The following is a 56,015-nucleotide window of genomic DNA, read 5'->3' as shown; positions in this document are numbered from 1 at the left end:
AAGTGGCTGCTGTCCGGCAAGAGCGGGCTGGACGCCGCAGACCTGCGTCTGACCGTGGTGGAGCTGGATCCCGGCATGAGCGCCGTGGCCCGGCGTTGGTTCTTCCTGCCCGGGGACGACCCGCGTCTGCGTCTGATCCATGCCGATGCCCGGACTTTCCTCAACCGGCAGCGGGAACAGTATGACATCCTGCTGGTGGACGTGTTCAACTCCTGCTATTCCATCCCCTTCCATCTGGGCACGCAGGAGGCCTTTGCCGCCATGCGCCGTGCCCTGCGCCCCGGCGGCGTGCTGGCCATGAACGTCATCGCTGCTGTGGAAGGCGAAGATGGCCGCCTGCTGCGGGCCATCCATGCCGGGCTGCAACGGCATTTCGCCCGGGTGGAGGTCTTTTGCGTCACCGATCCCGGGCATCCCGGCCAGTTGCAGAACCTGATGGTGCTGGCGTTCAGCGACGCCGCCACGGCCGCGGCCCTGCGTGACGGCCCGGGGCATTCGCCGGAGATGGCGGCCATGCTGGCCTGCCGTTATCGTCCTTCCCTGCCGGTTACGGAGCCCCTGCGTGACGACTTCGCCCCGGTGGAACGTTTCGCCCTGTCGCTGCTGCGGCGTCCCTGAGCCGGAAGGCTCGTCCTTCTCCTGTGATTTTCTTGATGTGGTGCAGGCCCGTTGCGGCAGGTCGTGCCCTTTGCCATCTTCTGCGGCGAGAGGGCGGCACGGCCATCCGTTTTGGGGAAAACGGCAGGGGGCAGGGTCCCATACTGCGCGGAGCCGGGAAAGCCGCATGCGTCTGTGCGGGCCGCAGCTATGCCCGCCCAAGGGGGCAGGCTTGCCGTTTGGCCCCGAAATGCGTAGATTGTGCGCCATGAGAGGGATGGCACGGCCCTGACGGCCCGTGCAGACTCTTTACTTCAACCGTGCACGTCCCGGGTGCGCGTTCGCAAGGAAGGCAGTTTTGAGCGAATCCATCGATGATCTCACAGTGGAATATGAGGAGAACGGACAGATCATCCTCAAGGAACTGGACAAGATCGTCCTGAGCAAGGGCGCCTGGACCACTATCCTCTTCCGCTATCAGGAGTGGAAGCCGCAGACCTCGTCCTACGGCCCCGACAAGTATGTGATCCGCCGCTACAAGAAGGTGGGCGGCGAATACCGGCAGCAGAGCAAGTTCACCATTTCCAGCGCCGATCAGGCCCGCAAGATCGTGGACGCCCTGCAGACCTGGATCGGGGAGGCCGAGCAGGAAAAGTAGCCGGGACAGTCTGTGCCTTCCCAGAGGTGCTGTTTGAGGAAAAAAGGGCGCTGCCTATGCAGCGCCCTTTTCGTATGCATGAGGGATGAAAAAAGGACCGTCGGAAAAGGGCGGTCCTTGATGGGACGGGATGCGGGGGAGCAGTCCCGCCCTCGCGGGGGCAGAAAGGAAATCCGGCAGTATGCTGCCGGTCAGAAAAACATGGAAGAAGTATAGCCCTTTGGCCGGGCAAGGCAATGCCCCGGGCCCGGAGTGTACAGTTTGATACACAGTTATGGCAGGCAAGGCGGTATACAGGCATCGCGTCCATCCCGGGATGGAGCGGGGCCGTGCTTTGCCCTGTGCCGGCGTTTGGGAGGGCAGGTGCCGGTCGCGCCCCTCTCCGGGCATTTTGTCCGCTTTTGCGTTCCGGCCCTATCCGCCTTGTCGGGACCGTCGGCTGCGGCTATACAGAGGGGGTATCAGGCTGAGGTGCCGTCGCAGGGCCCCGGTACGGGCACGGCAGGCGGCGGTGACGTTGGGCAATCTTCAACTTCTGGAAAATCCTGTGGAAAAATGTTCCTTGCGCGAACTGCTGGCCAAAGCCTCTCCCTTGCGTTCGGGGGACGTGCTGGCCGGCATCGCGGCCGAGAATGAGGAAGAGCGCATCCGGGCCCAGATGGCCCTGGCCGATGTGCCCCTGAAGCGTTTCCTGTCGGAGTGCGTGGTGCCGTACGAGACGGACGAGGTCACCCGGCTCATCATGGACAGCCACGATGCGCAGGCCTTTGCGCCGGTCAGTTCCTTCACGGTAGGCCAGCTGCGCGACTGGCTGCTGACCCCTGCCGCGGACACGGCGACCCTGACGGCCTTGGCGCCGGGCCTGACCCCGGAGATGGTGGCCGCGGCCAGCAAGCTCATGCGCATCCAGGATCTGGTGCTGGTGGCCTCCAAGTGCAGCGTGGTGACGCGCTTTCGCGATACCATCGGCCTGCCGGGGCGTTTTTCCTCGCGTCTGCAGCCCAACCATCCCACCGATGACGCGCGCGGCGTGCTGGCTTCCGTCATCGACGGCCTGCAATACGGCTCCGGGGACGCGGTCATCGGCATCAACCCGGCTTCGGACAGCCTGCCCGCCATCGGGCGCCTGCTCCGCCTGCTGGATGATGTCATCGCCCGTTACGACATCCCCACCCAAAGCTGCGTGCTGACCCACGTCACCAACACCCTGGAGATGATCCGGCGCGGCGTGCCCGTGGACCTCTGTTTCCAGTCCATCGCCGGTACGGAAAAGGCCAATGCCAGTTTCGTCATCTCCCTGTCCCTGCTGGACGAGGCCTGGGACGCCACCCTCTCCCTGAAGCGCGGCACGGTGGGGGACAACGTCATGTATTTCGAGACCGGGCAGGGCAGCGCGCTTTCCGCCGGGGCCCACTTCGGCGTGGACCAGCAGACCCTGGAATGCCGTGCCTATGCCGTGGCCCGGCGCTACCGGCCCCTGCTGGTCAATACGGTGGTGGGCTTCATCGGGCCGGAATATCTGTTCAACGGCAAGCAGATCATCCGCGCCGGTCTGGAGGACCATTGCTGCGGCAAGCTGCTGGGCCTGCCCATGGGTGAGGACGTCTGCTACACCAACCATGCCGAGGCCGACCAGGACGACATGGACATGCTCCTGACCCTGCTGGGCGTGGCGGGCTGCAATTTCGTCATGGGCATCCCCGGTGCCGATGACATCATGCTGGGCTATCAGTCCACGTCCTTCCACGATGTGGCCTGGCTGCGGCGGGTGCTGGGCAAGCGGCCCGCACCGGAATTCGAAGCATGGCTGGAGCGCATGGGCATCCTGTCCGCCACGGGCGAGCTGCTGCCGCCCGGTGAGCGCCGGGGCATGGCCGCTCTGGGCCGGGAACTGGAGGAGGGCGGCCATGGAAACTAGGCAGGATGAGCTCGCGGGCGCCGCGCCCGCCATCGTGACGCCGGATCCCTGGGAAGAATTGCGCCGCTTCACCGATGCGCGCATCGGTCTGGGCCATTGCGGGGTGAGCCTGCCCGTGAAACGCTGGCTGGAATTCCGTCTGGCCCATGCCCGCGCCCGGGATGCCGTCATGACGCCGTTGGATGAAGAGCAGGTGCGCGCCGGTCTGGCCGCCCACGGTCTGGAATGCCTTTCCCTGAGCAGCGCGGTGACGGACAGGAACGAATATCTGACCCGGCCGGACAAGGGGCGCCGTCTTTCCGTGGCTTCGCGGCAGCTGCTGGATGCCTGGATGGACGCACATCCCGGCAGTGCGCCGGACGTGAGCGTGGTCATCTGTGACGGCCTGTCCGCACGGGCCGTACACGAGAACGCCGTGCCCTTTGCGTCCCGTTTTCTGGAAGAAGCGGCCGCTGCCGGGCTCAGTGCCGCGCCGGTGGCTCTGGTGAAGTTCGGCCGCGTGGCTGTGGGCGACGATGTGGCGGCCCTGCTCAACGCGCGGCTGGTGGTCATGCTGGTGGGCGAACGCCCCGGCCTCAGCTCGCCCGATTCCCTGGGCGTCTATATGACCCACGCGCCCACGCCCGGCCTGACCGACGAGGCCCGCAACTGTATCTCCAACGTGCGCGCCGCGGGCCTGCCCGTGGAGGAGGCCGTGCGCAAGCTCTGCTATCTGGTGGAGAATGCCCTTGTCCGGCGCCTGTCCGGTGTGGATCTCAAGGACGACGTGCCGCCCGGCTATCTGCCGTTCGCGGAGACGCGGGCGTTACGGGCCTAGATCAGTATATATGGAGAAGGGGCTCCCGCATTATGCGGCGGCCCCTTTATTGTTCTCCGCTAAAGTTTCTCGGAGCGCTCATGTCTTTGTTCTCCAAAAAATTCACTAGGGTACAGAACCCATGCTTCAGGTCTGTCCTTTATGAAGTAGAGGATTTCCTTAATGAACATTATCTCTACCGTGACAAGCAGAAATATGGCGGTCTTTGGGGAAAGGTACGGGCTTTTTTCGACAGGCGCGCGGAAGAAGAACGCGAAAAGAAGGAATCCGCTGAACGCAATATCTTCATCCCGGATACAGTTTTTTATTCTGATCCGCATGCTGAAGAATGTTTCAAGGAAGATATCTTCAGATCTTCCCTTGAGAATCCTTTTTCCACAGCCCTGATGCAAATAATCGCGGAAAGAAAGGCCGATCCCGTAACCGTGTACAAAAAAGCTAGGATTGACAGGAAGCTGTTTTCAAAGATAAAGAATACACTTGACTATATTCCTGCTAAGAAAACCGTCATCGCCTTCGCCCTGGCACTTGAACTTTCACTGGACGAGACCAATGGCCTTCTGAAAAAAGCTGGATTCGTTCTTTCCGACAGTATCCTTTTCGATGTGATCATCCAATATTTTATCCTTAAAAAATCTTATGATATAAATGAGATAAATGCTGTTCTCCATATGTACGATTTGCCCGTATTCTAGGATGTCGCCTTACAGGCGACCACGGACGAGGGAAGATGTGCTACCACAGGCTATCTACGGGAGGGGTGATATGATGGACTCCGAAAAAGACAGCCGATTTACGCTTGAGGACGCCAAAGCAGCTAAAGCAGGAGAGGAGAGCCTCTGGAAGAGCCTCCTGTGCGTTCTCTTTCTCGGGCCTCCGCTCCTTGCCCTGAATATCTTATGGTTGCTGGGCAAGCTGGCGGTATGCATCATAGCCGCTGTCATACAGACGGTCGCCATTTTCTGGCACTGTTTCCTACTGGGGAGAGAAAAATGATTCTGCAACCGCTGGCACAGCTTGTACTTCTGGTCATCTGTCTGGGCTGTTTGGGGGTTGTCAACGGGCTCCTTGCGTTCTTCTTGGTCTATTTCGTCTTGTGTCTCCTTCCTTTGCTCATCGTCCATTTGGGCGGCGTCTTCAAAAAAGATTGAACACATCATGGAGGATCGTATGAAAGCCAAAATACTTTATTGTTTCCTTGTCCTTTTTACCATAAGCGTAGCACAAGGATACGCCTATGATTATGAGCGGCTCGGTACGGAGAGTGATCCGTTGCGGTATTTTAGGGAGAACAGCCCTAATTACAACGACGATTATGCGGAAGACCAGCTGGGGAAATATCAGGATAGGGACGATACAGGTTGTGAACGGCCTGAAGGAAGCGATATCCGTGACTATAACCCCTACTACGACAGGGACGGGAACAGACGGTCTCTTGAGTGGGAATGAGGGAGGCCCGGCAGGACGCCGGGATACCTTTGAAAAATGAAAAGGCAGGTTTCCGCGAAGGGAACCTGCCTTTCAAATATTGGTGGGCCCACCAGGACTCGAACCTGGGACCTGCCGGTTATGAGCCGGAGGCTCTACCAACTGAGCTATAGGCCCACGAAGGAAGCGAACTATAGCCGGAAGGACGCTAGGCGGTCAAGCCCTTCCGGGGGCCTGGCCCCTGTCCGTTCGGAGAGAGTGCTTCCGACAGGAAAAGGAGCATTGGGGAGAAAAGGGAGAAGTTTGCTTTTGTCAAAGCAACCGGAGGGGAACAGTGGTGTCGGGTGGCGCAGGATGCGGTCGTTGCGGGATAAGCTGCGGGGCCGTCTTCAGCATGCAGTCCGCAAAAACGAACGGGGCTGCCCGCATGTACGGACAGCCCCGCAACAGGCAGGTATCGCAGCGGGGGCGCTACATGGCGCCGCCGGCGTTGAGCTTGCTGATCTGTTCGTCCATGGCCTTCTTCAGGGGCGCGGGCAGGCCCATGATGTCCACGTTGAGGAAGCCGCGCACGATGGTGGAGGTGGCTTCGTCCTCGTCCAGGCCGCGGGCCATGAGGTATTCGATCTCTTCCTGGGCGATCTTGCCCACGGCGGCTTCGTGGGAGAGTTCCACGCCGTCGCGGCAGCTGTCCAGTTCGGGGATGGCATGCACGCGGCCGCCGCCCACGATGAGGCCCTTGCACTCCAGATGGCCCTTGACCGGAGTGGCCGAAGCGCCGATGAAACCGCGGTTGATGATGGTGCCGCCGGTGGTCAGGGTGCGGGAGATGATCTCGCCGCGGGTGTGGGGCGCGTTGAGGTGGATGGCGCTGCCGCTGTCCACGTAGGAGCCCGTGGGCGTCACGATGACCGAGTTGAAGGTGGCCACGGCGCCCTCACCGTTGAGGTCGATGCGGGGATAGGATTGCAGGCTGCCCACGCTCTTGAGCAGGATGTAATTGTTCTGGAACACGCCCCCGGCTTCCACCACGCCCGCCGAGCGCGGCCGCACGGTGGTGGAGTCGCCCCAGTTGTGGATCATGGTGAAGGTCAGCTTGCCGCCCTTTTCCACATAGTATTCGGTGATGCCCAGATGCGCGGCATCATTGCTGTGCTGGGAGGTGGCGCAGCCGCCCAGGATGTTGAGCTCGGCGCCTTCTTCCACCACCACGATGTTGTGCACGGCCTGTCCGGCGGCATTGCCCTTGATGAACATGCAGGACTGCACGGGCTGGCTGATCTTCACGCCCTTGCGGGCACGCACGAAGTAGCCGCCGTTGAGGTGCTCGTAGGCCATGCGGGTGATCTCGTCCTTGTTGGGATCGAGCAGCTTCCAGTAGTACTGCGGCAGGCCGTCGAACTTTTTGAGGGCCGCGCGGATGTCCATGAGGTCCAGGCCTTCCTGCCGGGTGGTGCAGTGCACGTCGGCATGGTTGAGCTGCATGAAGGCGCCGCTGACCTTGGTGTCGTGCACGTCGATGCCGGCCAGGACCAGGCGCTGCTGGTCTTCCTGGGGCAGACGGGTCAGATCTTCGATGGGGGCGGAGTTCTCACCGCCGCTGAAGTTGAAACGGGAAAGGTCGATGCTGCTCATACCAGGGGAGCCTCCGCGATTTTGCCGAACATGTCGCCGGCCAGGCAGCGCAGGCATTCCTGGTAGCCGTGCTGGGCGATATGGTCGAGGATGACGCGCGGGCGCGCTTCACAGCAGAGCTTGCCGTGATACATGACCTGTCCGCGGTCGGCGTTGACGTATTCAAGGATGTGGCCGGTGTGGGTGATGATGAGCCCGCTGGTGGAACGCTGGCGACCCTGCTCGCGCAGGGTGGCGCTACAGCAGTCGGGCACGCCGTCCAGCAGCTTGCGCACGGTCTTGCCCACCAGGGCCATGTTTTCCAGGTCCACGCCGGATTCCGGCTCGTCGAAAAGCAGCAGGTTGGGCTGCTGGGCCATGAGCTGCAGCAGCTCGGAGCGCTTGATCTCGCCGCCGGAGAAACCGGCGTTGACGTCGCGGTCCAGGAAGGTATCGAAATGCACGCGCTTGGCCATGGCGGGGATGTCCATCTTGCGGCCGCGGCCGCACAGTTCCACCATCTTGCCCGTGGGCAGGCCGTGGATGGTGGGCGGGCGCTGGAAGGACATGCCGATGCCCAGACGGGCACGCTCGTACATGGGGGCGTAGGTGATGTCGTGGCCCTTGAAGATGATCTTGCCCCGGGTCACCTCGTAGCCGGAAAAGCCCATCAGCGTCATGAGCAGGGTGGTCTTGCCGGAGCCGTTGGGGCCGAACAGGATAAAGGTTTCGCCCGCTTCCACCTTCAGGTCGATGCCCTTGAGCACCGGCGTGCCGTGGACGGAAACGTGCAGGTCTTGGATCTCAAGCATTGTTTCCCTCAATTATGCCGGAAGTCCTCCCCCTTGCGGGAGCCCGGCAGGCTTTCTAGTCCTGGGGGTCGGTTTCACCCAGATATTCCATGACGTCGTAGTGCACGTGGTCCAGCACATGCGTCAGGTAGGAGACGCATTCGTCGCCCACGGCATGGCCCAGCAGGTCCACGATGAACGCGGCGCGCTTGGCGTTGACAAGGGCGACATTGCCGGGATCGCCGTCGTCGGGGATGGCGCTCACGGCTTCGTGGAAGGCCACGAGGTCATCTTCGGTCAGGTGCTTGATGGGCTGGGGTTCGTCATTGATGTAAGGGACGCCTTCCCGCAGTTCCAGCATGACGGGATTGCCGTGCATGATCGCGATGCAGACTTGCATGATATTGATACCTCGCTGTGAAGTTGGGGGCATAGTGGCAAACTTGGACAGGCATGTCCAGTAGGGCCCCTGTTTCGGAACGCGTGCTCGCTGCGGGCCGGCGGACCTTTCCCCCGCTATAAAGATGGGGTCGCGGCGGCAAAAGGCAAGGCCGCTTCCGGCCGGGCTCCGGGATTTTCGGGCAAAAAAAAGGCCGGGGCAGGGCCCCGGCCTGGAAAGGCGTGCTCAGGCTAGCTCAGCTGGGAGATCAGGGTCTCCTTGATGGAGTCGATGGTGCCTTCGCCGTTCAGTTCGATGTACTTGGTCTTGCCTTCGGCGGCCAGGTTCTTGAAGAAGTAGGCCGCGGCCAGGGTGCCGTTCTCGGTGTTGTAGTAGATGTCGTGACGCTTGTTGATGGCGGCTTCGTCCTGGTCGTCGGAACGGGTGGAGAGCTCACCGCCACAGACGCGGCACTTGTCACCGTTGGGCTTGATGGCGTCGATGAAGATGTTGTTGGGATGGTTGTTGTTTTCCTTGCACAGGCGACGGCCCATGATGCGGTTCTTGGCGATCTCGCGGGGCAGCAGGATCTCGATGACGTAGTCCAGTTTCAGACCTTCGGCCTGCAGGGCTTCCCACAGTTTCTGGGCCTGCACCATGTTGCGGGGGAAGCCGTCCAGCAGCCAGCCGTCCTTGCCCTTGGTCTTCAGGGTCTCCAGCACCATGGGGATGGTGATGTCGTCGGGCACCAGGTCGCCGCGATCGATGTATTCCTTGGCCTTCTTGCCCAGCTCGGTGCCGCCGCCGATGTGCTCACGGAAGATGGCGCCGGATTCGATGTGAGCAAGATTGTACTTAGCCTTGACCAGGTTGCCCTGGGTGCCCTTGCCGCTGCCGTTGGGACCAAAGATGAGGATATTCATGGCGCTTCTCCTTATTGAGACGGACCGTTGTTGGGTTTGTGCAAAAAAGAACAGATAGAGCCTGTCTACCCTTTGCAGGCGGTTCTGTCAACGGGGGCGGGGAAAGTGCAAGGCCTTTTCCGGCAGGGGAAGGCCGGTGGGGCCGGGGCGAAAGAGCCCGGGGCGCGGGATCAGCGGAACAGGTTCCAGGTGCCTTCCATGACCCCGCCCAGCAGCTCGAAGATGCCGTGGGTCAGGCTGGTGACGGCGTAGAGGATGGCCGTCCCTGCGCTGACCGAGGTCTTGGGATCATGGAGCTTGCCGGTCACGCGCACGGGGAATTCCTGCATGCGGTCGGTCTTGACGAAAAGGTTGCAGTCCAGGTCTTCGTTGTTGAAGTCGATGCGGCCGCCGCCGCGCACGCGCATCTCGGCATCCTGATAAAAGATGTTGCTGCTGCGTGCCACACCGCCCTGCATGTTGCCCGAGGCGCTGAGGCGCTGGAAGCGGGTGGGCTTGCCGCCGGGCCGCCCGGCCTTGTCGCGGTTCTGGTAGCTGCCGTTGATGATGGCCACGCCCCAGGTGCCGGAAAGGGCCGCGGGCATCTGACCGCTGCCGGTCAGGTGGGCGCTCATCTCCGATTCCACCGAGGCCAGCCCCCGCACGGCGCGTTTGTCGTTGCGGTCGTTGCTGGCGGCGTCGAGGTTGATGTTCAGGGCCCTGACCTTGGTGGTGTAGCTCAGGCCCCGGTCGAAGCGGAAGTCGCCCGAGGCACGCAGGCGCGAATTGTAAAAGTTGCCTTCCAGGGCAGGCACGGAAAGGTGGCCGTCCTTGAGACTGAAGCGGGTGGTCATCTGCTGCATGCGCAGGCGCATGAAGCGCACCCTGTCCACGCTCAGGCTCCCCTGGGCATCGAAGGCCTTCATGAAGCGCAGGTCCCAGGGAGCGCCCGGGGCCTTGCTCCGTCCCTTGCTGCGGGCCTGGTCGGGGAACATCTCCGCCAGCAGGCGGTCCAGATCGAAGTCCGCGGCATGCAGGCGCAGGTCCAGTTGCGGGGTGCCGCTCCAGTTCACGGCAGCTTCGCCGTCCACCTGCTGCCAGCCCAGGCTGCAGCGCAGATCCTTGAGGCGCAGGCTGTCCGGGGTACCGGAGGCCGTGCCCTTGAGGCGCAGGCTGTTGAGGGAGGCGGGCAGGGAGGCGGGCGCACTGCCCCGGATCTGCCGGAGGCTGTGCTTCAGGTCGCGGGCGGCAAGGTCCACGTTCCCGCCCCAGGTCAGGCCGCTGCGGCTGTTGCTGACGTCCAGATCGCCCTTGAGCTGCAGGCCCAGCGCCGAGAGCGTGGCCTTTTTCAGCTTCAGCCCGGCAGGGCCCGCACAGCTGAACACGCCGTCGGCATCCAGATCCATGCCCTGGGGCAGCAGATCCTTTTCAAGGGACGGCAGGTGCAGGCGCAGGGAACCGGGCAGATCCTGCCAGGCCACGAACTCCTTGCCGCCGAACCAGACGAGGCCGTCCAGCTTCTGGGTCAGGGAAAGATCCTCGCCCTCCAGCGAGGCCGTCCAGCGGCCTTCGAAACCGGCCCGGGCGGGAGTGGGACGCAGATCGCGGCGGGCGCTTTGCAGGTCGAGGCGCAGCGAGAGTTTTTCGAAGGGCAGGCTCTTTTTGCCTCCGGCGGGCAGCAGGCCCTTGCTGCCGTCGGCCGTGACCGTGCCGCGCATGCTCTTCAGGAACACGTCCAGGTCGCTGCCCCGGCTGGTGATGGCCGCCTGGGCGGACAGCATGCCGCGCCGTACGGGGATGAGGTCGAAATCCCTGACCAGCTTGCTGCCGTGGACCTTGTCCAGGCGCAGGTCGATGTCGAAGGTGGGCATGTCCGAAGGCCCGCCGATGGCGCAGCGGCCCTTGAGGCGGCCTTCGTAAAAGTCGCCCGTGGCCCGGATCACGGCCGTACCGTTGCCGGCCTTGTCGGGGGTGCCGGGTTCGATGACCACGGCCGCGCCGGTGATGGTCACAGGGCCGTAATGCACGGTGCGGGCATTGAGGCGGATGTCATAACCGATATCCAGGTCCGTGGCGGGATCGGGCGGCGGCAGCGGCGTGGAGCGCGAGGCCCGCAGGCTGGTCAGGGGCCCGTGCGGGAAATAGACCTGCAGGGGCAGGGTGCCCACGGCTTCCGGGATGGCCCGGCCCAGCTTTACTTCCGGGGCGGTCAGGTCAAGGGCCACCACCGGCTCGGCCCAGCGGGCCACGCCGCCGGAACCGGTAAAGCGCGAGCCCGAGGCATGGGCCACGATATAGGGCACGCGCAGGCCTTCGGCATCCAGTTCGAATTCCAGAAGACTGTCCGTGATGTTGTCCAGGGCCATCTGCAGGCCCGGGGCCAGATCACGGGCAAAGCCCAGCCAGCGTGTCAGGCTCAGGCGGTGGGCCTGCAGGCTGCCGTTGAGGACGGGGCCCCTCTGTTTGTCGAGGATCAGGTTGCCGTCGAGGGTGGCGCTGTCTTCGCCCAGTTCCAGCCGGATGCGTTCCAGGCGCACGGGCGGGCGCGTCCCTCCCGCAGCGGGCAGGTCGGGCTGGGGGGCCACCTGGGGTGCGGGAACTGTCTTTGCAGCGGCGGCATCAGCGGCCGGTGAACGGGGGGCGGACGGGGCAGGAGCCGTTGCGGGACCTTCCTTTCCGGCTGCGGCCAGCTCCTGCGGATCGGGCAGGAAGACCTCGCGCAGCATGCGCCGTACCGAGGCCTGCGGCGCGTTCCTGTCCTGCAGCAGGCGGCCGGCCACGGCAAAGGGGATGGGCTCGTCGTCCTGCATCAGGTCGCCCTGGATATCATGATCCAGCTGCCAGCCCGCGGCCGTGGCCGTGAAATCGAGGTTCATGCGTACGCGGGGCAGGTGGGGCGGCAGATGCAGCAGGGTACGCAGGCGCAGGCGGGGCGTATCGCTCAAAAAACGGAGCGGACGGCTGCGGCCTTCCACGAGCAGGTTCTCCAGGTCGAGCACGGGGATCTCTTCCCCGGCGGCCAGGTTGCGGATCAGACCTGCCTGCAGCTTGCCGCGCACGTCCTGAAGACCGCGCAGATGCAGCACGCAGGAAAGGTTGCCCGCGCGCAGGGAAGAAGCGTCCTGGGCCTGGAAGGAGAAATTGCCCTGGTCTATCTCTATCTGGAGGGTACCGGGCAGCAGGCTGTCCAGCCGGGCCAGCCCCCCCGTATCGCCGCTGCCGCCCCCGGCGGCGGAGCCCAGCTTGCGCAGGTCCAGCGTGGGTAGCGGCAGGCTGCCGGAGAGCACGGGATTCTGCAGGGCCACGTATTCCAGTTCCAGCCGTCCCTGCAGCAGGGCGGTCAGGCGGGGGCGCAGGCGGGCCGTGCGGACGGAGATGTCCAGCTCCTTGATGCGGATGCGCACGTCATCGGCCTGGACGGCCGGAGGCAGCCAGGAAAGGCCGATGGACCTGACATGCAGGTGGAGGCCCGTACGCTGGGTGAAGTCTTCCAGCAGGGCATGGGTGATGGCGACGGAATTGTGCTGCACATAGACCATGGCCGCGCCGGCCAGCAACAGGATGCCCAGCAGCAGGGCTGCCAGACAGCGGAGGAAAAGACGCAGGCGGCGGGATGGTTCGGGCATGGCAGGAAGGCTGCTTGACGATAAAAAGGGGCAAGGCTAGGTTGACGAAGCGCTGTCGCGGCGTGCGCGGAAGGCACGACAAAAGCCCCGCCGGAGGGAAAAGCCCGCTTCCGGGCAAAAAACGGAACAGCCCTAGCGGCTGCTGTCCATGTGCAGGTCCAGACCCGGGTCCACCACCGGCGTGCGGGGCGCGGCCTTCTTGGCCGCAGGCGCATCAAAGCTCAGATGCAGCAGGGGATCCTGTGCGGCAGGCGTGGCCTGCACGGCCGTTTCGGCCAGTTTGGGGGCAGGGCAGCCCAGGGCATCCAGGCGGGCTTCCATGGCGCGCAGCAGCACGCGCATCTGGGCGTGTTCGTCACGCAGGGCGCGGTTCAGGCGTTCCTGGCTGCGCAGCATGTAGAATTGTACGGCAAGCATGCCGAGAAAACAAAGAAAAATAAAGAGCATCAGGGAAAACATGGGGCGGCCTCGCGGATATTCTGGCGGCCGTCGTGCCCATGTTTCCGGGGCTGGCCGCAGCTCCGCTTATATACATTCGGACGCGGCAGGGCAAGATGCCGCAAGGAAGGAAAATGGCAACAGCAAAGATCGAACCGCATATGGTCATGGCCGATGCCCAGGGCAACATCTATGATGATCCCGACCTGCTCATGGTCTGCCGCCGCGGCGAGGAATGGGGCACGCCCCGTCCTGACGAACTCATGCCCCTGCCCGAGGAGAGCGAGCTCTTCCTCCTGCCCGGACGCCGGGCCGTGGGCCTGAACCCCGAGACCGGCGAGATAGAGTGCACCGAGGATCTGGCCGTGGCCGCCTTTGCCGCACCGGCCCATACGCTCTCCGCCCATCCGGCCTACACCAGCGATGCCGACGCCCCCCTGCTGCCCCTGTTCGCCTATGGCGCCGTGGGCTTCGCCAAGGGGCGCTTCTACATCTGTGCCCGCAAGGTGGATGCAGACCAGCGTCAGGAGTTCCGCCACATCCCGCGTTCCCGCATCGAAAAGAACGTGCGGGCCCTGCTGCGCCAGTTCCCCAAGAACCGTCTGGTGGGCCACATCCTCGAAGACTGCGTCATGAAGTACGACTGCCCGGCGGCCCGCAACTTTGCCCTGGGCCGCTTCGAGGCGCCCCTGCCCAGCTCGCGCACCTGCAATGCCCGCTGTGTGGGCTGTATCTCCGAGCAGGACAAGGATTCGCCCATCAACGTGACGCCCCAGTGCCGCCTGACCTTCACCCCTACCCCCGAAGAACTGGTGGAAGTCATGAGCTTCCATGCCGGCCGCGAGACGAAGACGCCCATCTATTCCTTCGGGCAGGGCTGTGAGGGCGATCCCCTCATGAATCCCGACCTGCTGGTGGAAAGCGTGCGCCTGTTCCGCAGCCGGGGCGGCGTGGGCACGGTCAACTGCAATACCAACGCCTCCCGCACCGAGGCCGTGGAACGTCTGGCCCAAGCGGGCCTCTCCAGCATCCGCGTCAGCCTCAACAGCGCCCGGCCCGAAGTCTACGAGCGCTACTACCGCCCCCACGGCTACAGCTTCGACGACGTGCGCCGCTCCATCGCCGTGGCCCGGAAGAACGGTCTCTGGGTCTCGCTGAACCTGCTCTTCTTCCCCGGTGTCACCGACAGCGAAGGAGAACTGGAAGCCCTGGCCCGTCTGGTGGGCGAGAACGGCGTGAGCATGATCCAGTGGCGTAACCTCAACATCGACCCCGAATGGTATCTGGGCCTCATGCGCGGCATCGACCACGGCCCCATCATGGGCCTCAGCCTGTTCATGAAGCGTCTGAAAAAACTCTGCCCCTGGCTGCGCTTCGGCTACTTCAACCCCTATGTGGGCGAGAAGGCCGAGCTCACGGCTCCCCTGCCCGGGCAGTGGCAGATGCCTGATCTTTCCGTGGCCGACGCGCCCCTGGCCGGGCCCGCTTCGGAAGATGCCGCCGGGGAGGCGGACGCGGAAGCTGGAGCATAGTTTTTGGCGGAGGAGGCCGGGTATTTTCCGGGGGAGGAGGGCGCTCTTGAAAAAGCGTCCCCCCCGGGCCCCCTCTCCACGTAAAACTTTTGCTCCGGTGCGGATGGCAGGTCCCCGTCTTCGGCTTGCGGGGAGCGATTTCGTTTCGTCATCGGGAAAGGAGAGAGCGCGAGCGTCTCCCGTGCCTAAAAGAGGGGACGCTGCCCGGAGTAACGGCAAGACGGCTTCCGGAGCATGGCATCGTCAGGAACGGCGCAGGGGCGGACGGTGCAGCACGCGGACGGGAGGCTCATCCGTGAGGCGACGGAGGCGCGGATCCCGGGTGAACGGACAGGCTTAGGGCAGGTACGGATAACGGGCGGATATTCCAGCCTGTTTCCCGGGCGGGATGTTTTTGATGGGAAAAAGGATGTTTTTAGCCGGAGATAAATATTTTTCGTCGGGAGACGGTCTTTTGCTTGACGCACGTCCTGTTCTTCTATAGCTTCTTTTTGAAATTGAATTTCTTTTTTAAACATCCAACGGCGGCCATGCCGCCAGGGAGTTGTCATGAGCAAAGTCCTGATCGTTTTTGGTTCCAGCACCGGCAATACCGAGGGCATCGCCCAGAAACTGGAAGAGATCATCGCCGCCGCAGGCCATGACGTCACGCTGAAAAACGCCGCCGACGTGGATGCCGACGGTCTGGCCGAAGGCTATGATGCCGTGCTGCTGGGCTGCTCCGCCTGGGGTGACGACGAGCTGGAGCTGCAGGACGATTTCATCCCTCTTTATGAGAACATGGAAGCCATGGGCCTTTCGGGCGTCAAACTGTCGGCGTTTGCCTCCGGCGACAGTTCCTACACGCATTTTTGCGGTGCGGTGGACGCCATCGAGGCCAAGAGCAAGGACCTGGGTGCGCAGATCGTGGCTGAGGGGCTGAAAGTGGACGGTACCGTCAGCGATGCCCCTGATGCCGTGCAGGAATTTGCGGCTGCTGTTCTGGCAGTATTGTAGCCGCAAAGGGACCCCGGCCTTCGCCGGGGCGCGTCCTGTGCCTTGCGCGGAGTCTGGCCATGGACTCCGCGCTTCTTTTATGCACTGTCCCGCCTTCAAGAGGCCTTGGGCATCCCGGGCCTTGCCAGCCGCAGGCAAACATCGTAGCGTGCCGCCATCATCATCTTTGTTGTGGAGGTCTGTATGGCGATCCTTGTTTGCGGCGGTGCGGGCTATATCGGTTCCCACGCGGTCCATGCCCTGGCAACGGCCGGGCAGGAAGTCGTGGTGGTGGACAATCTCCAGACGGGCCATGCCGCCGCCGTGGCGGGCAAGGCTGCCTTCGTGCAGGGCGACATCCGCGATGCCGCCTGTCTGGACGGCATCTTCCGCCGTTTCCGCATCGACGGCGTCATGCACTTCGCCGCCGATTCGCAGGTGGGCGAGAGCATGGTCGATCCCCTTAAGTACTTCAACAATAATGTGGGCGGCATGCAGAGCCTGCTGGAAGCCATGGTCCGTCATGGCGTGGGCCGCATCGTGTTCTCGTCCTCGGCGGCGGTCTACGGCGAGCCCGACAGCGTGCCCATCAGCGAGGATGCCCCCACCCGGCCCACCAATCCTTACGGGCACAGCAAACTGATGATGGAGGCCATGATGCGCTGGGTCTCGGTGGCCCACGGCATCCGCTATGTCTCCCTGCGTTATTTCAATGTGGCCGGGGCCCTTGCCGACGGCAGCATCGGTGAGGACCACAGCCCCGAGAGCCATCTCATCCCCTTGGTCCTGCAAGTGCCGCTGGGCCGGCGGCCGCATATCACCATCTTCGGTGATGATTACGCTACGCCCGACGGGACCTGCATCCGCGACTACATCGCCGTCACCGACCTGGTGGACGCCCATATGAGGGCCCTGGACCATCTGCAGCGCGGCGGTGATGACCTCATCTGCAACCTGGGCAACGGGCAGGGCTTTTCCGTGCGCGAGATCGTGGACTGCGCCCGCAAGGTGACTGGTCACGAGATCCCCGTGGTCATGGGGCAGCGGCGCGCGGGCGATCCGGCCCGTCTGGTGGCTTCCGCCCGCAAGGCGCAGCAGGTGCTGGGCTGGCAGCCGCAGCTGGGTGTGGAGGCCATCATCGAATCGGCCTGGCGCTGGCACCGGGAACATCCGCACGGTTACGGCGAACGGCAGTAAGACGGCATCCTGGCGGGGCGTCCGCCATGCGCCGTTCCTGTGGCGGAGGAACCGTGCAAAGGACGGTAGTGGCAGGCTGGCCTGCCAGAAAAGACAACGTTTTATCCGGGGAGGCATGAGCCTCCCTTTTTTTATGGCCTTGCGCGGGCTTGCTTTTCTTTTGAGGCACCGCTATCTTAATATTGATAACTTATACTGATAGGAGGTGCCATGTACGGCTATCCCTGCGCGCGACGCGCCTTTTCCTTTGCCATCTTGATGCTGGCCCTGGTCCTTTCCGGGACCGGTGCCGCGGCTGCGGAACTTTCCCGCCCCACCTTTGACCCCTTACGGGAGAAAGCCCCCATGAATAATGACGGATTCCGGATCATTGCCCGCGGTGATGCCGCGGTGCCGCCCCTGACGCCCCGCGAGGCGGACATCATCCTCCGCAAGGCCACGGAAGCCCCGTGGTCCGGTGAGTACGAAAAGAACACGGCCGCCGGGACCTACCTGTGCCGCCAGTGCGGCGTGGCCCTGTACCGTTCTTCGGACAAGTTCGATTCCGGGTGCGGCTGGCCCGCCTTCGACGATGCCCTGCCGGGCATGGTGCGTCGCCAGCCCGATGCCGACGGCCACCGGGTGGAGATCGTTTGCGAGCACTGCGGCGCCCACCTGGGGCATGTTTTTGAGGGCGAAGGCCTGACGGCCAAGAACACCCGCCATTGCGTCAATTCCCTGTCCATGCGCTTCGCCCCTGCGGGCAGCGAAAAGGAAAAGCTGGGCCTGGCCCTGTACGAGCAGGTGCGCAACACCCAGGTGGCCGTGCTGGCGGGCGGGTGCTTCTGGGGCGTGGAAGATGCCCTGAGCAAGCTCCCCGGTGTGGTGGACGTGCGTTCCGGCTACACGGGCGGCCATACCGACCGGCCTTCCTATGAGGATGTCTGCCGGGGCGATACCGGCCATGCCGAAGCCGTGCTGGTGCGCTTCGATCCCAAAAAGATCAGCTATGAGGCCATCGTACGTCGCTTTTTCGAGGTCCACGATCCCACCCAGCTGGACAGGCAGGGCCCGGACGTCGGCAGCCAGTACCGCTCCGCCATCTTCTGGCTGGACGAGTCCCAGAAGCGGACGGCCCAGAAGCTCATGGATGAGCTGCGCGGTCTGGGCTATGACGTGGTGACCCGTCTGGAAAAGGCCGGGGCCTTCTACGAGGCCGAGGCCTACCATCAGGATTTTGCCCGCCGCACGGGCCGGGGCGGCTGCCATCTGGCCGTGCCCCGCTTCGAGCGCCGTGCTGACGGCAGCCCGCGCTAGGGAACTGGCCGCATACCCATAAAAATAAAAGGCAGGCACGCCGCGATGGTGTGCCTGCCTTTTCGTGTTTTTTGTTTTCAGGGGAGGCGGAATTGGGTTTGCGTCATCTCCCTTGAAGGGCTGCCGTTTTTTTGTGCCTGATGCTGTGCGGAGGAAGGGGCTCCTTTTTCGCCAGACAACGGAGATACTCCCGCCGGACAAGGCCCCTTTCTAGGCCTTGATGCGCCGGACCAGCGGCGCCAGGCAGAAGATGGCCACGCCCACCACCACGATGGGCGACAGGGCCCAGCGCAGATCGAACTGGTGGGAAAGGAAGCCCACCATGGGCGGGCAGCCCAAAAAGCCCAGGAAACTGAGGGACGAGACCAGCGAGATGGCCACGCTGGGCGGCACGCGCGTGGACTTGCCCGCCAGGCTGTAGCAGAGCGGCACCACGGAGGCCATGCCGAAGCCCACCAGGGCCAGCCCCGCTGTGGCGGGCAGCAGGTCGGGCCAGAGCAGGGCCAGGCTCAGACCGGCGGCGATGCAGAGGCCGCTCAGCTGGAGCACGGGCGTGACCCCGAAGCGGTTCACCAGACCGTCGGCCAGCAGGCGGCCCGTGACCATGGCACACATGCAGGCCAGATAGCCGGCGCGGATGAGGCTCTCGCTCGGCTGGACCACCTGGGCGAAATAGACGGAGCTCCAGTCATACATGGCGCCTTCCGTGGCCATGCTGCCCAGGGCGATGCAGCCGAGCAGGGTCAGATAGAGGTCGGGGCGGAAGGAGCGCTTCCCGCTTTCGGGCGCTGCAGCGCCGATGCGCACTTCCCGGGGCATGGTCCAGGTGCGCAGGCAGCACAGCGTCGTCAGCGTGATGACGAGGATGGCGGCAAAGTGGGGCAGGGGAGCCACGCCCAGCGGCGCCACGATGGAGCCGATGATGCAGCCGGCCACCCCGCCCAGGCTCCACATGCCGTGGAAGGTGGCCATGATGCTGCGGCCGTAAAGGGTCTCCACGCCCACGGCCTGGGCATTGAGGGAGATGTTGAGCATGTTGTTGGCAAAGCCGAAACCCAGCAGGGCCGCGGCCAGCCAGTGCGGGCTGCCGGCCAGGGCCAGGGAGAGCAGGGCGCAGGGCATGAGCATGAGCCCCAGCATGATGACGCGGCGGCTGCGGAAACGGCCGATGAGCCAGGCCGTGGGCGCGATGGAGAGCATCTCGCCCAGAGGGGCGGCCAGCAGGACGCTGCCCAGAGCCGCGTCGCTCATCTGCAGGGCTGCCTTGATGTCCGGGATGCGGACGGCCCAGGAGGCGAAGACCATGCCCATGACGAAGAAAAAGGCATTGATGGCGGTACGATAGAAGGCCCGGGGCGTACGCGGCAGGATGCGGGCCGCGGCCAGGCGGGGAGTGGAGATGGTCAGTTCCATGACGTATCCTCGATGAAAGCACTGGCGCTCTCCAACAGGACTGTTTGAGCGCACAGGCAACATCTATGCGCATTGCCTCGCCTTGAAAAGTGTTTTTTTTGCGGGGAGCTCCGGCGGGCATGCCTGCTGCTCCTGCTCGGATCCGGCCGTCCGCTCTCCTGGGGATTCAGAGCGGGAGCCCGGCATATCCCGGCTTTCCTGCGGCGCGGACGTTGCATCCTGCGCCGGGCTTGCGTATGGGGAACGGCATACGGAGGTCGTCATGACAAAAAAGATCGTTTCCTGCCTGTTTGCCCTGGCCCTGCTGCTGGGCTCTGTCTTCCCGGCCGCAGCTCTGGAGATCCATATCGACAACAGCCAGGCCCTGGGCGGGAGCCTGGCCCTGCGCTATCTGCGCACGGACGGCGTGTGGGTCACGAAAGGCTGGGTGAACTTCGGTCCGCACAGCAAGCAGACCGTGACCCTGGAGACCTGGGAGCCCGTGTTCTACCTGCATGTGGAAGTAGGCGGCGGTGCGTCCGTGGAGCTGCCGGGCGAAAAGCACCGCTTCTGGGTGGTGCGTGATGTCTTCGAGCTAGAGGGGGATGCCCGTCCGGCGCGTGGCCAGCAGGCGGATTTCATCAAAGTGGAGGTGCGGGGGGACGATCCCCGTTTCACGCTGCGCTTCTGATCCGGGCCGCCGTTGTGGCGGACAGGGCAGCACGGCCATGAGCGTGCCGCAAAAAAGGCAGCCTTTCCGGTGACCGGAGGGCTGCCTTTTTTTGACGGATGATCTTTTCCGCTAGCGGCAGTTGCAGAGCGTCCTGTCGCGCAGGGAGGGCAGGCGGATGCCGCCGCGCGTCAGCTCCAGGCGCAGTTCGGCAAGGCGGCGTTCGATGGCGGCGGGCAGGCGCACACCGGCATGACGGGCCCAGACCTGGGGCGAGACGATGTCCACGCCGCCGTTGGCCAGGTCATAGGTGATGATCTCGTTACCGGCAAAGGCTCCCCGGGCGGTGGCTTTGACGATCTCGAACACGGCGCGGTCGGCCCGCTTGACGATGCTGGTCAGCATGAGCTTGGGCGCCAGGAATTGCTGGTCCTTGTCCACGCCCACCAGGGGACGCCCCTGGGCTATGGCCGCTTCCACGGCGCCCAGTCCCGCACGCCCGGCCAGCACGGCCAGGGCATTGATGTCCAGCCCCAGCAGTTCTTCGGCCTTGGCGCGGCCTTTTTCAGGGGAGCTGTAGCTGCCTGCCACGCCGTTGATGACGCGCGCGCCCGGGCTTTCCAGCCGAACACCTTCCACAAAGCCGTTGAGCATGGATTTCAGCTGCGGGTCGTCTTCCCCGGCCAGCCAGCCCAGGGTCAGTTCATCGCCGGCGGCGCGTGTCCGGGGAGCGGGCAGCAGGCCGTGCCGGTGCAGCTGGGAGAGCAGGGCACCGGCCAGGAAGGCGGCCTGCTCGTCGGCAAAGGTCACGCACATGATGTTGGCGGCGCGGATGCCCGTATCGATACAGCCGAACTTCGTCTGCCGGAAGTTGGCGGCATTGTTGCGCAAGATCTCGTGCAAGCGGGCCCCGGAGAGCAGGACGAGGTCGGCCTGCCGGGCGGCGGCCCGGAAGATGCCCTCCTGCGTCAGGCCGTTGCTGCCCTGGGGCGGGGCCACCACGACGGCCGTGCGGACGCCCAGCTCCTTCCGGGCCTGCTCCAGCCCCTGGCGCAGCAGATCGTTCCAGCCCTGGTCGGGGGCCGCATCTTCCAGCAGCAGAGCTACGCGCAGGGCCGGGGCCTCGCCGGCCGGAGCCGCCAGGACGGAGGAGAAACAAAAAACGGACAACAGGACGGACAGGCACAGCAGCCGGGTGATATCAAAGCATTTTTTCATGTCAGGCTCCCGGCGGCATACTAGCAGGGGGCCGGAGAGGCCACAAGCGCCCGGGGAGCCGTTTGGAGAAAAATTGAGTAATCGAACAATTTGCATAGTAAAAAGATTGTATTTTGCAACATACTGTTTTTAAATGATAAAAATAATAATATGAAAGATTTTCTGCTATTTTTGAGGCATTTTTCCTGTCGTTGGGCATTTTTCTGTGAAAAAAAGCACTAGGCAAGCTGTGAAACTTGTGCTAAGTCTCCTGCTCAGGAAACGTGTACTCGTGTTTCGTCCCTGCGTATGGGTTGCGCAGGGGCGGGATGCAACTCCTTGGGACATTGCTTGGAAGGATACGTTATGTCTGCATACGAGCTGCCTGCATGGCTTGACACCCGGTTCATCGAAAACGCGCTCAGTCGTACGGCTGCACCGGACAAGGCGGAGCTTCGGGATATTCTGGACAAATCTCTGGCTCTGAAGTCACTGACCATTCAGGAAGCGACGGCTCTCATGCGGGTGACGGATCCCGAAGACGTTGCCCTGATGATGAAAACGGCGGATGCGGTCAAGCAGAAGGTCTATGGTGACCGTATCGTGCTGACCGCTCCGCTGCACATCTCGAACCATTGCGGCAGTGAATGCCTTTATTGCGCCAATCGCAAGAGCAATACGCTCATCCAGCGCAAGTACATGACCTCGCCCGAGATGCGCGAGGCCGCCGGCAAGCTGATCCGTCAGGGCCACAAGCGCATCGTGCTGGTCTCCGGCCAGCTGCCCAATGCCGATGTGGAATACCTGGCCGAAGCCATCAGCATCATGTACACCGTGTTCGACGGTCACGGCGAAGTCCGCCGCGTCAACGTCAACGTGGGGCCGCTGAATGCCGACCAGTACAGCGTGCTGCTGGATGCTGACGTGGGCAACGTCCTGATCTATCAGGATACCTACCATCCCGATTACTACAAGGCCGCCCATGTGGCCGGGCCCAAGAGCCATTACGAAAAGCGCCTCAACGCGCCTGAAGTGGCCCTGGGCGCCGGTGTGCGCGATGTGGGTCTTGGCCTGCTGCTGGGCCTTGCGCCCTGGCAGTTCGATGTGCTGGCCACCATGCTGCATGTGGCCCATCTCAACCGCCTGTTCGGTGCCGGCGGCCACACCATCAGCATGTTCCGTCTGCGTCCTGCGCCGGGCAGCCTGTTCGTGCCCCCGCATCCGCTTTCGGATGACGAATTCCTGCGCTGCGTGGCCATCATGCGTCTGGCCGTGCCCCATGCGGGCGTCGTCGTCACCACGCGTGAGCCTTCCGGCCTGTGGCGTGACGCCTGTAGCAGCGGTGTCTCCCAGGTGTTCACGGGCAGCGTGGGCAGCGCTTACGAGACCTGGAGCGAAAAGCCCGGTCCCGACGGCATCCCCTTCCCGCTGGGCGAAGACACCCATCTGGACGAAGTGGTGCGCTTCCTTATGGAAGAGGCCGAGCACCTGCCCTCGTTCTGTACCGCCTGTCCCCGTTTGGGCCGCAGCGGTGCGGACTTCATGAGCATGGTGCGCGAGTGCGGCATGCGCAGCCAGTGCAGCCCCAACTCCATCGCCTCTTTTGAAGAGTTCCTGCTCAACTACGCGACGCCCTTTACCCGCGAAGCGGGTGAACGCCTGATCGCCCGCAAGCTCCCGCAGATGAGCGATGTGGAGCGCGGCGCGGCAGAACGCCTGTTGCAGAAGGTCAAGTCGGGCCGCATGGACGAATTCATCTAACAGGCAGCGGCCAGGGCCGTTCTTCAGCGAAACCGCCGCCACCGACTGCCAGAAGGCAGACGGTGGCGGTTTTTTATTTTTGTTGGCATAGTCCGTTATCCTGTTTTGCCCAACCCGGGCCACAGACAGGAAAAAAAGGGAGACGCCGTGGCAAAACTCACTGACCGTATCTTTTTTGACAAGCAGGACAGGGACATCCTCGTCCTGGTCAACCGTATCCTTGAAGCGCCCAACGTGCCCTCGCGGGACAATCTTTTCAATCCCGAGCTGCATCCCCACGGCATCAAGGAGCTGGTCACCTCTCCGGCCTCCCGCATGGCCTATGCCGTCATCAACCTGCTGCGCAATCTGGAGGTCGGCGGCTCGCGTGACCGCCTGCTGGCCCTGCAGACCCTGTATGACGAGGTGCTGACCAGCGCCCATTCGGCTCTGCGCCGCAATACCGCCCGTGCGCTCATGCAGATCATGAAGGACATGGTGCGCGCCCACGGCGACGAGACCCGTCAGCTCATGCTGGCCCATGACTTCCGCAGCACCGCCCTGGGCACGCCGCGTGTGGTGCGCCGCATGCTGGCGCGCTACCATCTGCCCGAGATGCCCGAAGCCTGGAACCAGCTCGCCTTCGACGACCATGTCTATGACGTGAACACCAAGGGCCGCAAAACGCCCACCCACCTCATCATGGACGCCTGGATCAAGGGCCTGCGTTCCATCACGGTCGTCTACGACAACAGTGTGGATCTGGAGGCCGCCACGGAGGTCATCCATGCTTCGGGCATCGTGGGCATCTCCGTGCGTATCGGCCTGGAGTTCAGCGTGCCCTTCTATGACCGTTTCGTGAATCTGGTCTGGATGCCGCGCGGCTTCAGCTCCGGCAAGGGCTTCCTGGACTTTTTGCGCAGCCCGCAGATGCGGGAGATGCTGGAAAAGGGGCGCGAAGTGCTGCACTGGCGGCGCGAAGTGGCCCTGCACACCCTGGAAGTCTGGAACGAGGACGAGCGTCCCCGTCTGGAGCAGCTTTGGGGAGTATCCGTGGCGCCCATGGGCCTGGAGGAGTTCCTTGACTTCGTGGGGCGTGGCCATGCCTCCCTGCTGCGTCTGGCCGAATACCTGCACAAGCACATCCAGCCCAGCCTGCGGGCCCGGGCCGAGATCCTGCGCGCCCGGTATGACGATCCCGAGGCCATGGAAGAGTTGCAGCGTCTGGACAATCTGGGCCCCGACGATGTGCAGGCCCTGTGGCTGAACCCCGGCCACAACCCGCGCATCCCCAATACGGAGCAGCCGGGCGCCTGCGACAACCTGCCGGAACTGATGTGCATGAGCGCCCAGAAGCTTTCCGCCTATCTCAACGGGCTTGCCACGGGCAACCGTCTGATCCTGGGCACCGAGGGCCTGAGCGTGGAGGACGTGGTGGAGCTGCTCTGGGACTGCGAGGGGCGCATCACCCATCTGGAGCTCTTCAACATGAAGAGCTGGGTGGAAGGGCACCTCAACAATATCGCGGCCATCAACGAATTGCAGCGCGTGCTCAACCAGGGCCTTGCCCCGCGCATGAAGCAGATGGTGCGCCAGATGATCCGGCAGATGGAGATGACGGGCGACGACGAACGCCTGGAAAAGTTCCATGCCATCCTGCGCGATATCCCCAAGCTCTGGGCCGCATACCGCCACGAGCCTCTCAAGTCGCGCCTGGGCAGCAATTCGGCCAGCCGTTCGCGCTCGTACGGCATGGGCCTGGCCATCCGGGAGACGCTGCCGCGCCGGGCCCTGCTGGCCATGAAAAAGTCGGGCAGCCAGCAGTCTGCCATCCCCATCTATTCACCGGTGGAAGAGCAGATCCGCTACAACGAGCCGGAGACCCCCTCGCCCGGGCAGCGTCTGCTGGCCCATTTCCGCTTTTTGCCGGGCTGCGACCATCTGGGCATGGAACGCCGCCGCGTGTGGCGGGCGGCCAGTGAGGATTGCCGCGTCAGCAACCGCGGCAACATGGTCAACCTCGGCGGCCTGAGCCCCTTCCGCGGTAACGGTCTGACCGATGCGCCGCAGGGGGAGGAGGCCCGGCCCGACGGCCAGTACCTCAACAGCAGCCTGAGCAACTGGCTCAAGGTGCTGCTGGGCTTCATCCCGGCCTTCGTCTCCTTCATCTATACGCAGGACTGGTGGTTCCTGGCCTGGTTCGGCACCTTCATCTGGTTCGGCATCACCGGTGTGCGCAACGTGGTCCAGATGGTCATGGCGGCCCGCGGTGCCAAGCGCAGCACCCTGACCCACTGGAAGGAGCACGTCAGCGTCAAACGCATCTGCGATTCGCTCATGTACACGGGCATCTCGGTGCTGCTGCTGGAGGTGATGATCCGCGTCTGGCTCCTGGAGGACTGCTTCGGCGTGACAGTGGCGGAACAGCCCGTGGTGGTCTTCACCGTGCTGAACATCGTCAATGGTTTCTATATCTTCGCGCACAACGTCTACAGGGGCTTCCCCCGCGAGGCGGCCATCGGCAACCTGTTCCGCAGTGCCCTGGCCATCCCGGTCTCGTCCCTGTATGACTTCATCCTTTTCCACCTGCTGCTCTTGGACATCGCCGATCCCCATATGTATCTGGTGCCCAGCGCGGCCGTCATCTCCAAGATGGCCTCGGACACCGTGGCAGCCATCATCGAGGGCTATGCCGACAGTCAGGTGAACCTGCGCATGCGTCGCTGGGACTACGAGAGCACCATCAAGCGCATCTTCGACTGCTACACCCAGCTGGAGCTGCTCTTCCCCCGCGAGGACGCCCTGATCTGCCTGGCCCGTCCCGGTGGCCTGCGCGGACGTGGCGGTGAGGAGGCCCAGCGCCTGGAGCGCATCCTCATCATCTGCGCTCTGGACCTGATGTATTTCTGGTTCTATCAGCCGCGCGCCCAGGAGGCTTTCCGGCACAAGGTGCGCTCCATGGCCGAGGCCGACAGGGCCGTGCTGCTCAGCGCCCAGCTGGTGCTGATGCGCGAACGGGAGGTGAGCCAGTTCCTGGTGGACGGCCTGCTTGGGCGCAACTTCTCGAAACCCCTGGCCTTCTTCCTTGACAGGCGCAAGGAATACCTGCGCCTCATGGCGCGCATCTGCATCCTTTCAAAACCCCGCGAAGCCCCGGCCTGCCCGGTTCTTTTCGGGGAGGACAAAAAAAGTTGAATCTATTTTATAAAATCTTATTGCCATGGCGGGGCTGGTCGCGTATATTGATTCCAGTACATCCATAAACGTTTCCAAACCGGGCTCGGACGGGGATCCAGACCGTTCAGATGCCCAAACCAAGGAGTTGCACAATGAGCACGGATGTCAAGAGCATGCATATGGGCCAGATCACGTCCTTCTTCATCCCCACCGTGACTCTGGTCGGCCAGAACTGCTCCACCCAGATTCCCGATCGCCTGAAGAGCCTCGGCGGCAAGAAGCCACTGATCGTCACCGACCAGGGCATCGTGGCCGTGGGCATCCTGAAGCAGATCACCGATATCCTTGACGCCGCCGGCATGCAGTATGCCGTGTACGACAAGACCGTGCCCAACCCCACGGATAAAAACGTTGCGGAAGCCACCGAAGCTTACAAGAGCAACGGTTGCGACAGCCTGATCACCCTGGGCGGCGGTTCTTCGCATGACTGCGGCAAGGGCGTCGGCTTCGTGGTCGGCAACGGCGGTACGATCCACGACTACGAAGGCGTGGACAAATCCAGCAAGCCCTTCCCGCCCTATGTGGCCGTGAACACCACTGCTGGTACCGCCTCTGAAATGACCCGTTTCTGCATCATCACCGACACCTCCCGCAAGGTGAAGATGGCCATCGTCGACTGGCGCTGCACCCCCAGCGTCGCCATCGACGACCCGGTCCTGATGATGGGCATGCCTCCGTCCCTGACCGCCGCTACCGGTATGGACGCCCTGACCCACGCCGTGGAAGCCTATGTTTCCACCGCTGCCACTCCCATGACCGACGCCTGTGCCGAAAAGGCCATGGAATACATCAACCGCTACCTGCGCCGCGCCGTTGCCAACGGCAAGGATATGGAAGCCCGCGAAGGCATGTGCTACGCCCAGTACCTGGCCGGTATGGCGTTCAACAACGCCAGCCTGGGTCACGTGCACGCCATGGCTCACCAGCTGGGCGGCTTCTATGACCTGCCGCACGGCGAATGCAACGCCATCCTGCTGCCCCATGTGTGCGAGTACAACCTGATCTCCAGCCGCCGTCGCTTTGGCCGCATCGCCAAACTGTTGGGCGAACGCGTGGACGGCCTGAGCCCGACCGACGCTTCGCAGGCTGCCATCAAGGCCATCCGCATCCTGTCCAAGGACGTGGGTATCCCGGAAGGCCTGATCGCCCTGGGCAAGAAGTACGGCAAGGAAGTGAAGGAAGAGGACATCCCCACCATGACCGCCAACGCCCAGAAGGACGCCTGCGGTCTGACCAACCCGCGCATGATGAGCGACGCCGCTGTGGCCGCCATCTACAAGGCCGCCCTGTAGTCCTCGCTGCATAGCTGCATAATGGAGGCCCCCGGGAAACCGGGGGCCTTTTTGCGTTTTGGGCTTTAGCTTGTCGGGCGGCACGGCACGAAATGAAAAACCACCCGCATGGCAGGTGGTTTTGAGACGATGGCCGGAGTGTTTCCGGCTGTTGGAGATGGCACGGACACGGCAGGGCGATATGCCCCACTGCGGGGGCCGCTGCTTCTCCCGCCGCAGTTTTTTCAGAGGCGCATGCCGGAAAAAAGAGGAGAGCAGGGAAGGGGGGCTCTTTGTCCGGCAGGGCTCCCCCTGTGATGCGGCATCACGCGAACATCCCCGGCCGGGCGGCACGGCAGACGGCCCCGGCCACGGCGTCAGCGGCCAGGGCCCCCAGCAGGAGCTCATTCCAGGGGCCGTGCCCTTCGGGCAGGGGCTGCTTGCTGGCCAGCGTGAACACGATATCCCCGTCGAAGAGCATGTGCGCGGGGATGATATGCCGGGCCAGACCGGTGGCGGCCATGCGGGCCAGACGGCTGCACTGGGTCTTGTCCAGGGGGACGTTGGTCGCCACTACGGTGAGCACGGTATTGCCGGCAGGGACCTGTCCGGCCAGAGCGTCCAAAGCCTGCGCATGGGGCACAGGCGTGCCGTCAGGGAAGCGCCCGCCGGCCAGAAAGTTCCCCCGGGCATCGTAGACATTGCCCAGCGCATTGAGGACCACCAGGGCCGCCACCCGTATGCCCTCCCGTTCCAGGCACAGGCTGCCCAGACCGCTCTTGTCCGAAAGATCCAGCGGTTTGCCCGCTGCATCCTGGCAAAGGCAGAACAGGCGGCCGCAGCGGGCCCCGCAGGCTGCCCCCACAGCGCCTTCGGCCAGCGGTGCCGCCGAGGCCGCCCGGGCCGCGGCATAGCCCATGTCCGCATCGGGCAGCACGCCGGGCCGGGCATTCATGTCCAGATCGTAGATGACGGCCCCCGGGACGATGGGGATGACACCGTGCGGCATGGCGAATCCGTGTCCCTGTTCGCGTAAAAAGCGCATGACGCCGTCAGCAGCGGCCAGTCCGAAGGCGCTGCCTCCGGCCAGCAGCAGGCCGTGCACTGTATCCACCTGTGATTCGGGCCGCATGAGTTCGGTCTCGCGGCAGCCCGGGGCGAATCCGGGCACGGCGATGCCCGGCGTGAAGCCCTGCGGGCAAAGGATGGCGGTGCAGCCGGTATGGTTCCGGTCGTCCGTGGCGTGGCCTGCCAGCAGGCCGTCGATGGCGGTCAGGGTGGTATTGCTCATGGGAACTCCTGTGGCGGAGGTTGGCAGCTGCGCCCGTGCAACCATACGGCTGCTGCCGGGAGAGGGCGCATGGGACAAATCTTTCATGTTCACGCGGAAAAGGAAAGCCTCCCTTGTGGGGGATGCGGTCCGCAGTCCGGGCCGTACCGGGAAGGGGAGGACGACAGGCCTTGTGCGGGCCGGTCGCCAGGTACCGGTCAGGAGTGGAGACATTTTCGGAGGAAGGGGCGGACATTTGACAGAAGAAGCCAAAGATCCTCCTGGGCGCATCCCGGTGCCAGAGAACGACAGAGCCCCGCGCGAACGCAACGTTCGGCGCGGGGCTCCTTGTTTTTCGGCAGATGCCGCGGATCAGGCCAGCATGTCCAGGAAATACTGGTGCAGGCGCAGGTCCGGGGTCAGTTCGGGGTGGAAGGACGTAGCCAGCACATTGCCCTGACGCACGGCCACGATGCGCTCGCCGCGGTCGGCATCCAGACGGGCCAGCACCCGCACGCCTTCGCCCACGCGGCTGATGAGCGGCGCGCGGATGAACACGGCCCGCAGGGGCTCACCGGCCAGGCCGTCGATGTGCAGGTCGGTCTCGAAGCTGTCCACCTGACGGCCGAAGGCATTACGGCGCACGGTGGCGTCCAGCACGCCCAGACGGGGCTGGTCAGAGCCTTCGATCTCCTTGCAGAGCAGGATCAGGCCCGCGCAGCTGCCGTAGACGGGCATGCCGTCCAGGATGCGCCGGCGCAGCGGCTCCAGCATGTCCCATTCCACCAGCAGCTTGCCGATGGTGGTGCTTTCGCCGCCGGGGATGACCATGCCCTCAAGGCCTTCCATGTCCTTGAGCTGGCGCACTTCGCAGACATCGGCGCCCAGACGGCGCAGCGCTGCGGCATGTTCGCGGAAGGCCCCCTGCAGGGCCAGGACTCCGATGCGGGCCATGCTACCAGCCCCGCTCCTGCATGCGTTCGGCCGGCGGGATGGTGGAGATGTCGATGCCCACCATGGGTTCGCCCAGGTCGCGGGAGATCTCGGCCAGCAGGGCGTAGTCCTTGTAGTTGGTCACGGCCTGCACGATGGCGCGGGCACGCTTGGCCGGGTCGCCGGACTTGAAGATGCCGGAGCCCACGAACACGCCGTCGCAGCCCAGGTGCATCATCATGGCGGCGTCAGCTGGGGTGGCGATGCCGCCGGCGGCAAAGTTCACCACAGGCAGGCGGCCTTCCTTGCGCACGGCCATGCAGACTTCCAGGGGAGCGCCGTTTTCCTTGGCAAAGTTGGCCACTTCAGCTTCGGGCAGGGAGCAGAGCACACGGATCTCGTCCATGACCTGGCGGCAATGGCGCACGGCTTCCACCACGTTGCCGGTGCCGGGTTCGCCCTTGGTGCGGATCATGGCCGCGCCTTCGGCGATGCGGCGCAGGGCTTCGCCCAGGTTGCGGCAGCCGCAGACGAAGGGCACGGTGAAGTCGCGCTTGTCGATATGATAACGGTCATCGGCGGGGGTCAGCACTTCGCTCTCGTCGATGTAGTCCACGCCCAGGGCCTCAAGGATGCGGGCTTCCACGAAATGGCCGATGCGGGCCTTGGCCATGACGGGGATGCTCACCACTTCCATGATGCGCTTGACGATGGTGGGATCAGCCATGCGGGCGATGCCGCCGGCGGCGCGGATGTCGGCCGGGACGCGTTCAAGAGCCATGACGGCGCAGGCGCCGGCTTCTTCGGCGATCTTCGCCTGTTCGGGGGTGGTCACGTCCATGATGACGCCACCCTTGAGCATTTCTGCAAGACCGGTCTTCAGGCGAATGGTGCCCTGTTCCATATCTTCTACTCCTTCGGCACCGCCGTGCGGTGCGCTAAGTTGCGTGGGGCCGTTTAACGGCCAGAAGCGCGTTATATGCCATATCGTCGTCAGTGACAATAATCCGGGCCCGTCCTGCGCCTTACGGCAGACAGGCCGTGCCCGTCCGGGGGAAGGCCCGGAGCCTGTTCTGACAGGATGGACGGCGGTTTTCCATGTCCGCACGCACAGTCTGCGGTCTGCATCGCCGTTGCGGCAGGTCGGGGTAACGGCAGGCACCGGAAAAGATCGGGGCCTCCCTGAGGAAAAGCTTTTCCATAAATCATGGCGGGGCAGGGGAGCGCCGGAGATGTCAGGGTATGACGGCTTTGGCCTTGCAATCGTGTCCCCCTGTGGCGTATGCTAAAAACTCCAGCTTAACCAAGGATGATACATGTCTGCACTCTGTATCCGTGTCCCCGCCCTGCGTGGTCCCCTGCCCGGAGAAGCACTGCTTTTGCCCGCGGAAGGGTCCTGTCCCGTCTTGCGTCTGTGGCCCGGTCTGCCGGAAGAATTTTCCCGTCCTGCCGCCGGAGGGCTGACGGCGTCCGGCCGTCGTGCCGTGACCGTCGCGGCCCCGGCTCCCGAGGGGCCGTGGCATATGCCGGAGGATCTGCCTTTTTCGCCGCGTGAAGCCGCGGCCTGTCTGGACGACCTCCAGCGCATGGGGGATGCCGCCCTTTCCGGCCAGCCGGTGGGGACTTTGGGCGCCGACGTGGGTCGTGCCCGCCGCAACAGCGCGGAAAGCGCCCTGCGTGCCGGCCTGATGGCCGACGGCACCCTGGAGACGGCCCAGGCCCTGGAAGCCGCCCGCGAAGAGCGGGAAAAGGCCTGTGCGGCCCAGCGCATGCTGCTCTGGAGCTGGCTGCAGGAAGAGCGCCTGGCCGAACTCCAGGCCCTGAGCTCCAGCCTGAGCAGCAGCAATGCCCGTCTGCAGGCCGCGCTGGACATGGATCCCGCCGATCTTGACGAGACGGCCCTGCTGGCGGGCGATGCCCGCGACACGGAGGCCGCCCTGGCCACGCTGGCCACCCTCAACAGCCCCGTGCATGTGGACGATTCCCTGCTGCCCGCCTGGCCCCGTCTGCTGGACGCCGTGGTGCGCTTTGCCCCGGCGGACTGCCTGCTGCTGGCCGAGGGCCGCATGCGCCGCGACCTGCTGGACGGTCAGGGCGAGCTGGAGTTCCGGCCCCTGCCCGACGAGAGCCCCCTGCGCCTGTGCGATGCGGAAGGCAACGCCGTATCCCTGTTGCAGGCGCGTGCCCCCCTGTGGCGCATCCTCGGGCGTCCGCGTGCGCCCCGCTGCTGCCCCGGCTGGCAGGAAGAACGCACTGTAGTGCTGCGCGGGGACGACTGATGGGCAAACTTTTCCCGCACGGCCTTACCGGCATCATCTTCGACTGTGACGGGGTCATGATCGATTCCCGCGCCGCCAACGCCATCTTTTACAACAAGGTGCTGGCGGCCCTGGGACTGCCGCCCCTGACCCCGGAGCAGGATGCCTATACGTTCATGGCCACGGCTCGGCAGGCGCTGGAATACATCGTGCCTCCCGAGATGCATCAGCGCATGTATGAAGTGGTGCGGACGGAGGTCATCTATTCGCGCGACATCGTTCCCCTGCTGCAGATCTATCCCGGTTACCGGGAATTCCTTGAGCTCGCGCACGGTCACGGCATGCGTCTGGCCGTGCATACCAACAGAACTGCGGAAGGGATGCAAAGGGTTCTGGACTTTTTGGCGTTGCCCTCCTATTTTAATCCTGTAGTCACGGCGACGGAAGCAGCCCCCAAGCCCGCCCCCGATGGGGTGCGGCTGATCCTTGAACAGTGGGGGGCCGATCCTGAGCAGGTGCTTTTTGTGGGCGACAGTCCCAACGACCAGAAAGCCGCCACCGCCGCAGGCGTCGTGTTCGCGGCCTTCGGCGGGGAATTGCAAGGCCCGCTCGCGGCAGCCGGTTATGACGAACTGGCCGGGCTGCTGCAAAATGAATGGGAGTAGGCATGTTTTTTGTACAGAATGTCATCCTGGCCGTGGTCGATCTGCTGGCCATAGTCCTCAATCTGTATTTCTGGGTTGTCATCGTGGCGGCCGTGCTTTCGTGGGTGCGTCCCGATCCCTACAACCCTGTGGTGCGCGCGTTGCGCACCCTGACGGAACCCGTATTCTACCGGGTGCGGAAATGGTTGCCCTTCACCTATACCAACGGCATCGATTTCTCGCCTGTGGTGGTGCTGCTGGTCATCCAGCTCATCAACCGCATCGTCATCGCATCACTGGCCCAGTTTGCCGCTACTCTGGTGTAGCAGCGGTTTGTCGTAACGGGCGCCATGCCGGGCGCCGAACATCTAACGCTGGAGATTTCTTATGGATCAGCATGAAATTGAACTCATCGAACAGCTACTGCCCACTGATCCGGAGCTGAAATCCCTATGGGAAGACCACGTCATTTACAGCAAGCAGGTAGAAAAGCTGGAAGCCAAGTCTTTCCGTACCCCCACCGAGGAACAGACCCTGAAGCAGCTTAAGAAACAAAAACTTGAAGGCAAAACCAAGCTCATGGAGCTCTTGGATAGCCATCGCGCCGGAGCATAACTGCTGGCGCAGGAGTTGACCCTATGGAACTCACAGGTGCGCAGATTCTCCTTGAATCCCTTAAAAAAGAAGGTGTTGATGTACTGTTCGGTTACCCGGGCGGTGCTGTGATTGATATTTATGACGAGTTGCCGCGGCATCCGGAACTGAAGCATGTTCTGGTGCGGCATGAACAAGGGGCTGTGCACGCGGCTGATGGCTATGCCCGTGCCTCCGGCAAGGTTGGGTGCTGTCTGGTCACTTCCGGACCCGGCGCCACCAATACCGTTACGGGCATAGCCACAGCCTACTGTGATTCCATTCCGCTGGTCGTCTTCACGGGACAGGTCCCCACGCAGCTCATCGGTAACGACGCCTTCCAGGAAGTCGATATCGTGGGCATCACCCGTCCCTGTACCAAACACAATTTTCTGGTGAAGGACGTGCGCAACCTGGCCAAGACCATCCGCCAGGCCTTCTATCTTGCGCGCTCCGGTCGCCCCGGGCCTGTCCTCGTGGACCTGCCCAAGGATATCATGCAGGCCCGTACGGAATTCGTCTGGCCTGAAGATATCTTCATGCGCAGTTACAATCCCACCTACAAGCCCAACCTGAACCAGCTGCGCCGTACGGCCGAAGAGCTGGCCAAGGCCCGCAAGCCCATCATCCTGGCGGGCGGCGGCGTCATCATGGCCAATGCCTCCGAGGTGCTCTGCGAGCTGGCCCACGAATTGAACATCCCCGTGGCCACCACGCTCATGGGCCTGGGCGCCTTCCCCGCCAACGGCGACCTGTGGCTGGGCATGGTGGGCATGCATGGCACCTACGCTGCCAACATGAGCATCAACCATGCGGACCTGCTGGTCTGTGTGGGCGCGCGCTTCGACGACCGTGTGACCGGCCGTCTGCAGGATTTCGCCTCCCATGCGCGCATCGTGCATATCGATATCGACCCCACCTCCATCCGCAAGAACGTGGAAGTGGACGTGCCCGTGGTGGGCGACTGCCGCCAGGCCCTGGAAGGCATCCTGGAGATCTGCCGCGCCAAGATGGCCGATACCGACTGGTCGGGCATGCATGCCGACTGGCTGCAGACCGTGCATGAATGGAAGGCCAACCATCCGCTGGCCTACAACAAGAACGGCCACATCAAGCCGCAGCAGGTCATCGAGACCATGTACTCCATCACCAAGGGCGATGCCATCATCGCCACCGAGGTGGGGCAGAACCAGATGTGGGCCGCGCAGTTCTATACTTTCACCAAACCGCGCACCCTGCTGACCAGCGGTGGTCTGGGCACCATGGGCTACGGCTTCCCCGCGGCCATCGGCGCGCAGTTCGCCTTCCCGGACAAGCTGGTCATCAACGTGGCCGGTGACGGCTCCATCCAGATGAACATCCAGGAACTGGCCACCGTGGTGCAGAACAAGATCCCGGTCAAGGTGGTCATCCTCAACAACGGTCATCTGGGCATGGTCCGCCAGTGGCAGGAACTCTTCTACAATCGCAACTACAGCCATACCAATATGGAGGCCCAGCCCGACTTCGTGAAGCTGGCTGAGGCCTACGGCGCCGAAGGCTACCGCATCAGCAAGCCCGAAGAGCTGGAAGACGTGCTGCGCAAGGCCCTGACCTCGCCCAACCCGGCCTTCATCGACGTCATGGTTGAGCGCGAGGAAAACGTCTATCCCATGGTGCCCGCCGGGGCCGCCCTGGATGAGATGCTCTTGGTGTAGAGGAGGGACGCCATGCAAAGACATGTTCTTTCCGTGCTGGTGGAGAACGAGCCCGGTGTGCTCAGCCGCGTGGCCGGCCTGTTCAGCGGCCGCGGCTTCAATATCGATTCGCTCAATGTGGCGCCTACCCTGGAAGAGGGCGTTTCGCACATGACCATCACCACCTACGGTGACAGCCAGATCCTGGAGCAGATCATGAAACAGCTCCACAAGATCGTGACCGTCATCAAGGTGATGGATTTTGCCGACATGCCCGCCATCGAGCGCGAGATGATGTTCGTCAAGGTGCAGGCCGAAGGCCCCGCCCGCAGCGAGATCCTGCGTACCGTGGAGATCTTCCGCTGCAAGGTGGTGGACGTCAGCTCCAGCGAGATGACCATCGAGGCCACCGGCGACCACGACAAGCTGGACGCCATCCTGAGCCTGCTGCACCGCTTCGGCATCAAGGAAGTGGCCCGCACCGGTTCCGTGGCCATGCGCCGCTCCAAAAAGTGTGAATAGCATCCCCGGCGGCGGGATCGCGGACGGTCCCCCACCGGAAGATGACGGCAAATTTGCCTGAGGGATGCCGTGACGCTTGACATTTGCGCCACGGCATCCCAAATAGAAGTTTCCCCCTCGGGAATACCGAGTATTTTTCCATTGAAAAGGACAAGAGCCATGAAAGTTTACTATGATCAGGATGCCGATCTTTCCGTCTTGAAAAACAAGACTGTGGCCATCATCGGTTACGGCAGCCAGGGCCATGCCCATGCCCAGAACCTGCGCGACTCCGGCGTGAAGGTCGTTGTGGGCCAGCGCCCCGGCGGTGCCAACTACGAGCTGGCCAAGCAGCACGGCTTTACCCCCGTGTCCGCTGCCGAAGCTGCCGCTCAGGGCGACCTGATCATGATCCTGCTGCCTGACGAAGTGCAGGCCGCCGTGTACGAAAAGGACATCAAGCCCAACCTGACTCCCGGCAAGGCTCTGCTGTTCGCCCACGGCTTCAACATCCACTTCAACCAGATCGTGCCTCCCAAGGACGTGGACGTGTTCCTGATCGCCCCCAAGGGTCCCGGCCATCTGGTGCGCCGTACCTTCACCGAAGGCGGCGGCGTGCCCTGCCTGGTGGGCATCCAGCAGGACGCCACCGGTGAAGCCCTGAAGGTGGCCCTGGCCTACGCCAAGGGCATCGGCGGCACCCGCTCCGGCGTTATCGAGACCAGCTTCCGTGAAGAGACCGAAACCGACCTCTTCGGCGAACAGGCCGTGCTGTGCGGCGGTATCTCCGCCCTCATCAAGGCCGGTTTCGAAACCCTGGTGGAAGCCGGTTACCAGCCCGAAATGGCTTACTTCGAGTGCATGCACGAAATGAAGCTGATCGTTGACCTGATGTACGAAGGCGGCCTGTCCCGCATGCGTTACTCCATCAGCAACACGGCTGAATACGGCGACTATGTGACCGGCCCCCGCCTGATCACCGACGCCGTGAAGAAGGAAATGAAGGCCGTGCTGAAGGACATCCAGAGCGGCAAGTTCGCCCGTGACTTCATCCTCGAAGCCCGCGCCAACTATCCCATGTTCATGGCCACCCGCCGCAACGAAGCCAACCACCAGCTGGAGCAGGTGGGCAAGGAACTGCGCGGCATGATGACCTGGCTGAAGAAGGACAAGAAGGACTAGTTCCGCTGTCCGTCATGACGCTCACAAAGGGGGACTTCGGTCCCCCTTTTTTGTTTCGGAGGCCGGGCCGGGGCGTTGAAAAAAAGGCCTGTGATGTGGCCGTGCAGGCAGCAACCAGCCTCCGGGACTTCCCGCGGCAAGACAGCGGGAAGGACAGGCTCCGTCCCTGTTCCGGGAGGGAGCGGCCCCGTCCGGCCGATGACCAGTGCATCCCGGCACGATGAGACAAAGGGAGGAAAACTGTGGCACCGGATACGGCATTCTATGACCAGCGCGCGGCCAGCTACGCTGCGGCATCCCATGATATGGACCTGCGGCCCCTGTATGCCCGTTTTCTGCCGCATGTGCGCCCCGGCGGGCTCATCCTCGATGCCGGTTGCGGCTCGGGGCGGGACGCGCTGGCTTTCCGGCAGGCGGGCTTCCGGGTGGAGGCCTTCGATGCTTCGCCGCAGATGGCCCGGCAGGCAGCGCTCCTGCTGGGGCAGGAGGTGCCCGTGCTCTGCTTCGAAGACGTGGCATGGCAGGAGCGTTTCGACGGTATCTGGGCCTGTGCCAGCCTGCTGCATGTGGCCCCGGCGGATCTGCCCGATGTCTTGCGGCGTTTGCAGCGTGCCCTGCGTCCCGGCGGCGTGATGTTCTTCAATTTCAAGTACGGTCAGGGGCAGCGCCACAGCCCGGACGGTCGTCGCTTCACGGATATGGACGAGGCCGGTGTCCGGGCCCTGCTGGATGCGCTGCCGGAGCTTTCCTGTCTGGATATGCGGACAGGGGAGGACGACCGTGCGGCGGAGCTGCGGGAACGCTGGATCCAGGCCCTTGTCCGGCGCATCCCCTCTTCCGATTGAGGCTGCCTGCTCAACAGCCTGACCGGAGGGGCGCGGCGTCCGCCATACCGGCATCCCTATCGTAGCTTCCCCAACAGCCGCCCCCTGTGGCTTGCAGACGGAAAAAACACCCGCTCCGGCGGGTGTTTTTCCGTTTAGGGCAGGGGGCATCGTTGTCTTATTGCTGCCCGTCGTAACGCTGCAGCCTGTCCCAGCCTGGCCTGTCTCCATCCCCGTGCTTTGTGATCGTCCCTGAGTGACCCGGGCCGCTGCAAAACAAAAAAGTCCATCCGCAAGGCAGATGGACATACTGGCGTTTTTGGGGGGAAGGGCGTCCGAGGGGAGAGGCCCCTTTTTGCCGCAAGATGCGACCGAATGGCGGCCGCAAGGCCGTGCCCGTTACGACGCAGGAAGTTACGGGCATCGACAGCAGAGATGCGACCGGATGGCGGCCGTAAGGCCGTGCCCGTTGCGACGCAGGAAGTTACGGGCATCGACAGCAGAGATGCGACCGGAAGGCGGCCGTAAGGCCGTGCCCGTTGCGACGCAGGAAGTTACGGGCATCGGCAGCAGAGATGCGACCGGATGGCGGCCGCAAGGCCGTGCCGTACTCACAGGAAGCTACGCCCGTCGGCAGCAGAGTGAAAGGGGATCTCCTCTCAGCCAAAAAGCAACGGCGGCCTACACCGCCCAGCAGGCAACGCTGTGGCCGTTCTCGCAACGGGCCACAGGGGCGCTTTCAAAGCAGCGCGGCAGGGCTTCGTCGCAGCGCGGGGCAAAGGGGCAGCCTTCGGGCATGTTGTCCAGGCTGGGGACGCTGCCGGTGATGGCGGGCAGGCGCTGCATGCCCATGGCCGCACGCCCCGGTGCGGAACGCATGAGCCCGCGCGTATACGGATGCAGAGGATTGCGGAACAGCTCGGCCGTGGGAGCGTGTTCCACCAGATGCCCCGCGTACATGACGCCCACGTTGTCGGCGATGCGGGCCACCACGCCCAGGTCGTGGGTGATGAAGAGCACGGCCATGCCGCGCTTGCGGCTCTGTTCCGTGATGAGGCTGAGTATCTGCCCCTGGATGGTGGCGTCGAGGGCCGTGGTGGGCTCGTCCGCCAGCAGCAGATCGGGCTTGCAGGCCAGGGCCATGGCGATCATCACGCGCTGGCGCATGCCGCCGGAAAGCTGATGGGGATAATCGTCATAGCGGCTCTCCGCCGCCGGGATGCCCACCTCGGAGAACAGGCGGATGACCTCCTGCCGCGCCTCGCTGCGGGACAGGCCCAGATGCAGGCGCAGGGGCTCCGCGGTCTGCATGCCTACCTTCAGTACCGGATTGAGCGAGGTCATGGGCTCCTGGAAGATCATGGCGATATGGCGGCCCCGCAGGGCGCGCATCTCTTCCGGGGGCATGGTGCGCAGGTCGCGGCCGCGGAACAGGATACGGCCGCTGATATGGGCATTTTCGGGCAGCAGATGCAGGATGGCGCGGGCCGTGAGGCTTTTGCCGCAACCGGATTCGCCCACCAGGCAGGTGATGCCCGCCGGGGGCAGGCTGAGGCTGACGGCGTGGACGGCGGGCAGGATGCCGTCGTCCGTGCTGAAACTGACGGAAAGCTGTTCCAGAGTGAGGGTATCGTCCAGGTTCATGGGCGGAGTGTTCCCCGGCTGTTGGGTTGGGCGGCCGGTCCCCGGCAGGGCCCCGGCACGGCGGGTTTGAAAAAGGGAAGGAGTCTTTCCTTGCGGAAACGGCTCCTTCCCCCGGATGTCGTCGAGGTGACGGCGGATCAGCGTTTGACGCGCGCCTCGCGGTACTGGATGTAGGCCTCGCGCACGGCGATGTACGGGTCCACGGCGATGCCGCTCAGGCTCTCGTAGGTGGGCAGCAGGTCGTCCAGGGCATTGAAGCGCAGGTAGAGCTCGGAAGCCGTGGCCAGCTCCCAGGGATGGACGAAGAAGAAGACATCGGTGGCGCAGTCGCCCACAAAGCCGATGCTTTCACGCACGGAGCTGGGGCCCAGGAAGGGCCAGACGATGTAGAAACCGTGCCCGATGCCCCAGCGGCCCAGGGTCTGTCCGAAATCCTCGCCGCCGGGATCGATGTCCACCAGGATCTTCTTGGTGCTGGCCACATCGGCAAAGCCGCCCAGGCCCACGGTGGTGTTCATGCAGAAGCGCCCGAATTCCACAAAGGCTTCCTTGACGCGGAACTGCAGCAGGCTGTTGATCATGCGCTTGGGCATGAGGATGTTGGCATAGAAGTTTTTGACGCCGCCCCGGATGGGCTGGGGGACGACGGTCTCGTAGAAGTTGTAGACCGGCTTGGCGACATGCAGGAAGAAGATGTCGTTGAAGGCGAACCAGAAGCGGTTCCAGGGCTCCAGCGGGTCGGCGATGCTGGTCAGGGGCTCGCTGTCGTAATCATCCAGAGAATCCCCGTCAGCCAGCTGCTCATGGGCATAGGGATGCACGGAGATGGCCCCGGCCGGCATGGTGGGGCTGCTGCTGTCGTACAGGCTCGACGGCGCGTGTTCCGTGGCCGGGGCGGCCGGAGCGGCACCGGCGGGCGCGGCGCACAGGAGCGTCAGCAGCAGGAGCGGGACAAGGATATGGGGACGCATGCTGTCTCCGTCTGGCGGCTATTTGCCGACCGGCTGCTTGCGCACTTCTTCGGCCTTGGCCTTGACGCGGGCGATGAGCTCGTCAGGGGTGCCGCTGGTCAGGATGTCCTGGAACTGGGTGCGGTAGTTTTTGACCAGGCTCAGGTTCTCCACGATGATGTCATAGACGCGCCAGCTGTTGTCCTTGGCCATCATGCGGTAGGCCACGGGCACGCGGGTGCCGTCCTTCATGGTGATCTCGGTGCGGACTTCCACACGGGTCTTGGCGGCATTGGCGATCTCGCCGGTATAGGCCACCTGCTCGCCGTTATAGCCGTCCACCTTGTTCAGGTAGGTGGTCAGCAGCAGGTCGGCAAAGGCGTTGCTGAAGCTCTTTTTCTGGGCGGCGGAAAATTCCTTCCAGCGGGGGCCCACCGTACGGGACGAGAACTCGCCGAAATCGAAGATATGGTAGACCTCGTCCTCGATCTGGCGGCGCAGGGGCGGCCGGGTGGCGGGGTTCACGTAGTCGGGGTTCTTGATGCAGTCCAGTACGCGGCTGATGGAGACCTCCAGGGCTTTGCGGGCCGGAGAAGCTTCGGCCGCGTCGGCGGCGGGGGCAAAGCCGGGCAGGGACAGGCAGAGGGTGAGGGCGGCAGCGGCCAGCAGGCCGAGCACCGTGCGACGGTTGTTCATATTACACACCTCCCAGGGCGTATTTGCTGATAAGGGATTCGATGTCCACGGCGGATTCCGTTTCTTCCAGGGTGTCCCCGGAAGCCAGGATGTCTTCGGAGCCGCCGGCAGTCAGGTTGACGTACTTGTCACCGATAAGACCGCTGGTCTTGACCGAGGCGATGGTATCGGCGGGCAGCTGCAGGTCCTTGTCCAGGATCAGGACCACGCGGGCCTGACGCCGGGAAAGGTCGTCATCCAGCTTGATGGAGGCCACACGGCCCACGGGCACACCGGCCATCTCCACGTCGGCGCCCACGCGCAGACCGGAAACGGAGTTGAAGTTGGCCACAAGCTCAAAGCCCTTGCTGTCGAAGACCTCCATCTTGCCGAGCTTGATGGTCAGGTAGGCCACACAGACAAGGCCCAGCAGGACGAAGATGCCGACAGCGGTCTGGCGGAAAGAATTCATGGCAATTTCCTTGTGCGGCAATGCCGCGCTATGGTTATACGCCCGGCAGGGGCAATCTTCAAGGTGCGTCCGCAACGATATGCGGCAACATTCGTTGGCGGCTCGCCGGGTATCAGACGATGGATGCGGCGGCACGGCCCCGCAGCGCAGCACAGGGCAGAGGGCCGCCGGCCCCGCCTAGGTCCTGAACCATTTGTCCAGGGCGGCGCTCACGCGCGGGTCGGCAGGGGCGTCGGCCAGGCTTTCCTCGTCGCCGCCTTCACGGCGCAGGAACTGGAGCAGGTACGGGTCCCGGCTGGCCTCCAGTTCCGGCAGCGTACCGGAAAAGATGGCCCGGCCCTCGCGCAGCACCAGCACATGGTCGGCGATGCAGCGCAGGCTGGCCAGGTCGTGGCTGACCACCACGATGGTCATTTCCGGGTACTGGCGGTGCATGGCCTGCAACAGGGCATCCATGCGCGCGGCCGTGATGGGGTCCAGGCCGGAGGTCGGCTCGTCACACAGCAGGATGCGCGGCTCGGCGATGAGGGCCCGGGCAAGGCCCGCCCGTTTGCGCATGCCGCCCGAAAGCTGGTTGGGGAAATAGTCGGCAAAGTCTTCCAGCCCCACCATGCGCAGGACGCGCAGCCCGGCTTCGCGCAGGACGTCCTTGGGCAGGCGCAGATGCTCGCTGAGGGGCAGGCAGACGTTCTGCACCAGGGTCAGGGCGCCCAGCAGGGCGCCGTCCTGGAAAAGCACGCCCATGCGGCGGCGGATGCGCCGGGCCTCGGCATGGGGCAGGCTGAACAGGTCCTGGCCGCCGATGCGCAGGTTGCCGCTGATGGGCCGCGAAAGGCCGATGATGTGGCGCAGCAGGGTGGACTTGCCGCAGCCGGAGCCCCCCAGGATGACGGAGACCTTGCCGCCGGGCAGGGTGGCGTTGATGTCATGCAGCACGGCGTGGTCGCCGTAGCCTACGGAAAGGGAAGAAAAAGAGATGTCCCAGGCGTTCATGGTCACCTACAGCAGGAAGGAGGTCAGCACATAGTCGGCCACCAGGATGAGCACGCAGGAGATGACCACGGCCGAGGTGGTGGCGTTGCCCACGGCTTCGGGGCCCACACTGTCACGCCGCATGTGGGTGGTGTAGCCCTGATGGCAGCAGACCGTGGCCACCAGCAGGCCGAAGACCAGGGATTTGATGAAGCCCCCGGCCACGTCGTTCATGGTCACGGAGCTGGCGATGCGGTACAGATAGGCGCCTTCGTTGATGTGCAGCATGAGCACGCCGGTGAGGTAACCGCCGATGATGCCGATGGCGTCGAAGATGGCCGTGAGCAGGGGGAAGGCCAGCAGCGAGGCCACCAGACGGGGGCTGACCAGATAGGCCATGGAGTTGATGTCCATGACGTCCAGGGCGTCGATCTGGTCGGAGATGCGCATGACGCCGATCTCGGCCGCCATGGAGGAACCGGCGCGTCCGGCCAGCATGATGGCCGTGAGCACGGGGCCCAGTTCGCGGATGAGGCTCAGCGAGACGGCCGAGCCCAGCATGCCCACGGAACCGAACTGGACGAGGGTATAGTAGCCCTGCAGGCCCAGCACCATGCCGCAGAAGATGCCGATGAGCAGGATGACGAACAGGGATTTGTAACCGATGACGTACAGCTGCTGGATGGTGCGGGGAACGATGCGGGGACTGGTGAAGATATGGCGCAGGCCGTCGAGCATGAAAAGGGTCACGGCGCCCAGACTGTCCAGCATGCGCAGCACAGCGGCGCCCAGCCGGTTGCAGAACGTCAGGATGCTGCTCATAAAGGGTAACACGCCTCACTAGCGGGGGCGGGGTTTGCCGCCTACCCGTTTTTTGGATTTTTGCAGGGGAGAGCCGAGCCGCATGCGTTGCAGCTCTTCTTTGAGGTTGGCGGCATCCAGATCCGTGCCGCGCATATGGACCATGACCAGGGTCAGCTTGCCGCTTTTCTGCCCGCGTGTGCGCAGGCCCTGGCCTTCCAGGCGCTGGCGCAGGCGGTCGGCGTCGTCCACATTGCGGAAGGCCGCCACCTGGAACACGAAATCATACAGGGGCGCGCCGTTCGTCGCCGCCTGGGGCTTGGCCGGGGCCGCCGTTTTTTCGGAAGCGGGCTGGGCCGCGCCCTTGGGGGCATTGCCCCAGGCCGCCAGTCCGTTGTCCGAAGGCTTGTTGAAAGGATACGGGCTCTTGGCGGCAGGGGCCGCGGCCGGTGCGGCGGATGCGTTGGCAGCGGCAGCGGGGGCCGCAGCGGCATCCCCGTCGGGAGCGGCAGGGGCGCCGCCCACGGGCTGCCGGCTCAGGTCGGCCAGTTTGTCGCGCAGGCCCGCGTCTTCGGAACCGGCCATGGCCTTGTCCATCTCGGCCAGGGTCTCCCTGTCGGGACGGCCGATGCCGGTCAGCTCCCGCATCTCTTCGCCGGGGTTCTGGCCGTGGCCCACCATATAGCCCATGAAGAAGGCCCAGCCTATGCAGGCCAGCATGACGATGCAGACGGCCCCCGCGGCCAGGGGCGGCAGCGTGAAGCTGAAACCGCCCTTGGGCACAGCGGGAGCGATACGCTGGCGGATCTTTCGCAAAGGCTGGGCCATAGGATCTACATGGCCTCGGGAGCGCTGACGCCCAGCAGGTCAAGGCCGTTGCGAAGCACCTGACTCACGGCGCGCAGCAGGGCCAGACGCGAGAGGGTGCGGGCCGTATCGTCGGCCAGCAGCACCTGATGCTTGGCGTAGTAGCTGTGCAGCATGCCGGCCAGATCCATCAGATAGTGGCTGACGTGATGCACGGCCAGGGCCTGGGCAGCGGTGGCCACCATGTCCTCGAAACCGGCCATCTTGCGCAGCAGGGCCATGTCTTCGGGGGTGTCCAGGGCCGCCAGCAGTTCGTCCGTGGCAGCGGCGGGCAGGGTGATGCCGCGTTCCTCGGCACGGCGCAGCACGGCGCAGATGCGGGCGTGGGCGTACTGCACATAGTACACCGGGTTGTCCAGGCTGCGCTGCTTGGCCAGCTCCAGGTCGAAGTCCAGGCTGGTGTCGCTCTTGCGCGAAAGGAACATGAAGCGGGCCGCGTCGGCGCCCACTTCCTTGACCACGTCGGCCAGGGTTTCGAAGGTGCCGGCGCGGGTGGACATGCTCACGGGCTTGCCGCCCTGGAGCAGGTTCACCAGCTGGATGAGCACCACGTCGAAGCTTTCGCGGGGCTTGCCCATGGCGGTGATGGCCGCGCGCATGCGGGGCACGTAACCGTGGTGGTCGGCGCCCCAGATGTCGATGAGCCAGTCGTAGCCGCGCTGGAACTTGTTGTGGTGGTAGGCGATGTCCGAGGCGAAATAGGTCAGGCTGCCGTCGGACTTGCGCAGCACGCGGTCCTTGTCGTCGCCCAGGGCCTGGGTGGCGAACCAGAAGGCGCCGTCCTTGTCGAAGGTGTGCCCGGCTTCGGTCAGGGCGTCGAAGGCGGCCTTGACGGCGCCGCTCTCCACCAGGGTCTTTTCCGAGAACCAGTGCTGGTGCTCCACGCGGAAGTCGGCCAGGTCGGCCTTGATGCCGTCCAGGATCTCGTTCATGGCGCGTTCGTAGCAGCGGTCCTGACCGGCCTGGTCTTCCATGTCGGGCAGGCTGGGATCTTCGGCCAGCATCTCGCGGGCGATGTCGATGATGTAGCTGCCGCGGTAGTAGTCTTCAGGCCATTCCACGGGACGACCGGCCAGTTCCTTCACGCGCAGCCACACGGAAAGGCCCAGGATGCGCATCTGGCGACCGGCGTCGTTGATGTAGTACTCGGTCTCCACGTCGAAACCGGCCTTGCGCAGCAGGCGGGCCAGGCTGTCGCCCACGGCGGCGCCGCGGCCGTGGCCCACATGCAGGGGACCGGTGGGGTTGGCGGAAACGTATTCCACCAGGGTCTTGCGGCCCTGGCCCACGCTGCTCTGGCCGTAGGCGGCACCGGCGGCTTCCACTTCACACACGGTCTTGCGCCAGAAGTGCTGGCTGAAGGTCACGTTGCAGAAACCGGGGCCGGCCACTTCCACCTTTTCGATGTCGGCGCAGCGCTGGGGCAGCTTTTCCACGAAGATCTGGGCCAGTTCGCGGGGATTCTTGTGGGCCTCGCGGGCCAGCAGCATGGCGATGTTGGCGGCCAGGTCGCCGTGTTTGGGGTCGCGGGGCGGTTCGATGACCGCTTTGGCGGGCCAGTTGAGGCCCATCTCTTCCACAATGCCCATGAGGGCAGAGCGCAAAACGTCAGTAGCGCGCATGTATTTTATCTCCTGAGGCGGGGCTCGCGCCTACGCCGAAAAATTTTCCACGCTTTCGAGGCTGTTGACCAGTTCCACCCGCAGTTCCTGGCGGGCGGCCTCGTCCAGATGATTGAGACAGGCGGGCACCATCTTGCCCAGCACGGCCTTGGGACCCACTTCGACCCAGCGGCGCACGCCGTCGGCGTACTGGTTGCGCACGGTCTCGATCCAGAGCACGGACGAGGTCATCTGCTTGAGCAGGCTTTCCTTGGCGCTTTCGCCGTCGGTGACGGCGCGGCCGTGCAGGTTGCAGTAGACCGGGAACTGCGGCTTGCGCCACACGGCCTTGCGCAGCAGGGGCTCCAGCTCGCGGGAGGCCTTTTCCATCATGGGGCTGTGGAAGGCGCCGCTCACCTTGAGCTCGATGGCGCGGCCGCGGTGCTCCTTGGCCTTTTGACAGGCCAGGGCCACGGCATCGCGGTGACCGCTGACCACGAACTGGGCCGGGGTGTTGTAATTGGCCACGATGAGCAGGGCGTCGGCTTCCACGGCGGCCTCGCGGGCCAGGGCCTCCACGTCTTCCTGCTTCATCTTGAGGATGGCGGCCATGCTGCCGGTGCCGTCGGGATCGGCCTCGGCCATGAGGCGGCCGCGCAGGGACACGATCTGCAGCACGGTCTCGGGATCCAGCACCTCGGCGGCGGCCAGGGCGCTGAATTCGCCCAGGCTGTGACCGGCGGCGGCACAGGGGCGCACCTTGCCCGCCAGCTCACGCCAGAGGTTGATGTTGACCACGGTCAGCGCGGGCTGCAGGGCGCGGGTGTCGCTCATGGCGGCAGCATCGCCTTCCCAGTAGATCTCGCGCAGCGGCAGGCCGCTGATGGCTTCGGCGCGCTTCCAGAGCGTCATGGCTTCGGGACGGGCTTCGGCCAGCTCCCGGCCCATGCCCGCTTCCTGCGAGCCCTGGCCGGGAAAAAGCAATGCACACGATGTCATTTTCATAGCTCCAAAAATGGATTGGCAAGCGGTATAAAGTCGTCTTTTTTACGACAGAGCGCCAGAGCTTGCAAGTCCCGCCGCCAGAGGCTACACAAGGCCCATGAAGCCCAACGCGAAACACGACGACATATCCCTGTCCGCCCTGGCGCGATGCGCCCGGGAGGCGGGCGTGACGGTGCCCGAGGCGGCCCTGCCCGGGCTGGCGGAATATCTGCAGCTGCTCTGCCGCTGGAACAAGGCCATGAACCTGGTGGGCGCGCATCACTGGCGCGACGCCATGCAGCGCCTGGTGGCCGACAGCTTCCATCTGGCGACCTTCCTCGACGGCCTGCCCCTGCCCGAAGATCCCCTGTGCTGGGATCTGGGTTCCGGTGCGGGCCTGCCCGCCATCCCCCTGCGCATGGCCTGGCAGCGCGGCACCTGCTGGCTGGTGGAGGCCCGCGAGAAACGGGCGCTGTTCCTTTCCACGGTGCTGGCCCGCGTGCCCCTGCCGGGGACCCATGTTTTCCGGGGCAGGGTGGAGCACTTTTTCCCCAAGCAGGCCCGCAAGGCCGACTGCATCACCAGCCGGGCCTTCATGCCCTGGCCGCAGCTGCTGGAGCTGGTGGCCCCGCATCTGGCCGATGACGGCATCGTGGTGATCCTGGCCCGCGAGGAGCCGCCCGCCGCCGGGGACATCGACGGCTGGGAGCTGGTGGGGTCCTTCGCCTACACGGCCGACAACGTGCACCGCTGGTTCTGGGCCCTGCGCCGGAGAGCCGAAGGATAGTTTTTTGAGGGGAGGGGGCTGCCCACGCGGGAGGGCCCCAGGCTCTTCGCCTTTTCCCCGCACCTTTCTTCGTATCCCCGGGATGCGTCCCTTCTTCTGCCTGAAAACTCTCTGCCACAAAGGAGAGCACGCATGACGGACAAACCGGTCTCCGTCTATTTTACCGCTGAGAACCGCACCTTCTGGCTGCACGGCCTGTTCTGGGGCCTGGTGACCCTGGGCCTGGCCTTTGCCCTGCGCATGCTGGAATGGCCCTGCTGGCAGAACCCGGAGTACCGTCTGGGCTCGGAATGGCTGCTGGCCACGCACGATGCCTACCACTGGGTGGCCGGTGCCGAAGGTTTCGGCCATGCGGTGGGGCACCCCATGGCCGTCATGCTGCGCGGCATGGCCGATCTGCTGGGGACCTATCCCGCGGCGGTGGCCTTCTGGTTCCCGGCGCTGCTCTCCTGCTTCGTGGCCGTCATCGTCTACGCCTGGGTCTGGGCCCTGGGCAGCATGGAAGCCGGTGTGGCGGCGGGCCTGCTGACCAGCCTTGCGCCGGGTTTCCTGGCCCGCACGCTGCTGGGCTACTATGACACGGACCTGGTGACCCTGTTCTTCCCCCTGCTCATGACCCTGGCGCCTGCTTGCTGGGCCATGCGCTACATGCTCCTGCCCCAGCTGATCCTGAAAAAGCTCATCGTCGGTTCCGGCCTGGCCGCGGCCAGACGCCTTTGGGGCAGCTCGCTGGCCGAGCAGGACCTGCGCCTGGGCAACCCCCTGCGCTGGCAGTGGGTGGTGCTGCTGGGCGTTTCCGGCGTCATCTCCTGGTGGACGCAGGAATGGCACTCGGTCTTCCCCTATCTGACCCGCTACAATGTCTGTCTGCTGGCCTTCATGAGCCTGGTCATGGCGCCGCGCGGCCGCCGCAACCTCCTGCTGCTGGGCTCGCTGGCCTACGCCCTGCCCACCCTGGGCGGCCCCCTGTTCTTCGGCTTCAGCGCCCTGCTCATGACCGCGGGCTGGACGCGTGCCCGTCAGATGTACCGTCTGCGCCAGTGGCTGTGCCGCCCCTGGGTCCTCATCCTCCTCTGGCTGGGGGTGGGCTCCCTCTTCCTGTCGGGCGAACTGTTGCAGACCATCACCCACCAGCTTTCCCTGTACATGAAGAAGGCCGAGGTCTCGGGCGGCAGCGGGGCGCTGGCCCTCATCTATCCGCCTGCGGGACAGGCCCTTACCGAAGTGCAGGACCTTGGCCTGCTGGCCGTGCTGGCCTATTTCCATCCCTGGCACGAGGCCGCGGCCCTGGGCCTGCTGGGCTTCGTGTGGGTGATCTTCCGCCGTCCCGGCGCGCTCTTCCTGCTGCCGCTGGCGGCGCTGGGCCTGCTCAGCACCAAGATGGGCGGCCGCATGGTCATGTTCGGCGCGCCCATCGTGGCCGTGGGCCTGACCCTGCCCCTGTACTGGATGCTCCAGCGTCTGCTGCGCAAGCTGCGCCCCAACGTGACGGGCATCCTGACCTCCGCGCTGCTGCTGGCGCTGCTGGTGGCTCCCTTCGTGAACATCATCCCGGCCATGTCGCAGGGCCCCATGATCAACCGCCGCCATGCCGAGATGCTCAGCCGGGCCCAGACCGTGGTGCCCAAGGATGCCACGCTCTGGCTGTGGTGGGACTGGGGCTACGCGGCCCATCATTTTGCCCACCGCCTCACCATCGCGGACGGTGCCCGCAATGCCGGAGCGCCGCTCTATCTTTCGGCGGCGGTGCTGGGTACGGACAATCCCCGTTTCGCCCGTCAGCTCATCCGCTATACCAGCCAGTTCGCCAAGGGGCGCGACCCCTTCGACGAGGAGGTGGCCAGCGAGGTCTTTGCCGGACTGGACGCCCAGCAGGCCCAGGACCTCATGGACAAGCTGCGCTCGCCGGAAACGGCGCTGGTGGAAGGCGAAGGGCGGCAGTTCGTGACGGTCAGCTTCGAGATGCTGCGTCTCGGTTTCTGGATCAGCAATTTCGGCAACTGGGATTTCGTGACCCGGCAGGGAGAGGGCGCGGCCCTGTCCATCCTGCCGCAGGCCGTGGCCTACAATCTGGACAAGGGCGAGGTCCTGCTGGACGACAGCGCCACGCCCATCCGTCCGGCGTCCATCAGCGTGTTCGAGGAGACGGGCGTCACCCGCCGGGACTACATCCAGCAGTGGTTCGACAGCCATCCGCGGGCCACGGCGGCCCAGCGGCAGGAATTCCTTTCCGGACGCCGCAACGTGCACTTCTTCTTCAACCGCATCACGGACGAGAAGCTGGCCATGGATGCCAACCTCTACAATTCGCTCATGGTGCGCCTGCTGGTGGGCAATCCGCAGGATCCGGCCATCTCGCCCTATTTCAAGCTGGTCTACGACAACGTGTTCTGCCGTATCTACGAAGTGCTGTAGGGAAGGGCGGACGTTGAGGAATTCTTGAGGAGAGGGCAGACCTCTCCTCAAATCTCTTGGCCTTCCCCAGCGTGTTTTGTCTGGAAAAGAGGAAGCGGATGCCGGGGGAGCCCCGGTCGCGGGGATGCTTTTTGCCGGACAAAGCCGTCCTGTGGGACATTGCCTTGTGAGCCGGGCTGTCCGCAGGAGCGTTCCCGCCGTGATGGCGAGCGCCGGGGCATGGACGGCAGAGGGGCGAGCGGAGACGGCTCGCGGCACGGCTCCTTTGGGGAGAAAGCTCATGTCGGGGAGGGATGCCCCTCCCCGGAAGTATCCTTGTGGGCAAGTGCCGCAGCAGGCCGCATCAATGATGGTAGGGCACCTTGCGGATGATGCACTCCGCGCGGTAGAGCTGCTCCAGCAGGAGCACGCGGGCCAGCTCATGAGGGAAGGTCATGCTGCTGAGGCTGACGAGCTTCCAGGCGCGCTGGCGCACGGCCTCGTCCAGACCGTAGGCGCCGCCGATGATGAAACAGGCGCGGCCCATGGCGTTGTTGTCGATCTTTTGCAGCAGCTGGGCCAACTGGGGCGAGGTCATGGTGATGCCGCGCTCGTCCAGCACCAGGGGCACGTCCTGCGGGCCCAGGGCCTCCAGCAGACGGCGGCCTTCCAGCTCGTTGCGCTGGGCCTGGGGCAGGGCGGGGTCCCCGTCCCGGACTTCCACACATTCCAGACGCCGCCAGCGGTTGATGCGCTGGCTGTAGTGGGCGGCGGCGTCTTTCCAGAACGGTACTTTCAGTTTGCCCACACTGAGCAGGCGCAAGGGTTTCCCTGTCATGATTCCTCGATCGTTGTGTCAGATATCCACGGCGGAAGACGCCGCCCGCAGACTGCGTGATGGCGGCGTGCTGGCCTTTCCCACAGAGACGTTCTACGGCCTGGGCTGCTGTGCCGACCAGGCCGTGGCCGTGGCGCGAGTGTATCAGGCCAAGCGCAGGCCCGTCCATATGCCTCTGCCCCTGCTGGCGGGCAGCCTTGACCTGCTGCGCCCCTATGTGACGCTGGAGCAGGCCCCCGAAGCGCTGCTGACGGCCTTTTGGCCCGGCCCGCTGACCGTGGTGCTGACCGCCCGGCTGACGCCGCTGGAAGGCCGTCGGCCCCTGGCGCCGCAGCTGGTGAACCCCGGGGGCAAGGCTGCCGTGCGCCTGACGCCCCATCCGCTGGCGGCGCAGCTTTCCCGTCTGGCCGGGGCGCCCCTGACGGCCAGCAGCGCCAACATCAGCGGCCAGGCGGCCGCCCGTGTGCCTGACGAGCTGGACGAACGCCTGCTGACGGCCCTGACCGGGCCCGACGACGGCGTGGTGGTCAGCGGCCCGGCCCCGGCAGGCGGCGTGCCGTCCACCATCGTGGAGCCGCTGGCCGGTACGGACCTGCGCGTGCTGCGTCTGGGGGCCGTCAGCCTGGAGGCTTTGAAGGCCGCGGGCTTCACGCCGCACCTGGCCTGAGCCCGCTCCGCCGCCAAAGGCGGAAGGCGCATCCCGGAGCATCGGAATCCCTGTCGAACATGGAGCTTGCGGCCAACATGCTGCTGGCGTACCATGCGCCACTGGAGGCACCCATGCAGAAAGAACTCACCTGTCCCGCTTGCGGTCACAGCGTCATCCAGTATCTGAACCCCGCGCCCACCACGGATGTGGTCATCTATGATCCCGAACGGGGCGTGGTGGTCATCGAACGTGTCAACGAGCCGCACGGCTTTGCCCTGCCGGGAGGCTTCGTGGACGACGGCGAGCAGGTGGAACATGCCGCCGTGCGCGAGATGCGCGAGGAGACCGGCCTCGATGTGGAGCTGCTGGGCGTGCTGGGCGTGTATTCGCGCCCGGATCGTGACCCGCGCCGCCATACCATGAGCGTGGTCTTCGTGGGGCGTCCGCGTGATGCGGCGGCCCTGAAAGCCGGGGACGATGCGGCCCGGGCGGCCTTCTATCCTCTGGACAGGCTGCCGCAGCCCATTTGTTTCGACCATGCCCGCATCCTGGCGGACTTCGGCCGCTGGCTGGCCGGAGAACGTACGCTGGCGCCGGTGGAACCGGCAGGGGAGGATGACTGATGGGCTACCGTAACCTTCAGGAATGTGTGGCCGATCTGGAAAAGGTCGGGCAGCTGCGCCGTATCGACGTGCCCGTGGACCCGTATCTGGAGCTGGCGCACATCCAGCGCCGGGCCTTCCGCTCCAAGTCCCCGGCCCTGCTGTTCACGCGGGTCAAGGGCTGCTCCTTCCCCATGCTGGCCAACCTTTTCGGCACCACGGAGCGCCTGCACTACATTTTTCGCGACAGCCTCGCCGGGGTGGAAGCCGTGCTGGCCGCCAAGGCCGATCCGGCCGCGGCCCTGAAGCATCCCCTGCGCAGCCTGCGGGCCCTGCCCGCGCTGCCGCACATGCTGCCCCGCCGCACCTCCAAGGCCCCCGTGCTGGAGAACCGCTGCGCCCTGTCGGCCCTGCCCCGTCTGGTGGGCTGGCCCATGGACGGCGGCCCCTTCATCACCCTGCCGCTGGTCTACAGCGAGGATCCCGCACGCCCCGGCCCGGATGCCTCCAATCTGGGCATGTACCGTGTGCAGCTGGCGGGCAACGACTACGCCGCCGACGAGGTGGGCCTGCATTACCAGATCCATCGCGGCATCGGCGTGCACCATGCCGAGGCCCTCAAGCGGGGCCAGAGCCTGCCGGTGAACATCTTCGTGGGCGGGCCGCCGGCCTTCACCGTGGCGGCGGTCATGCCCCTGCCCGAAGGCCTGTCGGAACTGCGCTTCGCGGGCCTGCTGGGGGGCTGCCGTGCGGCCATGCATTACAGCCGCCGTCTGCCCCTGCCGGTGCTGGCCGAGGCGGATTTCTGCATCAGCGGCCACATCCTGCCGCACCTCAAGCCCGAAGGTCCCTTTGGCGACCATGTGGGCTACTACAGCCTGAAACATGATTTCCCCGTCCTGCAGGTGGAGGCCGTGCATCACCGCACCGGCGCCATCTGGCCCTATACGGCCGTGGGACGCCCGCCGCAGGAAGACACGGTCTTCGGCGACTTTATCCACGAGCTCACCGGCGCGCTGGTGCCGCAGGTCTTCCAGGGCGTGCGCGAGGTCCACGCCGTGGACGCCGCCGGGGTGCACCCCCTGCTGCTGGCCCTGGGCAGCGAGCGCTATACGCCGTACGAGGCGCAGCGCCGCCCGCGCGAACTGCTGACCGCCGCCCTGCACATGCTGGGCACCACGCAGACGGCCCTGGCCAAATACGTGCTGGTGGCCGCGCATGAGGATGCGCCGGGACTGCGGGCGCGGGACGTGGTGGCCTTTTTCCGGCATCTGCTGGAGCGTACCGATTTCGAGCGCGACCTGCACTTCATCACCCGCTCCACCACGGATACGCTGGACTACACCGGTTTTGCCCTCAACGAAGGCTCCAAGCTCATCTGGGCCTCGGCGGGCGAGAAGCGCCGGGAACTGGCGCTGGAAGTGCACGACCTGCCGTCGCTGCCCGAAGGCTTCGGCGACGCCCGCTGTGCCGGGCCGGGCATCCTGGTGCTGCGCGGCCCCCGTCATGAGCTGGGCCGCAACGAGACCGACCCGCGCATGGAAGAGCTGGCCGCCTGCCTGGCCCACTGGCCGCAGCGCGATGCCTTCCCGCTGGTGGTCGTGGCGGACGATGCCGCCTTTTGCGCCGCGGACTTCGACAATTTCCTCTGGGTGGCCTTCAGCCGTTCCGATCCCGCTGCCGACGTCTACGGCACCGGGGCCGTGGTCCGCGCGCGGCACTGGTCCTGCGAAGGGCCGCTGCTGCTGGATGCCCGCATCAAGCCCTTCCATGCGCCCGCCCTGGAGGAAGACCCCGCCGTTCAACGCCGTGTGGATGCCCTGGCCGCGCCGGGCGGCCCGCTGCACGGCCTTATCGAATAAGGATCGTCTATGAAGATCGCCCTCTTGCAATGCAATACCGTCACCGGTGACGTGGCCGGCAATGCCGAGCGCATCCTTGCCGCCGTGCGTGAGGCCGCCGCCCAAGGCGCCGACCTGTGCGTCACTCCCGAGCTGGCCCTGTGCGGCGTGGCCCCGGGCAGCTATCTGCGCGCCGAGGACTTCGCCGAGGGCTGCAAGGCCGGGTTGCAGATGCTGGCCGATGCCCTGCAGGACGGGCCGCCCCTGCTGGTGGGCGCGCCGGTGGCCAGCGTGTACGCCTCGGGCCTGCTCTCCAATGCGGCCATCCTGGTGCAGAAAGGGCGCTGGTCGGTGGTCTCACGCAAGGTCTACCAGACCTACGGGCAGGACAGCGAGGCCCGCTTCTTCGACCGGGGCGTCTCCTGCGGTATCCTGGCCCTGGACGGCTGGCGCCTTGGCGTGGTGCTGTGCCAGGAATCGGCCACCGAGGACGGCGCCTTCTGGAAGACCCAGTACGCCAGCGGCCACAACCCGCTCATGGAGCTGGTGCAGCGCGGTGTGGACGCCATCGTCCACATGGCGGCGGTGCCGTTCAGCAAGGGGGTGCAGCGCCTGAGCGAGCAGATGCTCTCGCATGTGGCGGCGCGGCATCATGTGCATCTTTTTTCCGTCAACATGGTGGGCGGCAACGACAGCCGCGTCTATAACGGCCAGAGCCTGGCCTTCGATCCCACGGGGCAGATCCTGGCCCGCGGCAAGGCCTTTGCCGAGGACGTGCTGCTGGTGGACACCGCGGGCAGCGGCGGCATCGTGCATCCGCGTCCCGCCTGCCTGCCCGAAGCCATCTGGGACGCCCTGACCCTGGGCGTGCGGGACTTCGTCCGCAAGTGCGGTCTGGAAAAGGCCATCGTGGCCCTTTCCGGCGGCATGGATTCGGCCCTGGTGCTCTGTGTGGCTGCCGAGGCCCTGGGCGCGGACAACGTGACGGCCGTGCTCATGCCGTCGCCCTACAGCAGCGAAGGTTCGGTGACCGACTCGCTGGAGCTGGCCAAGAATCTGGGGGTGCGGACCCTGACCCTGCCCATCGAGCCGGTCATGGAGAGTTTTTCCGCGGCGCTGGCGCCGGGGCTCGACCTGTTCGAGACCTTCCCCGGTGACACCACCTTCGAGAACCTGCAGGCCCGCATCCGGGGCATCATGGTGTCCTCGCTGGCCAACCGGGCGCGGGCGCTGGTGCTCAACACGGGCAACAAGAGCGAGTGCGCCGTGGGCTACAGCACCCTGTACGGCGATACCGTGGGCGCGCTGGGCGTCATCGCCGACCTGACCAAGACCGAAGTCTACACCCTGGCAGGCTGGTACAACCATCACCGTCAGGCCACCATCATCCCGCAGGCCATCTTCGACAAGGCCCCCTCGGCCGAGCTGCGGCCCGGGCAGAAGGATTCGGATTCCCTGCCGCCCTACGACGTGCTGGACCCGGTGCTGGAGAGCCTGATCTTTGCCGGGCAGACGGCGGCCCAGCCCCAGGAAGCCGACGAGGGCCTGCGCAAGGAAGTGCGCCGCAAGCTGTTCGCCGCGGAATTCAAGCGCCGTCAGGAGCCGTTGGGCCTGCACATCAGCCGCATGCCCTTCGGTACGGGCTGGCAGGTGCCGGTGGCCGGACGCTACCGCATGCCGTAGGGGCGCGTGCTATCCGAGGAAAAGGGGACGCGCCGCAAGGCGCACGATATTTGATACCAAGGGAAGGCGGCTGCGGGAACGAGCATGGCCGCCGGAGCGCTCGCAGGAGCGCAGACAGACATCATTCGCATCTGGAGGAGAGACCATGCCTGAAGCACCAGAGAAAAACCTGGCTCTTGACATCGTTCGCATCACGGAAGCCGCCGCGCTTTCTTCGGCCCGCTGGCTGGGCCGCGGCAACAAGGAGGCCGGTGACGGCGCCGCCGTGGACGCCATGCGCAACAGTTTTTCCACCCTGCATGTGGACGGCATCGTGGTCATCGGTGAAGGCGAAAAGGACCACGCCCCCATGCTGTACAACGGTGAAAAGGTCGGCATGGGCGACGGCCCGCAGCTGGACGTGGCCGTGGACCCCGTGGAAGGCACCAGCCTGCTGGCCTATGGCCGTCCCAATGCCATCTCCACGGTGGCCGTGGCGCCGCGCGGCAGCATGTTCAACCCCGGCCCCAGCTATTACATGCAGAAGCTGGTGGTGGCCCGCGAGGCCCGCGATGTGATCGATCTGGACGCCCCGGTGGACGTCAACCTGCACAACGTGGCCCGCGCCCTGGGCAAGAACGTGCAGGACCTGGTGGTCTTCGTGCTGGACAAGCCCCGTC

At 64.7% G+C, this 56,015-nt stretch carries 51 protein-coding genes and 1 tRNA gene (2 of these 52 running past the window's edge); 30 read left to right on the top strand and 22 right to left on the bottom strand.

All coding sequences use genetic code 11. The features are described 5' to 3' along the window. The 7 genes from ACQRAG_RS04850 to ACQRAG_RS04820 form a co-directional block, all read left to right on the top strand. On the top strand, positions 1-618 hold the 3' end of the coding sequence (locus ACQRAG_RS04850) for a fused MFS/spermidine synthase (RefSeq protein ID WP_289615973.1). It extends 876 nt beyond the left edge of the window; 618 of the gene's 1,494 nt are visible here — the last part of the coding sequence; the start codon falls outside the window, past its left edge; it ends in the stop codon at positions 616-618. A gap of 337 nt (positions 619-955) precedes the next feature. Beyond that, positions 956-1,255 (top strand): hypothetical protein, encoded by a 300-nt coding sequence (locus ACQRAG_RS04845; protein ID WP_168934500.1) that lies wholly within the window; start codon positions 956-958, stop codon positions 1,253-1,255. A 547-nt stretch (positions 1,256-1,802) separates the two neighbouring features. Then, positions 1,803-3,173: an ethanolamine ammonia-lyase subunit EutB gene (locus tag ACQRAG_RS04840; protein WP_427803664.1), complete on the top strand. Its 1,371-nt coding sequence runs from the start codon at positions 1,803-1,805 to the stop codon at positions 3,171-3,173. Further along, on the top strand, positions 3,163-3,990 hold the full coding sequence (eutC, locus tag ACQRAG_RS04835; RefSeq protein ID WP_427803663.1) for an ethanolamine ammonia-lyase subunit EutC: 828 nt from the start codon (positions 3,163-3,165) through the stop codon (positions 3,988-3,990). Before ACQRAG_RS04840 ends, eutC begins: the two co-directional genes overlap by 11 nt. Positions 3,991-4,070: 80 nt before the next feature. Then, the gene (locus tag ACQRAG_RS04830) at positions 4,071-4,685 is read left to right on the top strand and encodes a hypothetical protein (protein WP_427803662.1); all 615 of its coding nucleotides are present in this window, start codon (positions 4,071-4,073) and stop codon (positions 4,683-4,685) included. A gap of 70 nt (positions 4,686-4,755) precedes the next feature. Continuing rightward, on the top strand, positions 4,756-4,986 hold the full coding sequence (locus tag ACQRAG_RS04825) for a hypothetical protein (protein WP_427803661.1): 231 nt from the start codon (positions 4,756-4,758) through the stop codon (positions 4,984-4,986). 174 nt (positions 4,987-5,160) lie between these two features. Continuing rightward, positions 5,161-5,439 carry a hypothetical protein gene (locus ACQRAG_RS04820; RefSeq protein ID WP_427803660.1) on the top strand — a complete coding sequence of 93 codons (279 nt, stop codon included), beginning with the start codon at positions 5,161-5,163 and terminating at the stop codon, positions 5,437-5,439. 80 nt (positions 5,440-5,519) lie between these two features. Here ACQRAG_RS04820 and ACQRAG_RS04815 read toward each other — a convergent pair. From ACQRAG_RS04815 to ACQRAG_RS04785, 7 genes are all read right to left on the bottom strand, one after another. After that, positions 5,520-5,595: transfer RNA gene (locus tag ACQRAG_RS04815), tRNA-Ile, on the bottom strand. A gap of 294 nt (positions 5,596-5,889) precedes the next feature. Next, complete coding sequence (locus ACQRAG_RS04810) at positions 5,890-7,053, bottom strand: SufB/SufD family protein (RefSeq protein WP_168934497.1); 1,164 nt, start codon at positions 7,051-7,053, stop codon at positions 5,890-5,892. Further along, positions 7,050-7,844 (bottom strand): ABC transporter ATP-binding protein, encoded by a 795-nt coding sequence (locus ACQRAG_RS04805; protein WP_297139998.1) that lies wholly within the window; start codon positions 7,842-7,844, stop codon positions 7,050-7,052. The genes ACQRAG_RS04810 and ACQRAG_RS04805 overlap by 4 nt, the downstream gene beginning before the upstream one ends. Before the next feature lie 55 nt (positions 7,845-7,899). Continuing rightward, positions 7,900-8,223 carry a hypothetical protein gene (locus ACQRAG_RS04800; protein WP_006006222.1) on the bottom strand — a complete coding sequence of 108 codons (324 nt, stop codon included), beginning with the start codon at positions 8,221-8,223 and terminating at the stop codon, positions 7,900-7,902. A gap of 230 nt (positions 8,224-8,453) precedes the next feature. Next, positions 8,454-9,125, bottom strand: coding sequence for an adenylate kinase (locus tag ACQRAG_RS04795; protein WP_006006223.1), 672 nt, complete (start codon positions 9,123-9,125; stop codon positions 8,454-8,456). A gap of 170 nt (positions 9,126-9,295) precedes the next feature. Continuing rightward, positions 9,296-12,730, bottom strand: coding sequence for an AsmA-like C-terminal region-containing protein (locus tag ACQRAG_RS04790; protein ID WP_320619978.1), 3,435 nt, complete (start codon positions 12,728-12,730; stop codon positions 9,296-9,298). Positions 12,731-12,862: 132 nt separating this feature from the next. Then, on the bottom strand, positions 12,863-13,147 hold the full coding sequence (locus ACQRAG_RS04785) for a hypothetical protein (RefSeq protein WP_239463774.1): 285 nt from the start codon (positions 13,145-13,147) through the stop codon (positions 12,863-12,865). A 155-nt stretch (positions 13,148-13,302) separates the two neighbouring features. Between ACQRAG_RS04785 and ACQRAG_RS04780 the strand changes: the two genes are divergently transcribed. From ACQRAG_RS04780 to ACQRAG_RS04765, 4 genes are all read left to right on the top strand, one after another. Further along, positions 13,303-14,700, top strand: a complete 1,398-nt coding sequence (locus ACQRAG_RS04780; RefSeq protein ID WP_297159798.1) for a radical SAM protein — start codon at positions 13,303-13,305, stop codon at positions 14,698-14,700. Between the two features lie 549 nt (positions 14,701-15,249). Beyond that, entirely contained in the window at positions 15,250-15,696 is a 447-nt protein-coding gene (locus ACQRAG_RS04775; RefSeq protein WP_427803659.1) for a flavodoxin, read from the top strand. A 183-nt stretch (positions 15,697-15,879) separates the two neighbouring features. Beyond that, complete coding sequence (galE, locus tag ACQRAG_RS04770) at positions 15,880-16,872, top strand: UDP-glucose 4-epimerase GalE (protein WP_427803658.1); 993 nt, start codon at positions 15,880-15,882, stop codon at positions 16,870-16,872. 210 nt (positions 16,873-17,082) lie between these two features. After that, positions 17,083-18,168, top strand: a complete 1,086-nt coding sequence (locus tag ACQRAG_RS04765; RefSeq protein ID WP_297159439.1) for a bifunctional methionine sulfoxide reductase B/A protein — start codon at positions 17,083-17,085, stop codon at positions 18,166-18,168. A gap of 210 nt (positions 18,169-18,378) precedes the next feature. On the opposite strand, the gene ACQRAG_RS04760 is transcribed toward ACQRAG_RS04765, so the two are convergent. After that, on the bottom strand, positions 18,379-19,581 hold the full coding sequence (locus tag ACQRAG_RS04760) for an MFS transporter (RefSeq protein ID WP_427803656.1): 1,203 nt from the start codon (positions 19,579-19,581) through the stop codon (positions 18,379-18,381). 262 nt (positions 19,582-19,843) lie between these two features. On the opposite strand from ACQRAG_RS04760, the gene ACQRAG_RS04755 reads away from it, so the two are divergent. After that, on the top strand, positions 19,844-20,251 hold the full coding sequence (locus tag ACQRAG_RS04755; RefSeq protein WP_303932187.1) for a hypothetical protein: 408 nt from the start codon (positions 19,844-19,846) through the stop codon (positions 20,249-20,251). A 111-nt stretch (positions 20,252-20,362) separates the two neighbouring features. Here the strand turns inward: ACQRAG_RS04755 and ACQRAG_RS04750 are convergent, their stop codons facing one another. Beyond that, complete coding sequence (locus tag ACQRAG_RS04750; RefSeq protein ID WP_304019742.1) at positions 20,363-21,448, bottom strand: BMP family lipoprotein; 1,086 nt, start codon at positions 21,446-21,448, stop codon at positions 20,363-20,365. A 345-nt stretch (positions 21,449-21,793) separates the two neighbouring features. On the opposite strand from ACQRAG_RS04750, the gene hydG reads away from it, so the two are divergent. The 3 genes from hydG to ACQRAG_RS04735 all read left to right on the top strand — a co-directional run bounded on the left by hydG (position 21,794) and on the right by ACQRAG_RS04735 (position 27,696). Next, positions 21,794-23,188, top strand: a complete 1,395-nt coding sequence (gene hydG / locus ACQRAG_RS04745) for a [FeFe] hydrogenase H-cluster radical SAM maturase HydG (protein ID WP_168934487.1) — start codon at positions 21,794-21,796, stop codon at positions 23,186-23,188. A gap of 147 nt (positions 23,189-23,335) precedes the next feature. Continuing rightward, entirely contained in the window at positions 23,336-26,362 is a 3,027-nt protein-coding gene (locus ACQRAG_RS04740; RefSeq protein WP_427803655.1) for a hypothetical protein, read from the top strand. Between the two features lie 134 nt (positions 26,363-26,496). Beyond that, complete coding sequence (locus ACQRAG_RS04735; protein ID WP_168934485.1) at positions 26,497-27,696, top strand: iron-containing alcohol dehydrogenase; 1,200 nt, start codon at positions 26,497-26,499, stop codon at positions 27,694-27,696. 304 nt (positions 27,697-28,000) lie between these two features. Here the strand turns inward: ACQRAG_RS04735 and ACQRAG_RS04730 are convergent, their stop codons facing one another. The 3 genes from ACQRAG_RS04730 to pdxS form a co-directional block, all read right to left on the bottom strand. Then, entirely contained in the window at positions 28,001-28,966 is a 966-nt protein-coding gene (locus ACQRAG_RS04730; RefSeq protein ID WP_168934484.1) for a P1 family peptidase, read from the bottom strand. Positions 28,967-29,317: 351 nt separating this feature from the next. Next, positions 29,318-29,899 carry a pyridoxal 5'-phosphate synthase glutaminase subunit PdxT gene (gene pdxT / locus ACQRAG_RS04725; protein WP_204625162.1) on the bottom strand — a complete coding sequence of 194 codons (582 nt, stop codon included), beginning with the start codon at positions 29,897-29,899 and terminating at the stop codon, positions 29,318-29,320. Position 29,900: 1 nt separating this feature from the next. Further along, positions 29,901-30,782, bottom strand: coding sequence for a pyridoxal 5'-phosphate synthase lyase subunit PdxS (gene pdxS / locus ACQRAG_RS04720; protein WP_006009534.1), 882 nt, complete (start codon positions 30,780-30,782; stop codon positions 29,901-29,903). A gap of 412 nt (positions 30,783-31,194) precedes the next feature. Between pdxS and ACQRAG_RS04715 the strand changes: the two genes are divergently transcribed. The 8 genes from ACQRAG_RS04715 (at position 31,195) to ACQRAG_RS04680 (ending at position 37,617) form a co-directional block, all read left to right on the top strand. Further along, positions 31,195-32,157, top strand: a complete 963-nt coding sequence (locus ACQRAG_RS04715; RefSeq protein ID WP_427803654.1) for a hypothetical protein — start codon at positions 31,195-31,197, stop codon at positions 32,155-32,157. After that, a complete protein-coding gene (locus tag ACQRAG_RS04710) occupies positions 32,157-32,801 on the top strand; it encodes an HAD family hydrolase (protein ID WP_204625161.1) in 645 nt (214 codons plus the stop codon). The genes ACQRAG_RS04715 and ACQRAG_RS04710 overlap by 1 nt, the downstream gene beginning before the upstream one ends. A gap of 2 nt (positions 32,802-32,803) precedes the next feature. Further along, positions 32,804-33,106 (top strand): YggT family protein, encoded by a 303-nt coding sequence (locus ACQRAG_RS04705; protein ID WP_040369507.1) that lies wholly within the window; start codon positions 32,804-32,806, stop codon positions 33,104-33,106. Between the two features lie 61 nt (positions 33,107-33,167). Continuing rightward, positions 33,168-33,395, top strand: a complete 228-nt coding sequence (locus ACQRAG_RS04700) for a DUF465 domain-containing protein (protein ID WP_168934480.1) — start codon at positions 33,168-33,170, stop codon at positions 33,393-33,395. 23 nt (positions 33,396-33,418) lie between these two features. Continuing rightward, positions 33,419-35,110 carry a biosynthetic-type acetolactate synthase large subunit gene (ilvB, locus tag ACQRAG_RS04695; RefSeq protein WP_168934479.1) on the top strand — a complete coding sequence of 564 codons (1,692 nt, stop codon included), beginning with the start codon at positions 33,419-33,421 and terminating at the stop codon, positions 35,108-35,110. Positions 35,111-35,122: 12 nt separating this feature from the next. Next, the gene (gene ilvN, locus ACQRAG_RS04690; RefSeq protein WP_006006283.1) at positions 35,123-35,611 is read left to right on the top strand and encodes an acetolactate synthase small subunit; all 489 of its coding nucleotides are present in this window, start codon (positions 35,123-35,125) and stop codon (positions 35,609-35,611) included. Positions 35,612-35,770: 159 nt separating this feature from the next. Beyond that, the gene (ilvC, locus tag ACQRAG_RS04685; protein ID WP_006006284.1) at positions 35,771-36,772 is read left to right on the top strand and encodes a ketol-acid reductoisomerase; all 1,002 of its coding nucleotides are present in this window, start codon (positions 35,771-35,773) and stop codon (positions 36,770-36,772) included. 242 nt (positions 36,773-37,014) lie between these two features. Next, a complete protein-coding gene (locus ACQRAG_RS04680; RefSeq protein ID WP_427803653.1) occupies positions 37,015-37,617 on the top strand; it encodes a class I SAM-dependent methyltransferase in 603 nt (200 codons plus the stop codon). Positions 37,618-38,277: 660 nt separating this feature from the next. Here the strand turns inward: ACQRAG_RS04680 and ACQRAG_RS04675 are convergent. The 9 genes from ACQRAG_RS04675 to ACQRAG_RS04635 all read right to left on the bottom strand — a co-directional run bounded on the left by ACQRAG_RS04675 (position 38,278) and on the right by ACQRAG_RS04635 (position 46,583). Further along, entirely contained in the window at positions 38,278-39,240 is a 963-nt protein-coding gene (locus ACQRAG_RS04675) for an ABC transporter ATP-binding protein (RefSeq protein ID WP_204625160.1), read from the bottom strand. A 137-nt stretch (positions 39,241-39,377) separates the two neighbouring features. Next, positions 39,378-40,211 (bottom strand): MlaA family lipoprotein, encoded by an 834-nt coding sequence (locus ACQRAG_RS04670; protein ID WP_204625159.1) that lies wholly within the window; start codon positions 40,209-40,211, stop codon positions 39,378-39,380. A gap of 18 nt (positions 40,212-40,229) precedes the next feature. Further along, positions 40,230-40,886 (bottom strand): ABC transporter substrate-binding protein, encoded by a 657-nt coding sequence (locus tag ACQRAG_RS04665; protein WP_204625158.1) that lies wholly within the window; start codon positions 40,884-40,886, stop codon positions 40,230-40,232. 1 nt (position 40,887) lies between these two features. Beyond that, on the bottom strand, positions 40,888-41,337 hold the full coding sequence (gene mlaD, locus ACQRAG_RS04660; RefSeq protein WP_006006299.1) for an outer membrane lipid asymmetry maintenance protein MlaD: 450 nt from the start codon (positions 41,335-41,337) through the stop codon (positions 40,888-40,890). Between the two features lie 177 nt (positions 41,338-41,514). Further along, complete coding sequence (locus ACQRAG_RS04655) at positions 41,515-42,330, bottom strand: ABC transporter ATP-binding protein (protein ID WP_168934473.1); 816 nt, start codon at positions 42,328-42,330, stop codon at positions 41,515-41,517. Between the two features lie 6 nt (positions 42,331-42,336). Continuing rightward, positions 42,337-43,131 carry an MlaE family ABC transporter permease gene (locus tag ACQRAG_RS04650; RefSeq protein WP_204625157.1) on the bottom strand — a complete coding sequence of 265 codons (795 nt, stop codon included), beginning with the start codon at positions 43,129-43,131 and terminating at the stop codon, positions 42,337-42,339. A gap of 18 nt (positions 43,132-43,149) precedes the next feature. Further along, positions 43,150-43,938, bottom strand: coding sequence for an SPOR domain-containing protein (locus tag ACQRAG_RS04645; RefSeq protein ID WP_297159091.1), 789 nt, complete (start codon positions 43,936-43,938; stop codon positions 43,150-43,152). 5 nt (positions 43,939-43,943) lie between these two features. After that, positions 43,944-45,599 carry an arginine--tRNA ligase gene (gene argS / locus ACQRAG_RS04640; RefSeq protein WP_204625156.1) on the bottom strand — a complete coding sequence of 552 codons (1,656 nt, stop codon included), beginning with the start codon at positions 45,597-45,599 and terminating at the stop codon, positions 43,944-43,946. Between the two features lie 30 nt (positions 45,600-45,629). Continuing rightward, positions 45,630-46,583 carry an ACP S-malonyltransferase gene (locus ACQRAG_RS04635; protein ID WP_168934469.1) on the bottom strand — a complete coding sequence of 318 codons (954 nt, stop codon included), beginning with the start codon at positions 46,581-46,583 and terminating at the stop codon, positions 45,630-45,632. Between the two features lie 97 nt (positions 46,584-46,680). Between ACQRAG_RS04635 and ACQRAG_RS04630 the strand changes: the two genes are divergently transcribed. Beyond that, entirely contained in the window at positions 46,681-47,349 is a 669-nt protein-coding gene (locus ACQRAG_RS04630; RefSeq protein ID WP_204625155.1) for a 16S rRNA (guanine(527)-N(7))-methyltransferase RsmG, read from the top strand. Between the two features lie 132 nt (positions 47,350-47,481). After that, on the top strand, positions 47,482-49,764 hold the full coding sequence (locus tag ACQRAG_RS04625) for an STT3 domain-containing protein (RefSeq protein ID WP_168934467.1): 2,283 nt from the start codon (positions 47,482-47,484) through the stop codon (positions 49,762-49,764). Positions 49,765-50,107: 343 nt separating this feature from the next. Here ACQRAG_RS04625 and ACQRAG_RS04620 read toward each other — a convergent pair whose 3' ends face one another. Next, a complete protein-coding gene (locus tag ACQRAG_RS04620; RefSeq protein WP_006006317.1) occupies positions 50,108-50,581 on the bottom strand; it encodes a 23S rRNA (pseudouridine(1915)-N(3))-methyltransferase RlmH in 474 nt (157 codons plus the stop codon). On the opposite strand from ACQRAG_RS04620, the gene ACQRAG_RS04615 reads away from it, so the two are divergent. From ACQRAG_RS04615 to glpX, 5 genes are all read left to right on the top strand, one after another. Then, positions 50,580-51,248, top strand: coding sequence for an L-threonylcarbamoyladenylate synthase (locus tag ACQRAG_RS04615; protein WP_427803652.1), 669 nt, complete (start codon positions 50,580-50,582; stop codon positions 51,246-51,248). The genes ACQRAG_RS04620 and ACQRAG_RS04615 overlap by 2 nt on opposite strands. A 113-nt stretch (positions 51,249-51,361) precedes the next feature. Beyond that, positions 51,362-51,853 carry an NUDIX domain-containing protein gene (locus ACQRAG_RS04610; RefSeq protein ID WP_168934465.1) on the top strand — a complete coding sequence of 164 codons (492 nt, stop codon included), beginning with the start codon at positions 51,362-51,364 and terminating at the stop codon, positions 51,851-51,853. Beyond that, positions 51,853-53,694, top strand: a complete 1,842-nt coding sequence (locus ACQRAG_RS04605) for a UbiD family decarboxylase (RefSeq protein ID WP_303739876.1) — start codon at positions 51,853-51,855, stop codon at positions 53,692-53,694. The genes ACQRAG_RS04610 and ACQRAG_RS04605 overlap by 1 nt, the downstream gene beginning before the upstream one ends. Before the next feature lie 9 nt (positions 53,695-53,703). After that, complete coding sequence (locus ACQRAG_RS04600; protein ID WP_168934463.1) at positions 53,704-55,356, top strand: NAD+ synthase; 1,653 nt, start codon at positions 53,704-53,706, stop codon at positions 55,354-55,356. Positions 55,357-55,501: 145 nt separating this feature from the next. Continuing rightward, positions 55,502-56,015, top strand: the 5' portion of a protein-coding gene (gene glpX, locus ACQRAG_RS04595) for a class II fructose-bisphosphatase (RefSeq protein ID WP_006006325.1). The gene runs 470 nt beyond the window's last position; the window shows 514 of its 984 coding nt (coding positions 1-514); it begins with the start codon at positions 55,502-55,504; its stop codon lies off the right edge, out of view.

The organism is Desulfovibrio sp. SGI.230, assembly GCF_050313065.1.
Classification (GTDB): Bacteria; Desulfobacterota; Desulfovibrionia; order Desulfovibrionales; family Desulfovibrionaceae; genus Desulfovibrio.
This window is presented reverse-complemented; position numbering and strand designations above follow the sequence as displayed.

What these genes read in the sequence shown, in the direction of transcription:
- ACQRAG_RS04825 (WP_427803661.1), top strand. Translation starts at nt 4,756, where the DNA reads ATGATGGACTCCGAAAAAGACAGCCGATTTACGCTTGAGGACGCCAAA.
- ACQRAG_RS04735 (WP_168934485.1), top strand. Translation starts at nt 26,497, where the DNA reads ATGAGCACGGATGTCAAGAGCATGCATATGGGCCAGATCACGTCCTTC.
- ACQRAG_RS04635 (WP_168934469.1), bottom strand. Translation starts at nt 46,583, where the DNA reads ATGAAAATGACATCGTGTGCATTGCTTTTTCCCGGCCAGGGCTCGCAG.
- hydG (WP_168934487.1), top strand. Translation starts at nt 21,794, where the DNA reads ATGTCTGCATACGAGCTGCCTGCATGGCTTGACACCCGGTTCATCGAA.
- ACQRAG_RS04760 (WP_427803656.1), bottom strand. Translation starts at nt 19,581, where the DNA reads ATGGAACTGACCATCTCCACTCCCCGCCTGGCCGCGGCCCGCATCCTG.
- ACQRAG_RS04630 (WP_204625155.1), top strand. Translation starts at nt 46,681, where the DNA reads ATGAAGCCCAACGCGAAACACGACGACATATCCCTGTCCGCCCTGGCG.
- mlaD (WP_006006299.1), bottom strand. Translation starts at nt 41,337, where the DNA reads ATGAATTCTTTCCGCCAGACCGCTGTCGGCATCTTCGTCCTGCTGGGC.
- pdxT (WP_204625162.1), bottom strand. Translation starts at nt 29,899, where the DNA reads ATGGCCCGCATCGGAGTCCTGGCCCTGCAGGGGGCCTTCCGCGAACAT.
- ACQRAG_RS04655 (WP_168934473.1), bottom strand. Translation starts at nt 42,330, where the DNA reads ATGAACGCCTGGGACATCTCTTTTTCTTCCCTTTCCGTAGGCTACGGC.
- ACQRAG_RS04645 (WP_297159091.1), bottom strand. Translation starts at nt 43,938, where the DNA reads ATGGCCCAGCCTTTGCGAAAGATCCGCCAGCGTATCGCTCCCGCTGTG.
- ACQRAG_RS04670 (WP_204625159.1), bottom strand. Translation starts at nt 40,211, where the DNA reads ATGCGTCCCCATATCCTTGTCCCGCTCCTGCTGCTGACGCTCCTGTGC.
- ACQRAG_RS04625 (WP_168934467.1), top strand. Translation starts at nt 47,482, where the DNA reads ATGACGGACAAACCGGTCTCCGTCTATTTTACCGCTGAGAACCGCACC.
- ACQRAG_RS04615 (WP_427803652.1), top strand. Translation starts at nt 50,580, where the DNA reads ATGATTCCTCGATCGTTGTGTCAGATATCCACGGCGGAAGACGCCGCC.
- ACQRAG_RS04620 (WP_006006317.1), bottom strand. Translation starts at nt 50,581, where the DNA reads ATGACAGGGAAACCCTTGCGCCTGCTCAGTGTGGGCAAACTGAAAGTA.
- ACQRAG_RS04765 (WP_297159439.1), top strand. Translation starts at nt 17,083, where the DNA reads ATGTACGGCTATCCCTGCGCGCGACGCGCCTTTTCCTTTGCCATCTTG.
- ACQRAG_RS04775 (WP_427803659.1), top strand. Translation starts at nt 15,250, where the DNA reads ATGAGCAAAGTCCTGATCGTTTTTGGTTCCAGCACCGGCAATACCGAG.
- ACQRAG_RS04780 (WP_297159798.1), top strand. Translation starts at nt 13,303, where the DNA reads ATGGCAACAGCAAAGATCGAACCGCATATGGTCATGGCCGATGCCCAG.
- ACQRAG_RS04750 (WP_304019742.1), bottom strand. Translation starts at nt 21,448, where the DNA reads ATGAAAAAATGCTTTGATATCACCCGGCTGCTGTGCCTGTCCGTCCTG.
- argS (WP_204625156.1), bottom strand. Translation starts at nt 45,599, where the DNA reads ATGCGCGCTACTGACGTTTTGCGCTCTGCCCTCATGGGCATTGTGGAA.
- ACQRAG_RS04675 (WP_204625160.1), bottom strand. Translation starts at nt 39,240, where the DNA reads ATGAACCTGGACGATACCCTCACTCTGGAACAGCTTTCCGTCAGTTTC.
- ACQRAG_RS04610 (WP_168934465.1), top strand. Translation starts at nt 51,362, where the DNA reads ATGCAGAAAGAACTCACCTGTCCCGCTTGCGGTCACAGCGTCATCCAG.
- pdxS (WP_006009534.1), bottom strand. Translation starts at nt 30,782, where the DNA reads ATGGAACAGGGCACCATTCGCCTGAAGACCGGTCTTGCAGAAATGCTC.
- ilvC (WP_006006284.1), top strand. Translation starts at nt 35,771, where the DNA reads ATGAAAGTTTACTATGATCAGGATGCCGATCTTTCCGTCTTGAAAAAC.
- ACQRAG_RS04715 (WP_427803654.1), top strand. Translation starts at nt 31,195, where the DNA reads ATGTCTGCACTCTGTATCCGTGTCCCCGCCCTGCGTGGTCCCCTGCCC.
- ACQRAG_RS04650 (WP_204625157.1), bottom strand. Translation starts at nt 43,131, where the DNA reads ATGAGCAGCATCCTGACGTTCTGCAACCGGCTGGGCGCCGCTGTGCTG.
- ilvB (WP_168934479.1), top strand. Translation starts at nt 33,419, where the DNA reads ATGGAACTCACAGGTGCGCAGATTCTCCTTGAATCCCTTAAAAAAGAA.
- ACQRAG_RS04790 (WP_320619978.1), bottom strand. Translation starts at nt 12,730, where the DNA reads ATGCCCGAACCATCCCGCCGCCTGCGTCTTTTCCTCCGCTGTCTGGCA.
- ACQRAG_RS04710 (WP_204625161.1), top strand. Translation starts at nt 32,157, where the DNA reads ATGGGCAAACTTTTCCCGCACGGCCTTACCGGCATCATCTTCGACTGT.
- ACQRAG_RS04785 (WP_239463774.1), bottom strand. Translation starts at nt 13,147, where the DNA reads ATGCTTGCCGTACAATTCTACATGCTGCGCAGCCAGGAACGCCTGAAC.
- eutC (WP_427803663.1), top strand. Translation starts at nt 3,163, where the DNA reads ATGGAAACTAGGCAGGATGAGCTCGCGGGCGCCGCGCCCGCCATCGTG.
- ACQRAG_RS04600 (WP_168934463.1), top strand. Translation starts at nt 53,704, where the DNA reads ATGAAGATCGCCCTCTTGCAATGCAATACCGTCACCGGTGACGTGGCC.
- ACQRAG_RS04730 (WP_168934484.1), bottom strand. Translation starts at nt 28,966, where the DNA reads ATGAGCAATACCACCCTGACCGCCATCGACGGCCTGCTGGCAGGCCAC.
- ACQRAG_RS04800 (WP_006006222.1), bottom strand. Translation starts at nt 8,223, where the DNA reads ATGCAAGTCTGCATCGCGATCATGCACGGCAATCCCGTCATGCTGGAA.
- ACQRAG_RS04795 (WP_006006223.1), bottom strand. Translation starts at nt 9,125, where the DNA reads ATGAATATCCTCATCTTTGGTCCCAACGGCAGCGGCAAGGGCACCCAG.
- ACQRAG_RS04755 (WP_303932187.1), top strand. Translation starts at nt 19,844, where the DNA reads ATGACAAAAAAGATCGTTTCCTGCCTGTTTGCCCTGGCCCTGCTGCTG.
- ilvN (WP_006006283.1), top strand. Translation starts at nt 35,123, where the DNA reads ATGCAAAGACATGTTCTTTCCGTGCTGGTGGAGAACGAGCCCGGTGTG.
- ACQRAG_RS04820 (WP_427803660.1), top strand. Translation starts at nt 5,161, where the DNA reads ATGAAAGCCAAAATACTTTATTGTTTCCTTGTCCTTTTTACCATAAGC.
- ACQRAG_RS04705 (WP_040369507.1), top strand. Translation starts at nt 32,804, where the DNA reads ATGTTTTTTGTACAGAATGTCATCCTGGCCGTGGTCGATCTGCTGGCC.
- ACQRAG_RS04805 (WP_297139998.1), bottom strand. Translation starts at nt 7,844, where the DNA reads ATGCTTGAGATCCAAGACCTGCACGTTTCCGTCCACGGCACGCCGGTG.
- ACQRAG_RS04665 (WP_204625158.1), bottom strand. Translation starts at nt 40,886, where the DNA reads ATGAACAACCGTCGCACGGTGCTCGGCCTGCTGGCCGCTGCCGCCCTC.
- ACQRAG_RS04830 (WP_427803662.1), top strand. Translation starts at nt 4,071, where the DNA reads ATGTCTTTGTTCTCCAAAAAATTCACTAGGGTACAGAACCCATGCTTC.
- ACQRAG_RS04810 (WP_168934497.1), bottom strand. Translation starts at nt 7,053, where the DNA reads ATGAGCAGCATCGACCTTTCCCGTTTCAACTTCAGCGGCGGTGAGAAC.
- ACQRAG_RS04700 (WP_168934480.1), top strand. Translation starts at nt 33,168, where the DNA reads ATGGATCAGCATGAAATTGAACTCATCGAACAGCTACTGCCCACTGAT.
- ACQRAG_RS04605 (WP_303739876.1), top strand. Translation starts at nt 51,853, where the DNA reads ATGGGCTACCGTAACCTTCAGGAATGTGTGGCCGATCTGGAAAAGGTC.
- galE (WP_427803658.1), top strand. Translation starts at nt 15,880, where the DNA reads ATGGCGATCCTTGTTTGCGGCGGTGCGGGCTATATCGGTTCCCACGCG.